The 48,798-nt window shown below is 60.4% G+C and carries 42 protein-coding genes, 3 pseudogenes and 5 riboswitches; of the genes and pseudogenes, 25 read left to right on the forward strand and 20 right to left on the reverse strand.

All coding sequences use genetic code 11. The features are described from left to right. Positions 1–359, forward strand: a 359-nt coding sequence (locus BGN91_RS10745; RefSeq protein WP_292612970.1) for a hypothetical protein, incomplete at its 5' end; no start/stop codon positions are given. Between the two features lie 107 nt (positions 360–466). Further along, positions 467–532: riboswitch (Fluoride riboswitch) on the reverse strand. A 1,055-nt stretch (positions 533–1,587) separates the two neighbouring features. On the opposite strand, the pseudogene eno reads toward BGN91_RS10745, so the two are convergent. The 11 genes and pseudogenes from eno to BGN91_RS10800 form a co-directional block, all read right to left on the reverse strand. Next, positions 1,588–2,838 (reverse strand): annotated as a pseudogene (gene eno, locus BGN91_RS10750) (phosphopyruvate hydratase); the annotation flags it as partial. 132 nt (positions 2,839–2,970) lie between these two features. Next, positions 2,971–3,030, reverse strand: a riboswitch (Fluoride riboswitch). Between the two features lie 69 nt (positions 3,031–3,099). After that, positions 3,100–3,777: a hypothetical protein gene (locus BGN91_RS10755; protein WP_292612973.1), complete on the reverse strand. Its 678-nt coding sequence runs from the start codon at positions 3,775–3,777 to the stop codon at positions 3,100–3,102. A gap of 4 nt (positions 3,778–3,781) precedes the next feature. Then, complete coding sequence (locus BGN91_RS10760; protein ID WP_292612975.1) at positions 3,782–4,126, reverse strand: DUF190 domain-containing protein; 345 nt, start codon at positions 4,124–4,126, stop codon at positions 3,782–3,784. Between the two features lie 10 nt (positions 4,127–4,136). Further along, positions 4,137–4,511: a CrcB family protein gene (locus BGN91_RS10765; RefSeq protein ID WP_292612977.1), complete on the reverse strand. Its 375-nt coding sequence runs from the start codon at positions 4,509–4,511 to the stop codon at positions 4,137–4,139. 84 nt (positions 4,512–4,595) lie between these two features. After that, positions 4,596–6,572: a proton-conducting transporter membrane subunit gene (locus BGN91_RS10770; RefSeq protein ID WP_292612979.1), complete on the reverse strand. Its 1,977-nt coding sequence runs from the start codon at positions 6,570–6,572 to the stop codon at positions 4,596–4,598. Then, complete coding sequence (nuoB, locus tag BGN91_RS10775) at positions 6,565–7,353, reverse strand: NADH-quinone oxidoreductase subunit NuoB (protein WP_292612981.1); 789 nt, start codon at positions 7,351–7,353, stop codon at positions 6,565–6,567. The genes BGN91_RS10770 and nuoB overlap by 8 nt, the downstream gene beginning before the upstream one ends. A 10-nt stretch (positions 7,354–7,363) precedes the next feature. Continuing rightward, entirely contained in the window at positions 7,364–8,830 is a 1,467-nt protein-coding gene (locus tag BGN91_RS10780) for a nickel-dependent hydrogenase large subunit (RefSeq protein ID WP_292612983.1), read from the reverse strand. Further along, complete coding sequence (locus tag BGN91_RS10785) at positions 8,827–10,317, reverse strand: proton-conducting transporter membrane subunit (RefSeq protein ID WP_292612985.1); 1,491 nt, start codon at positions 10,315–10,317, stop codon at positions 8,827–8,829. The genes BGN91_RS10780 and BGN91_RS10785 overlap by 4 nt, the downstream gene beginning before the upstream one ends. Beyond that, the gene (locus BGN91_RS10790) at positions 10,314–10,994 is read right to left on the reverse strand and encodes a hypothetical protein (protein WP_292612987.1); all 681 of its coding nucleotides are present in this window, start codon (positions 10,992–10,994) and stop codon (positions 10,314–10,316) included. The genes BGN91_RS10785 and BGN91_RS10790 overlap by 4 nt, the downstream gene beginning before the upstream one ends. Before the next feature lie 4 nt (positions 10,995–10,998). Then, positions 10,999–11,946, reverse strand: coding sequence for an NADH-quinone oxidoreductase subunit H (locus BGN91_RS10795; RefSeq protein ID WP_292612988.1), 948 nt, complete (start codon positions 11,944–11,946; stop codon positions 10,999–11,001). A 102-nt stretch (positions 11,947–12,048) separates the two neighbouring features. Beyond that, positions 12,049–12,111: riboswitch (Fluoride riboswitch) on the reverse strand. A gap of 53 nt (positions 12,112–12,164) precedes the next feature. After that, the gene (locus BGN91_RS10800; RefSeq protein WP_366408475.1) at positions 12,165–12,629 is read right to left on the reverse strand and encodes an HIT family protein; all 465 of its coding nucleotides are present in this window, start codon (positions 12,627–12,629) and stop codon (positions 12,165–12,167) included. A 31-nt stretch (positions 12,630–12,660) separates the two neighbouring features. On the opposite strand from BGN91_RS10800, the gene BGN91_RS10805 reads away from it, so the two are divergent. The 15 genes and pseudogenes from BGN91_RS10805 to BGN91_RS10875 all read left to right on the forward strand — a co-directional run bounded on the left by BGN91_RS10805 (position 12,661) and on the right by BGN91_RS10875 (position 27,447). After that, positions 12,661–12,945: a DUF211 domain-containing protein gene (locus BGN91_RS10805; RefSeq protein WP_292612992.1), complete on the forward strand. Its 285-nt coding sequence runs from the start codon at positions 12,661–12,663 to the stop codon at positions 12,943–12,945. Then, complete coding sequence (locus BGN91_RS10810; protein ID WP_292612994.1) at positions 12,942–13,493, forward strand: hypothetical protein; 552 nt, start codon at positions 12,942–12,944, stop codon at positions 13,491–13,493. Before BGN91_RS10805 ends, BGN91_RS10810 begins: the two co-directional genes overlap by 4 nt. 514 nt (positions 13,494–14,007) lie before the next feature. Continuing rightward, on the forward strand, positions 14,008–14,871 hold the full coding sequence (locus BGN91_RS10815; protein ID WP_292612996.1) for a hypothetical protein: 864 nt from the start codon (positions 14,008–14,010) through the stop codon (positions 14,869–14,871). Positions 14,872–14,947: 76 nt separating this feature from the next. Then, positions 14,948–15,322 carry a hypothetical protein gene (locus BGN91_RS10820; RefSeq protein WP_292612998.1) on the forward strand — a complete coding sequence of 125 codons (375 nt, stop codon included), beginning with the start codon at positions 14,948–14,950 and terminating at the stop codon, positions 15,320–15,322. Positions 15,323–16,071: 749 nt separating this feature from the next. Next, positions 16,072–16,254, forward strand: coding sequence for a hypothetical protein (locus BGN91_RS10825; RefSeq protein ID WP_292612999.1), 183 nt, complete (start codon positions 16,072–16,074; stop codon positions 16,252–16,254). A gap of 314 nt (positions 16,255–16,568) precedes the next feature. Then, positions 16,569–17,288: a 4'-phosphopantetheinyl transferase superfamily protein gene (locus BGN91_RS10830; protein ID WP_292613001.1), complete on the forward strand. Its 720-nt coding sequence runs from the start codon at positions 16,569–16,571 to the stop codon at positions 17,286–17,288. A gap of 110 nt (positions 17,289–17,398) precedes the next feature. Further along, positions 17,399–18,412, forward strand: coding sequence for an alpha/beta fold hydrolase (locus BGN91_RS10835; protein WP_292613003.1), 1,014 nt, complete (start codon positions 17,399–17,401; stop codon positions 18,410–18,412). A gap of 39 nt (positions 18,413–18,451) precedes the next feature. Then, positions 18,452–20,473: a non-ribosomal peptide synthetase gene (locus BGN91_RS10840; protein ID WP_292613005.1), complete on the forward strand. Its 2,022-nt coding sequence runs from the start codon at positions 18,452–18,454 to the stop codon at positions 20,471–20,473. An 84-nt stretch (positions 20,474–20,557) separates the two neighbouring features. Next, positions 20,558–21,727: an acyl-CoA dehydrogenase family protein gene (locus tag BGN91_RS10845; protein WP_292613008.1), complete on the forward strand. Its 1,170-nt coding sequence runs from the start codon at positions 20,558–20,560 to the stop codon at positions 21,725–21,727. Positions 21,728–21,991: 264 nt separating this feature from the next. Then, a complete protein-coding gene (locus BGN91_RS10850) occupies positions 21,992–22,429 on the forward strand; it encodes a hypothetical protein (RefSeq protein WP_292613010.1) in 438 nt (145 codons plus the stop codon). Positions 22,430–22,871: 442 nt separating this feature from the next. Then, positions 22,872–23,193: pseudogene (locus BGN91_RS10855) on the forward strand (SDR family oxidoreductase). A gap of 74 nt (positions 23,194–23,267) precedes the next feature. Further along, complete coding sequence (locus BGN91_RS10860) at positions 23,268–23,486, forward strand: hypothetical protein (RefSeq protein ID WP_292613013.1); 219 nt, start codon at positions 23,268–23,270, stop codon at positions 23,484–23,486. A gap of 222 nt (positions 23,487–23,708) precedes the next feature. Continuing rightward, positions 23,709–24,440 (forward strand): gluconate 2-dehydrogenase subunit 3 family protein, encoded by a 732-nt coding sequence (locus BGN91_RS10865; RefSeq protein ID WP_292613015.1) that lies wholly within the window; start codon positions 23,709–23,711, stop codon positions 24,438–24,440. Positions 24,441–24,443: 3 nt separating this feature from the next. Then, entirely contained in the window at positions 24,444–26,222 is a 1,779-nt protein-coding gene (locus tag BGN91_RS10870) for a GMC family oxidoreductase (protein WP_292613017.1), read from the forward strand. Next, positions 26,215–27,447: a c-type cytochrome gene (locus BGN91_RS10875; protein WP_292613019.1), complete on the forward strand. Its 1,233-nt coding sequence runs from the start codon at positions 26,215–26,217 to the stop codon at positions 27,445–27,447. The genes BGN91_RS10870 and BGN91_RS10875 overlap by 8 nt, the downstream gene beginning before the upstream one ends. Before the next feature lie 12 nt (positions 27,448–27,459). Here the strand turns inward: BGN91_RS10875 and BGN91_RS10880 are convergent, their stop codons facing one another. From BGN91_RS10880 to BGN91_RS10900, 5 genes are read right to left on the reverse strand one after another with little or no spacing between them, the layout of a single operon-like run. Beyond that, positions 27,460–27,732 (reverse strand): cytochrome C oxidase subunit IV family protein, encoded by a 273-nt coding sequence (locus BGN91_RS10880; RefSeq protein WP_292613021.1) that lies wholly within the window; start codon positions 27,730–27,732, stop codon positions 27,460–27,462. Then, positions 27,732–28,373 (reverse strand): cytochrome c oxidase subunit 3, encoded by a 642-nt coding sequence (locus BGN91_RS10885; protein ID WP_366408479.1) that lies wholly within the window; start codon positions 28,371–28,373, stop codon positions 27,732–27,734. The genes BGN91_RS10880 and BGN91_RS10885 overlap by 1 nt, the downstream gene beginning before the upstream one ends. Continuing rightward, a complete protein-coding gene (ctaD, locus tag BGN91_RS10890) occupies positions 28,366–29,973 on the reverse strand; it encodes a cytochrome c oxidase subunit I (protein WP_292613023.1) in 1,608 nt (535 codons plus the stop codon). The genes BGN91_RS10885 and ctaD overlap by 8 nt, the downstream gene beginning before the upstream one ends. Then, positions 29,970–30,941, reverse strand: coding sequence for a cytochrome c oxidase subunit II (gene coxB / locus BGN91_RS10895; protein ID WP_292613025.1), 972 nt, complete (start codon positions 30,939–30,941; stop codon positions 29,970–29,972). Before coxB ends, ctaD begins: the two co-directional genes overlap by 4 nt. A 9-nt stretch (positions 30,942–30,950) precedes the next feature. Continuing rightward, the gene (locus tag BGN91_RS10900) at positions 30,951–31,304 is read right to left on the reverse strand and encodes a hypothetical protein (protein WP_292613027.1); all 354 of its coding nucleotides are present in this window, start codon (positions 31,302–31,304) and stop codon (positions 30,951–30,953) included. A 113-nt stretch (positions 31,305–31,417) separates the two neighbouring features. On the opposite strand from BGN91_RS10900, the gene BGN91_RS10905 reads away from it, so the two are divergent. From BGN91_RS10905 to BGN91_RS10930, 6 genes are read left to right on the forward strand one after another with little or no spacing between them, the layout of a single operon-like run. Further along, on the forward strand, positions 31,418–32,074 hold the full coding sequence (locus BGN91_RS10905) for a cytochrome c3 family protein (protein WP_292613029.1): 657 nt from the start codon (positions 31,418–31,420) through the stop codon (positions 32,072–32,074). An 8-nt stretch (positions 32,075–32,082) separates the two neighbouring features. Beyond that, positions 32,083–34,980 (forward strand): TAT-variant-translocated molybdopterin oxidoreductase, encoded by a 2,898-nt coding sequence (locus BGN91_RS10910; RefSeq protein ID WP_292613031.1) that lies wholly within the window; start codon positions 32,083–32,085, stop codon positions 34,978–34,980. Next, a complete protein-coding gene (nrfD, locus tag BGN91_RS10915; RefSeq protein WP_292613033.1) occupies positions 34,977–36,332 on the forward strand; it encodes an NrfD/PsrC family molybdoenzyme membrane anchor subunit in 1,356 nt (451 codons plus the stop codon). The genes BGN91_RS10910 and nrfD overlap by 4 nt, the downstream gene beginning before the upstream one ends. Next, positions 36,325–36,855 (forward strand): DUF3341 domain-containing protein, encoded by a 531-nt coding sequence (locus BGN91_RS10920; protein WP_292613035.1) that lies wholly within the window; start codon positions 36,325–36,327, stop codon positions 36,853–36,855. Before nrfD ends, BGN91_RS10920 begins: the two co-directional genes overlap by 8 nt. Continuing rightward, positions 36,852–37,379 (forward strand): cytochrome c, encoded by a 528-nt coding sequence (locus BGN91_RS10925; RefSeq protein WP_292613037.1) that lies wholly within the window; start codon positions 36,852–36,854, stop codon positions 37,377–37,379. Before BGN91_RS10920 ends, BGN91_RS10925 begins: the two co-directional genes overlap by 4 nt. Further along, positions 37,376–38,461 (forward strand): hypothetical protein, encoded by a 1,086-nt coding sequence (locus BGN91_RS10930; RefSeq protein WP_292613039.1) that lies wholly within the window; start codon positions 37,376–37,378, stop codon positions 38,459–38,461. The genes BGN91_RS10925 and BGN91_RS10930 overlap by 4 nt, the downstream gene beginning before the upstream one ends. Here the strand turns inward: BGN91_RS10930 and BGN91_RS10935 are convergent. The 3 genes from BGN91_RS10935 to BGN91_RS10945 all read right to left on the reverse strand — a co-directional run bounded on the left by BGN91_RS10935 (position 38,409) and on the right by BGN91_RS10945 (position 43,485). Next, positions 38,409–39,059, reverse strand: a complete 651-nt coding sequence (locus tag BGN91_RS10935) for an SCO family protein (RefSeq protein WP_292613041.1) — start codon at positions 39,057–39,059, stop codon at positions 38,409–38,411. The genes BGN91_RS10930 and BGN91_RS10935 overlap by 53 nt on opposite strands. Before the next feature lie 253 nt (positions 39,060–39,312). After that, entirely contained in the window at positions 39,313–40,482 is a 1,170-nt protein-coding gene (locus tag BGN91_RS10940; protein WP_292613044.1) for a ribonucleotide-diphosphate reductase subunit beta, read from the reverse strand. A 99-nt stretch (positions 40,483–40,581) separates the two neighbouring features. Then, positions 40,582–43,485, reverse strand: a complete 2,904-nt coding sequence (locus BGN91_RS10945) for a ribonucleoside-diphosphate reductase subunit alpha (protein ID WP_292613046.1) — start codon at positions 43,483–43,485, stop codon at positions 40,582–40,584. A 110-nt stretch (positions 43,486–43,595) separates the two neighbouring features. Further along, a riboswitch (cobalamin riboswitch) is annotated at positions 43,596–43,816 on the reverse strand. A gap of 179 nt (positions 43,817–43,995) precedes the next feature. On the opposite strand from BGN91_RS10945, the gene BGN91_RS10950 reads away from it, so the two are divergent. Next, positions 43,996–44,664: an epoxyqueuosine reductase QueH gene (locus BGN91_RS10950; protein WP_292613048.1), complete on the forward strand. Its 669-nt coding sequence runs from the start codon at positions 43,996–43,998 to the stop codon at positions 44,662–44,664. Between the two features lie 37 nt (positions 44,665–44,701). Continuing rightward, a riboswitch (cobalamin riboswitch) is annotated at positions 44,702–44,934 on the forward strand. A gap of 105 nt (positions 44,935–45,039) precedes the next feature. Further along, complete coding sequence (gene metE / locus BGN91_RS10955; protein WP_292613050.1) at positions 45,040–47,376, forward strand: 5-methyltetrahydropteroyltriglutamate--homocysteine S-methyltransferase; 2,337 nt, start codon at positions 45,040–45,042, stop codon at positions 47,374–47,376. Positions 47,377–47,816: 440 nt separating this feature from the next. Here metE and BGN91_RS10960 read toward each other — a convergent pair whose 3' ends face one another. Beyond that, entirely contained in the window at positions 47,817–48,092 is a 276-nt protein-coding gene (locus BGN91_RS10960) for a metal-sensitive transcriptional regulator (RefSeq protein ID WP_292613052.1), read from the reverse strand. A gap of 255 nt (positions 48,093–48,347) precedes the next feature. Between BGN91_RS10960 and BGN91_RS10965 the strand changes: the two are divergent. Continuing rightward, positions 48,348–48,798: pseudogene (locus BGN91_RS10965) on the forward strand (YHS domain-containing protein); the annotation flags it as partial.

Consider the following 48,798-nt stretch of genomic DNA (forward strand, 5'->3'; position numbering starts at 1 on the left):
TCCTTGTCGAGAAAAAGCCGATACAGTTTATTGGAGAGATCATAGTGGTGCGCCACATTTCGTCGGGCAAGTCGGCGGGAATTGTGCTGAGTCAGGCTGCTAATAATTGGACGCGCGAGCCGAACCAGCCAACCATCGTGCTGCCCCGCATAATTCCTGCAGAGGAGGTCCATGAGATCCCGCAACGTGCCGCGCTCAAGACACAGCGAGCCGTCCATGTAGGACTCGCCAAGATAAAGGTAAGGATGAAGAGCAAGCTTCAGTGGTGTAAAGAGGCCATTCAGCCGTACCACCACCTGTGGGCGGTGCCCTTCACCATAGCGAGCCTGGCGGCCGTCTGGCCAAATAATACCGAGTGATCCGTTTTGAACTAACCGCCGAAGATATGCATCCAGCACGCGCCGCGCCTCCCCGAACTGCGGTCGCAGGCGTCATGCGTACAGGCAGACACGCCCCACCGCAAAATACTGCGGTAGGAGTCATCAGCACCGAGGCAGTTTGATTAAAGGGAGACTCCATTCCCCATCTCATGCTCGTCTGCCGACGACGCGACGTCAAGAGGTTTTAAGGAGCGACCGGCATTGGAATCTGTTCAGCGAAGCAGGGACGTAACCATCTCAATCGGAGGCCAGTGTTTCGAAAGAAGTAATCGACAGACTTGGTGGGTTAACATCCGTCTCGCGCGCGGCTTTCGCCGGTCGATCAGTGCATCATGAAAACCGGCAAGCGGGTGTTCCTGAGAACTTCATGCGTCACCCCGCCGAATACGCACTCGAAAATCTGGCCGAAACGAAACGCGCCCATAACGATGGCATCAGCCGCGAGCGCTTCGGCTTCCGACAATAAACGCGCACCGATATGTTGGCCCGGCTGGGTATGCACATGCCGGACCTCGGCCGAAATGCCTTGGTCCTTCAGAAATCCCAGCGCTTCCGCGCAGCCCTGGCCGGCTCCGGTTTCGTCGACAGCGACGATCGTGAGTTGCCTGGCCGCTCGGAGCCAGGGTATCGTACGCGCGATCGCCTTGCGCGCTTGCGTCCGCGGTTTCCACGCAATCACGATGTGCTCGCCCAATGTCGGGGGGAGGTCGCCTTCGGTTGGCACAAACAGAACCGGACGACCGGTATTAAAGATCGCGGCGTGCAGCGCGTCGGCGGCATCGAGATTATGCGGCTGTGCTACAGCAATGAGCCCGGCGCCCTTTACCTCGGCGACCAGGGAAGATGTGATATCGCCGACATGTTCGAGCCATTTGACGCGAGCACCGGAAAACGCCAGCCAGCCTTCAAATATATATCGAGCCTGATGTAATCGCTCTTGGGCGGTACCTTCGCGCAGCTCACGCATCGTTTGAAGGTCGATTTCCTCGGCGGCTGCGATGAGCTTGTCGGGATCAACACAGATGTGAAGCGCTGTTAACGGAATATTCCCCGCGAGTTGCGCCGCCCGTTGAGCGACGGTCAGACACCGGCGGGCTGAAGAGGCCTCCTCGATCACAGCCACGACGTCCTGTCCCGAGGACACGGAAACCTCGGCGGTGCGGAGGTTATCCTTAGAGCGAGCGTGATCTGCGGCGAAGGGAGACAGGTAGAAGCTTTGGCCGGCAACCTCACGCTCAATTTCGAGCAGGCGATTGTATTTCGCCAGACGCTCGCCGCGGCAGGGAGCGCCAGCCTTGATCTGACCGCCGTTCATCGCGACAGCAAAATCCGCGATGAACGGATCGTCGGTTTCGCCGGAACGGTGGGAGACGATGTAATTCCATCCCGCTGCGCGGCAAGCTGAGATGGCTGCGACCGTTTCGGAAACGGTGCCAATCTGATTAAGCTTGATCAAAGCGGCGTTGGTTGTTGTCTCGGCGACGCCGCGCTCGATCAGCTTGGGGTTCGTCACATACAGATCGTCACCGACGATCTGGACCGATTGTCCGAGTTCAGCGATCTGAGCCTGGAAGGCCGGCCAATCGTGCTCGCCGAACCCGTCCTCGATCGAGACAATAGGAAAGCGCTTGATCCAGTTCCTATAAAGCGCTTCGAGAGCGACGCTATCCATTGTTCCGGCGCCGGACTTTTTCAGATCGTACGAGCCATCGCGGCAGAACGACGAAGCAGCCGGATCGATTGCAAGGGCGATCTGCTCGCCTGGAATGAACCCGGCACGCTGGATGGCTTCAACGATCAGCGAACAGGCTGCGTCGTTGCTGTCCAGGTTCGGTGAAAAGCCACCTTCGTCGCCGACGCCGATGGTGAGACCTTTCTCGATGAGAAGGTTGCGAAGCGCGTAATAGGTTTCGGAACTCCACCGCATAGCCTCGCGGAACGATGGTGCGCCGTGCGGCACGATCATGAATTCCTGGAAGTCGAGAGAGTTCGCGGCGTGAACTCCTCCATTGATGACGTTCATCATTGGAACGGGAATGCGGTAGCCCGCTGCATTTGCGAGATAAGCGTATAGTGGCTTCTGGGAGACCTGCGCACCGGCGCGGGCAATCGCCATCGACGTACCAACAATCGCATTGGCGCCAAGACGCGATTTCGTCTCGGTCCCATCTGTTTCAATGAGAAGGTGATCAAGATCGGCCTGTTTAGTCGGATCACGGCCACGGATCACACGGCCGATTTCCTCCAGATTGGCGATCGCCTTGAGGACTCCGCGGCCGCCATAGCGCTTGGGATCTCCATCCCGCAGCTCATGCGCTTCGCTCTCACCGGTGGACGCTCCCGATGGTACTGATGCAAATGCGCGGATGCCACTTTGCAAGCGGACTTCGACGCGCAGTGTCGGACAGCCACGCGAATCGAGGATTTCGTCTCCGAGCACCGCAATAATTCTATCCATGACGTCCTCCGTCCCCTTTGTGCGACATCAAGGGCGCCAAATGAGGAATCCTCACGCAGGGGTCGCTGCGGGATAAATCCTGTCGCGGAGAACGAGGGACTATGGAGTCACAACTTTCCTACCACGATCATTCGCGCGGTAGGAGTCATCAGCCTTTCGGCGGTTTCGGGGGACTCCATCCCCATCTTGTTCATGATACCTGCGCGAGCCTAACGGGGCAAGCAAGCCACAGCAGCGGACGGAATCTTTCCGCTACCATTGCTATCCTGTGTGGGCGCGCGGCGCGCCGCGACCACGGCGGATTGACGGCGCCACACAGGAGCGTCCTACGATCAGTTCGGCGACGGCGGTGACGTTTAGAGGCAGATAAGACCGGCCAGGCACTTCGGCGTGGGTGAAAGTCTCTATCGCTTCGAACGGCGACATGGCCTTCGGTGGACCGCATTCAACCATTTGTCCTGCTACATATCGAATGTTCAAGTCCAGGAAGAGTCCCTCGACTGTTAAATGGCGTCCGGCGCGCTCAACAACTCGCGCCGCAGGAAACGTTCTGGTGATGGAATCATGGAACGCCTGACGATAAATCGGCCGAAGATCATTGCGGAAATTGCGAAGACCAACCAACACGGCGTCAGGTACTGTTCCATACACCCGCAACAGCAATGCAACCGTCAGCTCCATCAACTCCTCGAAATCGTAGGTGACATGCCGATGTCCCTTGGACTGCGCCTTGCCTGTTTCGAAAGGGATTCCGAGCCTGCGCAGGGATTTGATGTAGGAGTTGAAAGTCGATCCACTCACCCCACCGCGGAGGCCAAGCTCAGTCATTAGCCACATGGCTTGGCCATGTGTCAAAGCGAGTGCTGGCGCAGCGTTCGCTTCTGACTTCGCCGGAAGTCTGGAATTGCGCTTGCGCATCTCTGTCGGCGGCGATTGCATGCGATTAGCTTTTGTTCGATAGCGATGTGGCGGCGCCGTAACGTTTCGCCGGCCAGGAGACGATATGCCTGCCCGGAACCAGATCGCCAAGAATTCCAATTGCAGCTTCAGCGACCTTCGGCACGTCGAAAAACTGTATCATGAGGGGCAAGTCGACATTGAGACGGAGAATGTCGTCGGCGCGGACTTCTCCGCTTGCACCAAATCCGGCGATGCCGCGGAATACGGTGACGCCCTCAACGCCGTGCTGATCCTGAAGCAGCGTCAGGATCTCCTGCATCAAGGTTTTTCGACGCCCGTGATCGGCCTCGTGCAAATAAACACGGACCATCAGGATTTCTTCCGTCATGATTCTCTCCTCACAGGTTGCGCGCGACGTAGGCCCCTCCGAATGCAGCCAGAAAGCCGAGACCGACCGAGAGCAGGAGATACAGGCCGGCCTTCAGCGCCTCGCCGCCTTCGGCGAGCAGAAGCGTCTCCATTTCGAAGGTCGAAAACGTCGTATAGCCGCCGAGGAATCCGGTCAGGATTCCCGTACGGAGCGCTGGCCCAAGCGTGAGGCGCTCCAGGGTTTCCACGAACAGAAATCCCATAAAGAAGCTTCCCATGATGTTGATGCTCATGGTGGCATAGGGGAAATCGCGGCCATAAACAGCCTGCACGAGGTTGGTCTGTGCAAATCGCGCCCAGCAGCCAAGCACCCCAAAGATCGCGATTGCTCCGTACGTCCACATCGTATCGTTAGCCTCTGCAAGACCAGAGCGTTTTCCAGCGAAGTGGATACCGGTTCGCGTGAAGAAAACGCGTCAAAACAAGAATCAGACCAGCGTCAGCCCGAGGATCAGCACGAGGAGAATTCCGATCAGGCCAAGGTAAAAATTGAGATGTCCGGATTGCAACAGCCGCAGCGTGCGCGCCATGGCCTGGACGACCCGCACCGCGGGCTGAAACAGCAACGGTCCGAAGACCGGTGCGACGTCGTGCTCGAATACGAGCTTCTTGACAAAATATCCCTGGGCGTCCCCGTCCTGCGCGGTATCAGCCGTCGGTCGATAGACGAAGCTATAGAAGGTGCGCATCGCGTTGGAAAACGTCAGGGCGGTGGTGGAGGCGCGGACAGGATCGGGCGCAAGGCCGCCGTACCAAACCGGTACCCGGCGGATCGGCCGGCGCCGACTCAGGACAACGAAGGCGATCGGAATCAGCGCCAGCAACGGCATGACGACCATCAAGAGACTGGGCGAGATGAACGCGAACTTCGCTGTCAAGGGGACCAGTATTGGTCCGTCATGCATGAGGTTTGTGACGACGCTGCCGAACAGCCGCGATGTCGCGCCGTCCAATGCCGAAAGCCAGAGCGGCATGCCGACTCCAAGAGCGAGGACGGCCAGGCCAATAAGACCAACCGAGATTGAGTAGGCTCTCCGAATAGGGGCAGGTCGCTTTGCATTGCGCCCCAGCACGCCAAGGCCGATGACCTTGACGAAGGTCGCAAACGCGATCGCGGCGGTGAGGGCCAACCCCGCGCCGGTCAACGCTAGCGTCAGACGACCGCCGAGATAGGGAAGATTGAACCCCTGAAAGACGGTCTGGAAGACGTACCACTCGCTGACAAATCCGGCGACCGGCGGCATTGCCGCAAGACTCATTGCGGCCAGGACAGCGCCGATACCGAACAGCCAATGACTTCCGGCGCCGCTATAGGCGATTGCGTAATTGCCGTTGGCTCGACGCAGGCCATCGGCGGCGATAAACAGCGTGCCCTTGGCCAGCGCGTGCCCGGCGAGATGCAGCAACGCAACCGTCCAGGCGAGCCCGGCCAGATCCAGAAGCTGATAGCTGCGAAAGAGCATCGATGCGCCGAGCGCAACGACTGCGATCGAGGCATTCTCAGCCGAGGAAAAACTCAGGAGACAACGCCAGTCATCCTGTTGGAAAGCATAGAGGATGGTCAGGACTGCGCTGACGGTCGCCACGACGATCACGATCACGGCGAGCGTCGGAAACGCGCCATCGGGTGCGACCGGCAGCCATTCCATCAACGATCGCGACAAAGCAAAAAATGCAGCGTTCAACACGACGCCGGAGAGAATTGCTGCCGATGCACCGCTGCCGGATCCGTAAGCACCGGGAAACCACTCATAGAACGGTAACAGGCCGAGCTTGGCGCCGAACCCGATCAGGAAGAGAAGGCCAATGCCAATCACCATTCCATAGGAAAGCGCGTTTGCCTCATGGATGAATTGCGTGAAACCGAGTGAGGCGGCGTGCAGTCCCAAAACCGCAACAGCGAGGATCAATGCGACGGCTCCGACTTCGAGCAGCGCCAACATGAACAGAACGGTTCGTCCTCGCGACGGGTCGACGTTATCCGACAGGATCATCACGGCGCCGCCGAGACTCATCAGTTCCCACGCGACGATCAGTGCTGCTCCATTTTGGAGACCGAATACACCGAGCGCGCCAAGAAGGCTGATGGCGGCTCCGAGAATCCAGCCTTGAGAACCGCTTTGGGATGGCGACATCAACGCACAGGCAAAGCCGGCCGGAACAAGACCGAAGCCCATGAGCCAGAGCGCTTCCGGATCGAGACGAAACGCGACCGCTTCTCCCATGATCTGACCGGGCAGCACGAACGCGGACGTCGCCGCCGGCAAGCCGATGATCGTTGCCAGGACGCCGGTCGCGGCGCCAACGGCCAATAAGACGCGGCCAATAGCGATGAAACTGCTCAAACCGGCGACCGCTGCGGCGAGCCAGAGGATCACGCAAAGCAGCAAAGGTTGATTAGCCACTGATTTGTCCCCCTCGCACGCGTTGGGGGGCGCGATCAAGGAACATCAACAGGGCCTGCAGGATCGCGGACGGATTTGGCGGGCAACCGGGAAGATAGAGATCAACGGGAAGGACACCCTCGAGTCCGGTGCCGCACGCGTAATTGCCTCCGGGAATTCCTCCCGACACCGCGCAGGTTCCGACCGCCATGACCCAACGAGGCTCCGGCATCGCCTCGTATGCAGCCTTGAGGGGCTCGAACATCGCGCGGGTGACCGGCCCGGTCACCAACAAGAGGTCGGCGAAGCGAGGAGATGGCGTGAAAAAGATCCCCAGTCGATGCAGGTTGTAAAACGGATTATTGAGCGCCTGAAGTTCCGACTCGCAGCCGTTGCATGATCCTGCATCGACATGCCGGATGTGCAGGCTTCGACGAAATGCTCTCCGCTCGGTTCGGTCCGCGGCTGGATGGCTCGTGCGATCATTCGACCAAACAAGGTCGGTTCGGTCACGAACACCGAACGCCCAATCGTGGGACGGCTCCATCGCGCCACCGGGGCATGCCTCGGTGCAAAGCTGGCAGACAACGCAGCGTCCATAGTCAACGGAAAGACCGCCGTCTTTTGCTTGAATGGCGTGCGTCGGACACGCGGCCGCGCATTCCGCGCAACCCTCCTCACACAAAGCTGGATTGTAGCGCGGCATGCCCAAAACGCCGTCCTGCCCGTCGCTTGCTCCATCTTTCGGCCACGGCGTTGTTGCTTTTCCGCTCGCTAGTCCGAACAAGGTCCACAGCGCCATGGGATGCCTCCTATCGGTCGCAACCGGCAATGGTCAGGCCGAAGCTTGCCTCGTTGATCGCGTAGTCCATCATGTTCGTGTCGTGCACCGTGAAGGGGAACGCTCGCCAGTTCGAGAACGACGGCGACTTGATCTTCACGCGAGCGAGACGTCCGTCTCGGCCGATATGGACAGCATAGAACAGGGAGCCGCGCGGATCCTCGGCCCAGCCCAGTCCGTGCGACAGCGGGGGCGGAACGCATTCGGATCGAATAGGTCCGGATTCCAAAAGAAGCAGGACGCGCTGGCAGAGAATGAAGGAGGCTTCGACCTCCGCGATGCGGACGCGCTCACGCGCGTAAGCATCGCCTTCTTTCAATGAGCTGACGGTGAGCGGCAACTCTGCATATTGTGCATAAGGATGGTCGCGTCGAAGATCGCGATCGAGACCGGAGGCCCGTTCGATCGGTCCCGTTGCGCCCTGGTCGAAGGCAATCCGCTCCGGCAACGGTCCGGTCGTGATCAGCCGGTCAAGATGGCTCTCTGATGATTCCAGGCGTTCGACGTAGGCGACGAACTCCTGGCGCAGAGTCTCCAGCGATGCACCGAGCCACCTATCAGGCGTCAGATCCCGTCGGAGTCCGCCCGGTGTCAACAGGCTTCGCAAAAAGCGACTGCCGGTCAAACGGGCGATTATTTGCTTGGCCTTTTCCTCCAGCAGCTTGCCTTGCGCTTCGCCGACCTTCAGGGATGTGGTGTGGCAGAGATGACCGAGATAGTGGAGATGGTTGTAGATCCGTTCCAGTTCCGCAAGCAGAACGCGCAACGCCCGCGCGCGGACAGGAACCGTGCATCCGGCGGCGCGTTCGATCGCCTCGCAATAGGCCAGCGCATGCGCGAGGCTGCCGACACCGGAGATCCGTTCGGCTATGACGACAGCGTGATCCGGTCGTTGCCCCTCGAAACAGGATTCCATCCCGCGATGCTTGAAGAAGAGTCGCGGCTGATAGTAGATGATGCGTTCGCCGATATAGAAGAACGTGAACTCGGCGGACTCCACGACGTCGGCGCGGATGGGCCCGAACGGAAGCTGCTGAACCTCGCCGGTTTCGATCGCAGGCAGATGCGCATGGCCGTTCGTCGGCGGATACGAATTGAGGCCTCCACCATTGATCTGGGTCGAGTCGCTATCGCGAAGGATCAGCGGGTAGGGCTCGGGATGTCCGCTGAACCCCACTTTTTGCAGGTCCATCATTTCACGCTCGTACCACCCGAGAAGCGGAACGATGGGCGCAAGGCTCGGAAGCTTGCGTCCGGCGACCGTCCAGACGTCGAAATCTTGCTGATCCGGAACCGCGCAGATATAGCGAACTTCAGTTTTCGAGCCTTCAGGCGACCACGCATAAGCGAACTGGACCCGGCCGCCGGATTCATGTAACGCCTGTGCGGCTGCGCGGAGTCCCTCCGCTGTCAACGGTTTGATTCTCATCCCGTTCATCGCGCGACCTCCGCCGGCGACATCACGGTCAGCGCGTGCGCGATCGTTTGAAAATGATCCCATAGTGCTTGCGGCCACCATAATCCCATGACGAGCAGAGGGACGAGCGCGAGCCACACCGGCGCCAGACACCAGGTGCTGACGGGAGCCACCTTCCTTTCGGGCACTGTGCCGTTATCGAAGTACATTGCCTTGAAGTGATTGAGAAAGCCGACGAAGATGACGATGAGCAGCCCGGCCATGAGCACGACGAGGACATAGTTCGCCTTCGCAAGGCCAGCCCGAATGATGGACAATTCGCTGAGAAAGAGTGCGAATGGCGGTGCGCCGGTGATGGCGACTGCGCCTGCCAGCCATAGTCCGCCAAGCACCGGCAAGTTGCGGAGAACTCCACGAATTGCCGTAATCCGTTTTGTCCCGTATGCGCGCATGATGCTTCCGGCGCCGAAGAACATCGCGGACTTGTTCAGCGAGTGGTTCAGCATGTGGTAAAGCGCGCCGGCGATGCCGAGTGGCCCGCCGAAGCCGAACCCTAGCGCGATGACGCCCATGTGCTCGACGCTGGAATAGGCCATCAGCCGCTTGAGGCCCTTTTGCCGAACGATGAATAGCGCTGCGACGAGCAACGAGAAGCCGCCGAGCGCGAGAAGCGTTCCATGCGCCAGCGATCCGATCCCGGCCGCGTCAGCGACCATGAGATACCGCACGATGCCGATCATCGCGGTATTGAGGAGCGCGCCGGACAACAAAGCCGACACCGGCGCGGGGCCTTCGCTGTGCGCGTCCGGCAACCAGGTGTGCATCGGCGCGAGGCCCACCTTCGTGCCGTATCCGATCAGGACCAGCAGAAAAGCCAGGGAGACCAAAGGCGGGTTGAGGCGAGGCGCGATGTGCTCGATGGTCTCCCATGTCATGTCGTAGCTCGGTCCGAGAATGAACGTGCCGCTCCAGTAGAACAACACGGTTCCGAGCAGCGCCAGACTGATGCCTGCTGACACGATGATGATATATTTCCAGGCCGCTTCGATGCTTTCGGCCTCGCGTTCGAAGGCGACCAGGAATGTGCTGATTAGAGTCGTCAGTTCGATCGCGATCCAGTAGAGCCCGGCATTGTTCATCATCGGGCCGACAAGCGTGCTTAAGGCGAAGCCCGCGAACATGGCGTAGAAACGATAAAGGCGATCCTCCTCGCCGAGCAACCGCATGTAGCCGATCGCATAGATCGAAGCGAGAAAGTAGACGATGGCGGCGCATAGAATCGACCAGGTGCCCAGGCCGTCGATGATGATGTATTCACCCCAGAACAGCACCTTTGTATCGGGCACGAGGAGCAGAATCGCAAAAACGGAAACGAGCGAGATAATGCTGGCAACAAGGTTTAGGGCTTCGGCCGCGCGTGGTCGGTGTATGACCACGATCAGAATGATGGCGACGGCCGGCGCTGCGGCAAGTGCGAAAACAAATGCGCCGACCGCGTTCATCGTCATCCCACCAACCTTTTGAGCTGCAGCGAGCTGGTCGTGCCGACGTGAGTCAAAAGGTACTGCACCAGAACGCCGAAGCAGGCGACGACAATGAGCAGATCGAACAGGATGACGATTTCGAGCAGAAGCGGCATGCCGGGGACTAGAATTTGCGCTCCGAGAAAAACGCCATTTTCCAAAACCAGAAGACCGAGGATCTGGCTGATCGCTTCATGCCGGACCGAAAGCATGAGAAAGCCGATCAGTTTCATTGAGAGCATGACCGTCAACGCGAGCACGACGATCGTTCCGGCAAGACCTAAGGCAGCGCCAATACGATAGGAAACGGCCAGCGCAAAAACGACGGCGAATGCACCGATCACAAGGCTGGAGCTGGCCTGCAGGATAACGTGAACTTCGCGGTGTGCTTCCAGGCGCCTGATGATGCGCAGGATGAGATAGGGAAGCAGCAGTCCCCTGAAAGCCGCCGTCAGAATCGCAACGATATAGAGTTCGTCGTAGTTTCCGTAGTAGCCGACCGCGCCCGAGAGAATAGCGATAAGCCAAGACTGGGCCGCGAAGGCGAAAAGATAATGGCGAAGCCATCGCGAGCCGAGCATCACGAAGGACAATAACAGGCTGCCAATCGCCAAGAGGCTGAACAGCGAAGCGGGTAGGGGATCGAGATGTGCCGCAAGCATGGGACTAGCTCAGTTGCGTGCCGACGATGGCAAGGATCGCCAGCATGAAGGACGCTGCGAGCGGCTCCTGGTATCGGTAGAAGCGGAGTCGGGACTGTATGGTCTCGACGAGCACGACGACGCAGGCGACGAGGAGGAATTTGATCGCAAGGGAGCCGATAGACCCGGCGACTCCGATCGCCGTTCCCCGGACGGAGAGCGCCCAGGGAAACAGCAACACGTTGCAGAAGATCGTATAGAGGATGAATTGCTTCATCATCGACGCCCATCGAAGGATGGCAAGCATCGGCCCCGAATATTCGAGAATCCGCGCCTCCTCGATCATGTAGACTTCGATGTGCGTGCTGGAATGAATTGGCAGCCGATCAGTCTCGACCAGGATCAACACGAAGAACGCCGCGACCAGAAACAGATGGGTCGGCCCCCAATAAATCCACGGCTGCGCGACGAGGAGATGGTTGACCACGAAGGGCAGCATCGATTTCGCCAGCAGGGTAATGCCGACAAAGACCAGAATGAGCGTCGGCTCGGCGAGAATGGTGACCATGACCGAGCGGCTGGAGCCGATGCCGCCATAGGCGCTGCGCGTATCGAGGCCGGCGAGCGTAATCATGAATGACCCGAGCGTCAGGATCAGGCCGCCGCCGAGAATGTCTCCCATGTTCGATAGTGGTAGCGGAAAGTTGGTGAGAACCGGGATCAGGATCGGAACGGTTAGCGTCGTCGTGAACGCAATGATCGGCGCTGCCCAGTACAGCCAGGACGCTGTCTCGGGCACGACGATCTGCTTGTGAAACAGCTTCCGGAGATCGCGATAAGGTTGAAAGATTCCCGGGCCCTGGCTGCGCTGGACCCGTTCCTGAAACTGCAGGATTACGCCCTGCAATAAGGGTGCGAGCAGCAGCGTGGTGAGCACCTGAGCGATTTGGAGGAGGACATCGCGCGCGGTCACGGGCGGCCTCCCCGCACGGGGAAGGACAACCTTGCTATTGACCGACGATTTGTTTGGGGGGATCGTTTGAGCAAGGTGCATAACTCCCGTCTGCCAGAAATTGGCTCGACAGGAGTCATCAGCCCCGAGGGCGGTTAAAAGGCGAACTCCATCGCCGTGTACAAGACTGGCCTTCCCTCTCTCGATTGTCAAGAACCAGAGTAACTGCGTCGTAATTCTTAGTAACGCATTTTGTCGGGAATGACCGCGCGTACACCGCCAAGAGGATCAGGGACGTCGCCGTCGCGACGGGGAATCAGATGGACATGGCAGTGGAATATGGTCTGGCCGGAAACCAGGCCGGCATTGGCGCCGACGTTGAAACCCTTCACCAGGGGATCGGTCTCCATGATCTCCGATCGAAGATGTCGCAATAATTCATTGGCTGCGGCTAGCTCCGGATCCGTCAGGTCGAAATATGTCGCGGCATGGCGATAGGGAAGAACCAGGGTGTGGAGGAATGTAACCGGCGTTGTATCGCGAACCGCGAATGTCAGTTCGTTTCGCATAACGACGGCAGGCCCATCGCGCAAGGCGCAGAAAACGCAGTCAGGCGCGCGGGTCTTTACGCCTGGTTGCTGGTTCGTTGCTTTTGTCATTCCGCAAATACCGCGTTGGGTTCTATATGACACGCAGTCTGGCATTTTTTAGCAAACGTCCCAAGAGGTGTGACGAATGAACATTCGCCAGCTGCTCCTTGATGTCGACAAAGCCGTTGCCCGGCCATCATTGCTCGAAATTGCAGCCGCACTCGACCGATGCACGGGAGTCGAGGCCGTGAACATCACGGTCGAGGAAATCGACATTGAAACCGTTGGCATGAACGTGTCGATCGAGGGCAGCAATATGAGTTATGAGGAGATCGCAGGGGCGATCGAAAAAACGGGTGCTGTCGTCCATAGCTTGGACGAGATCGCGGTCGGTGAGCGCATCATTCCACGGATTCCCCGTGTCCGATGAAGGCGTTCGATTTTGTTCGACACCCAACTAACCGTCTCGACATCGTCGCCGGATTGATTGATGGGATCTTGAACGCACTGACGTTGGCGGCCGGGCACCTGATACACGCCGGAGGCGAGGGGGCAACGTTAAGCCTCGCTCTGCGAGTAAGCGTAGCGGCCGGCGCAACGACCATTTTCGTGTTCTTTGTCGCGCACTACGCGCAGCTGCGTGTCGAACTGGTGCGACATGAGCGCGAATTGAATTTGATGGCGCATGGCAAGCTCGCTGCCACGAGCCTCGGTCGAAGCGTATTTTTCGAATCGCTCTTCAAGGCCTTGTTAGCAGCAGGCTTTAGTTTGGCGGGCGCGCTCTTTCCTTTGATTCTCTGCGCTTGGTTGACGTCTCCGCCATGGCTGGGGCTGGCGATCACAATTATCGCGCTCGGCGGATTAGGGGCCCTGCTGGCCAAAACTTTCTATGGCTCTTCGCTTAGGTGGGGAGTGTGTCTGTTTGTCGGCGGGATCGTACTGACTTTTGTTGGCATGAACCTCGATCTTGTGGGGTAGCTTGTAATCGGAATCCGGGGCATCCGCAGCGAGAGCAGCCACCGTTTTCTGCTGACAGTACGATCTCGATGACAATGCCGGCATTTGCGCTATCAGCCATTTCGTTTCCCCTCGATCTTCTGATCGTCGTCCGCTCGAGGCTGTCGATGATGATGCAAATGCATGGCAGACCTATGGTTCTCGCACAACGCACGCAATGCGAGAATGCCTTCCTTGTGCTTTGCGTTGAAAGCATTCGACAATTGATGCTCCTGATATTTGCAAATATCCATTGATCACCTTCCCTCGTGAGAAGGTTCAGTGCGGTGTCCTTCCATTTCGCGTGAAAGAACCAACCTTATATTTAGTCCGGTGGGAATGGAGGCTCCCGACAAACGCCGTGGACGAGTCATCAGCCCCGCGAGATCATAGCAACCGCAAGGCGCTGTCCTTGAATATCTGGGATCTTGGGCTTTTGACGCGATCCGTATCCGGTCGGATACGTGCGAGGAGCTTTCCCCGAGGGGAGCTGAAGATGATGCCTTCCGACTCCGTAACCAATTATCCGGAACAGACTTTTGATGCGCGTCTGAGTCGCGCGCTGAATCACCTGACCTCATTCCACGATGGTGATGACAGTGTGGCCGAGATATTGGCGCTTGGAACCGATGCTATACCAGCGTTAAGTCAGATTTTGACACAGCGTGAGCCGAGTGGACTCTTCCAAGTTCGGTGCCGTGCGGTGGAGGCACTGGCGGCGCTCAAGGCATTTTCCGTTCTCGGCGATTTCCTTCGCAAGCGCCGCGACGCTGCTGATCCGGTTGAGCGGCTTGGAGATGACGCGGTTGTCGGCGCCGCAGCGCGCGCGGTCGCGCATCTTCGTGAGCCGTGGGTCTATAACTTGCTTGCGGACCTTGCCCGCCACCGTCCACTTCAGGGGGTCCTTGCCGGGCTCGGGTCGTTCTTCTGCGCTGATTCTCTGCCTATTTTTGTCGACGCGCTTCAAGAAGATCATCTTCGTTTGACGGCAGAGGCGATCCTGCGAGGCTTTGGGTTCAAGGCTCGTCCCGCCCTGGTGACGGCCGCGTTAGAACCCGGTGAAGGCACAGAATGGGAAAGTGTATCCTATTTGCGTAAGCGTCGGAGTGCGCTTGGAGTGCTTTCCGAAATCGGCGTGCCGCGTCGGGATTGGCCGCGGCTGTGCCCTCTTATTGATAATCCCGATCATCAGGTCGCGCTGCTCGTCTGTGAAATCGGAATCAAGCTCGGGAGCGCCACAGATCACGTGCGCATCGCTGCCCGATTGCGGGACTTGCGGCCGTCAGCCGGCTGGATTCACCGCGAGCAGATTGATGAATTGATGAGATCACTGTCCTCTCTGCGCATTGATGACGACTAGCTCTGGTCCACGGCAAGACAGTCCTTGACCTGCCCCCGTTTTGTCCGTCGTGCCGCGCAAGCACTAGCGACATGCATTGAATGCAGCCATTAATTTAAAGTCGTGCCACTTTTTGCAATTTAATTGGCTGACGCCTTCGAAAGAAACCGGCACGTCAAGCATTGCGGCATTCGATCAGAACGGTTTTTCTGGCGCGGCAATTTCCCGTCCGTGCACGATGGGCAAGGTACTCGGGATGTTGTGCATCGTCGACGAGCTCAGCCGTGTGAGACCGGCTGTCCGTATCACACGGAAGCTGAAGGCGGGCGATGTTATCGAAGCACTCTGCGAGCGCGCCTCGCCGGCATGGTCGGCTCATTCGGGCAGCGCCCTGTTGCAGGGCGGATTCGGACGGCGCATCCCCGAACGAGATTTGTCGTTCTGGAAGGTGCGGTGCGAGAGCCACATATAAGCCGCTGCCAAATTAGCGAAATTCCCTGTGAGCGGCGAATGTCAGAGGAGATTGGGTTACGTCGTCGCCAGCCGCTCCGTGCGATATTTTCTGGAATCTCCCAAAGGCTGACGAAAAAACCGCTGATGGCGGACTTTTGCGGCAGGCGAACATCCTTGAAGATGGCCCGGGCGGGTCTGTCTCGGAGGATTCAGAGAAAACGGAAAACACACCAGGTCCGGAACGGAGACCGGCGAGCGTCAATCCAGTCGACTTCAGGATCGGGAGCGGCAGGTATCCCCAAGTATCATCCAGGGGCAGGACGACCGACGGCCTTGGGCAAAAACCTGCTCGAGTCAACGATAGGAATGCTGATGGCTACCGCGACTCCTGACTTTTCTCTTCCTGCTGCTTTTCCTTCTCGCGCTTGCGATTCATGAAACCAACGATGTGGGGAGGAAATACTTTCTCTTCCATTCCAAACCTCCAAAGAAAGGCCCCGAACCTGAGAAGAACGGAGCCTTTCTAGGACCAGCAACACGATTCGCGCTGGCACTACTGTGACGCGTGGAAATAAATCTGGGGAGTGGAATTTCGTTCCCGTCCTAACTTTTGTTTGTGGAGGGATGCATTCATGACGGTGCCCGCCGCAATGCAAAAAGGATGGTAGTTCCACCTGGGCCGTTCGCGTTATAAAGCTGTTCGCGCTATAAACTTGTGATGCTGATCGCCAGTCTGGCGGCGGCAGTTGAAGTCCGGAGATAGGTTAGGTGACCGATTATCGAGTCTACATTCTCAACGACAAGGGCCACATCCAGGGCGACACGCTCATAGTGAGCGCGGACGACACGCAGGCGATCGAATCCGCAAGGAAGATTGTCGGCGCCCGTAACGTGGAATTGTGGGATGGAGAGCGCTTGGTTGGGCGCTTCAAGACGGAGCTAAGCAGCTAGCCGGATTCCTTACAACCCGCGCAGCGCCGCCATGCTTTGGAACCATCCGTGCGTATGCCGGGTGAGCAGGGCCAAGCGTTTGCTTGGTCCGGCAGGATAGTTCGATCCCGCAGGCGCGACCGGAGGGATCGATACCGGTTCTGTCAAGTCATCGGGCCCGTTCGCGGGCGGTACCTCTAAATATCTATAGTTGCTCTTTGTTTGCTCTCTTGCCTGATTGATTGATCGGGCAATTCCGCGTGGAATGGCGCTGCCCTTCATTTGAAAGAATGCGTTGGTGCGCATGCGCGCTCCAGCGACACCGGAATCCGCCCATGACTCCTGACTGTGAACCCGACTTTATCCGATCCTCCGGAGTGGGCGCACAGGATCGCCTCGGCGCATCGGGCTTTCCCGATAAGACAGCCGGGATCATAATGCCGGTGCTTCAGAACGACGATTTTGAGGTCCTGGCATTCATGCTTGATGTGGAGCAGGACGTTATTCGCGAGATAGGTGCCTGCCTCGACCAGGAGGAGCGCCGGCGCGCCGCAAGGTTGAGGCTGGAGCGGGATCGCGACCGCTTTGTTGCTGCCCGTGGGCAGTTGCGTCGAGTCCTCGGGTCCAGACTGGGCATCTCACCGTCGGACATCGAGCTGGAATATGGATGGCGAGGCAAACCCCGTCTCTCACGCCGCATGCCGGCCGGCGATTTGCACTTCAGCGTTTCACGATCCGGAGAGGTGGGGGTGATCGCCCTCGCGACCAGGCAAGAAGTCGGGGTAGACATCGAGGCAGTTCTCCCGGTGCCGGAAGCGGACGAGATCGCGGCGCTCTGCTTTTCAGCCTCCGAGTACGGCTCATACGCCGCTCTGGGTGCGGAACACCGGCTGGAAGGCTTCCTCTGGCGTTGGACCGGGCTTGAGGCCGTCGCCAAAGCTCTCGGATGCGGCTTGGGTCGTCCCATTTCCTGGGATGAAAAGGATTGGGCCGTCAGAAGGTTCATACCCAAGCCCGGGTATGTCGGGAGCGTGGTCGTTCGGGATGAATGGTAGTCGGAAGAGTTTTCGCGATGTCAACATTCACTGCCGATAGACAAGTAACTCAACCAATTCGGACCGAGCCTGTTTTGTCCACGTCGCAATCGAGAGCACAACTCAGCCCCATGTCATTGCGCGCGATACCGGTCGCGGAGTTGCTTGCAACTCTTGCGGCCAGGGACATCAAGGTTTGGGCAGACGACGACCGGCTGCGGTGCAATGCCCCGGCCGGCGCATTGACGGCCGAGTTTCGCGAGCAGTTGCGGGACCGGAAGGACGAGATCCTGGATTTTCTGAGCATGGCCGCGACGGTTGCGAGGCAACAACCTGCAATCGTTCCCCTGCAGTCTCAGGGAACGCGCACGCCAATTTTTGCCGTACCCGGGCATGTCGGCGCGCCTTTCACGTTCTCGGATCTGTCGAAACATCTGGGCGACGATCAACCGTTCTACGCGCTCCAGCCGTCTGGCTACGATGGACAAAGCGAGCCGATGGAACGCGTCGAAGACATCGCAGAGTACTTCGCTCGCCAGATCGTCGAATATCAGCCGGCTGGCCCGTACATCATCGCCGGCTATTGCTCCGGCGCTTCGACAGCGTTCGAGCTGGCGAAAATCCTGGGGCAACGCGGAGCGGAGGTGCGATGCGTCGTGCTCTTTGGTCCTCTTTATCCTCCGACCAATGAGAAGTTGCCGCGTCTCGCGTATTTTTCTGCCAGAAGTCATGTTGAGGCGATCGCGCGCGAGATCGCGAAGCGTCCGACGTTCGCCGCTCGTCTCCGATATGTCAGCGGCCGCCTCGGCAATCGCCTACGTGACCTCGTCATCCGCTTTCGCGAGCGCAAACAGCCAGTGGTGGCGGATCCCGTGCTGGAGAGCAGGGCTCGACTCAAATCCACGGCAATGGCCGCCTTTCGACGGTACATTCCCATGCCGTATTCGGGCCGAGTTTGCATAGTTCTTCCCAACACGGACTGGCTGCGGTCGGGTGCAGCAGCCCGCCGATGGCTTCGCGTGGCGCCTCATGCCGATTTTTATTTCGGGCCTGCGAACTGCCGCGCAGCCTCCATGCTGGAAGATCCTGAAGCATCCGCCATCGCAGAGCTTTATCGCAAGGCAACCAAAAAGCTGAACGATTGACGTGATCTGATTTTTGATTGGCGAATGGGAGCACATCTCATGAATGAAGTCCTACCTATCGCGGCGGGAAGCACAGCGGTCCCTCTGCTGAAGGATGCGGATCATCAAGCGCTGGTTGTCGAATACAACGCTACGGTAGCGTCCTATCCGTCCGACAGGACGATCATCGATCTGTTCCGCGAACAGGTGACGCGCAGCCCCGATGCTGAAGCGATCCGCTTCGGCACCGCGACGCTGACGTACCGGCAGCTCGACGAACGCTCCAATCAGATGGCCGCGCTTTTGAGCTCGACCGGCATGGGGCCGGGACGGATTGCCGTTGTGTTCATGACGCATTCCATTGAAGTCGTCGTTGCGATCCTGGGCGTTCTGAAGTCCGGCGCAGCCTATGTGCCGGTGGATGCGGCAACGCCGGAGGGCCGCATCGCAATAATCTTGAAGGACATTTCCAACGGGACCGACGGTCGGGCGCCGGTGGTGATCACTCAGACCGGCCTGCAATCCGTCATTTCTCCGAGCTTGGCCGACATCGTGGTGCTCGATGCTGATTTCAGTTCGATTTTGAATCAGCCGGTCTCCGCCGGCCCGCCCGCTGCCACGCCTGACGGCACCGCCTATATCATCTTCACCTCCGGTTCGACCGGTACCCCCAAGGGCGTCGAGATCGCGCACCGGAGCCTGGTGAATTACATTTGGTGGGCCGCTGGCGTGTACTGTTCCGGTGAAGGCCTCGCATGGCCTCTTTTCTCGTCCCTCGCTTTCGACCTGACCGTCACAACGCTCTTTACGCCGCTGATAATCGGCGGTCGCATCGTCGTGTATCTCGGCGATCCCGGAATGCAGAGCATGGTCGTGCTCAAGATCATCGACGACAATGCCGTCGACATCATAAAGCTGACGCCTGCGCATCTCGCGATGGTTCGCGATCGCGATCTTTCGAGCACAAGACTGCGCAAATTCATCGTGGGCGGCGAAGACTTCAAGACCGAGCTGGCTCGCGACATCACGAAAGCCATCCCGCATCCCGTCGAGATCTATAACGAATATGGACCAACCGAAGCCACGGTGGGCTGCATGATTCACCGTTTCGACATCGACCGGGACCTGGCCGCGTCGGTGCCGATCGGAATTCCGGCCGCCAATACGGGAATTTATGTTCTTGGAGAAGCCTATCAGCCCACCGGCCCCGGCGTCATCGGTGAGATGTTCATAGCCGGCGACGGTCTGGCGAAAGGCTATTTCAATCGTCCTGACTTGACTGACGAGCGGTTCCGCATGGCGACTGATCCGCAAGGTGGGTTTTCGAATCTGCGGCTGTACAAGACGGGCGATCTCGCCCGCTGGAATTCGAAAGGGAGCCTGGAATTTCTCGGCCGTGCCGACCATCAAGTGAAGGTCGGCGGCGCGCGGGTCGAACTGGGCGAGATCGAAGCGCGGCTTCTCAAGCATCCCCACGTTCCCGAATGCGCTGTCGTCGCCATTTCCACCTCGGTTGCGAAACCGGCGACACAAACAGCGGCCCAAATCGGTCATTCCGAGTCACCGGCGCCCCAAGATGGAATCGCGCGACTTGTCGCCTATTATGTGTCGTCGAAACCTCTGACGGTGGCCGATCTGCGTGCCCACCTTGCCGAAGAGCTTTTGGAATCCATGATTCCGACTTACTACGTCCCTCTCGAAAGGATGCCGCTCACGTCCAACGGCAAGATCGACCGCGCCGCGCTTCCCGAGCCGACGGCGGACAACATTCAGCCCACACAAGACTTCACCGCTCCCTCGACGGAGACCGAGAAAACGCTGGCCGCGCTGTGGTGCGATCTTTTGAAGATCGAATCCATCGGGCGTCACGACAACTTCTTTGACCTGGGCGGGGAGTCGCTTCTGGTGATGCGGGCAGTCTCGCGCATGCGAAAAACGTTCGACCTCGATGTGCAGCTTCGCAATCTCTTCGAGCGCCCGACACTCGCCGGACTGGCGGAAATGATCGACGGAATGCGCTGGGCGGCCAATTCCGGCGGCACTTCACTTTCGGAGGGACCGAGAGAGGAAATCGAACTTTAGCTTATCCGAAAGCCTCCGGATGGCCTGGTTTCGGACCTTGACGGTAGCTTTTGCGTTGGACTCGTAGCAGAGCGGATAAAGATGATGGACAAAGCTTATGCACCGGCGCGAGGACCGGAGTTGCCTTGGGCGGCGGCGGAGTATGAGCTCCTGAGGGATCAGGTCCGCCGGTTCGTCGAGGAGGAGATCAAGCCCTGTGCGGATCGTTGGGAAGAGCAGGGGTTCGTTCCCCGCCCGACCCTGCGCCGCATGGGTGAACTCGGCTTTTTCGGCATCCGCTATCCGGCTGAGTATGGCGGCGCCGAGATGGACGCCGTTGCATCAACGGTCTTCGCGGAGGAGCTTGGGCGCTCGACCTATGGCGGCGCTGCCGACGCGATGCTGGTTCATACCGACATGGCTTCTTCCTACGTCTTTCACGATGGGACCAAAGCTCAGCGGGCTCGCTGGATGCCGGGTATTATCAGCGGAGAAGTCATCACCGCGGTCGCCATCACGGAGCCGGATGCGGGCTCCGACGTGAAGGCCATCCGCACGCGCGCGATTAGGGATGGCGACTCTTATATACTCGACGGCACCAAGCTCTACATCACGAATGGCGTCCATGCGGACCTCTATTGCGTCGCCGCCAAGACTGACGCGTCTGCGGGAAGCAACGGGATCACGATGTTCCTTGTCGAGAAGGGCACGCCGGGATTCAGCGTCGCACGCGAGCTGGAAAAGCAGGGCTGGCGCTCCTCGGACACGGCGGAGCTTGTCTTCGACGGTTGCCGTATCCCGGCCGATAACGTGCTCGGCGCGGAAGGACTTGGTTTCTACTCCATCATGCGCAACTTCCAGAACGAGCGCCTTGTCCTCGCCGCCATGGCGATAGGGACGGCCAAGGCGGCGATCGATATGACCCTCACTTACGTGAAAACCCGGCGCGCCTTCGGAGGCAGCTTGTGGGACATGCAGACGATCCGTCAACGTCTCGCGATGCTTTCCGCGAAGGTCGAAGCCAGCCGCGAATTTCTCTATGCCACCGCCTGGCGCATGGCGGCGGATGAGGATTGCCTGCGCGAGATATCGATGCTGAAAGCCATCTGTGGCGAACTCGTCAACGAAGTTTCGTATGCGTGCGTGCAGTTCCACGGCGCCATGGGCGTCATGCGCGAGAGCGCGATCGAGCGCATTGCGCGTGATGCGCGTATCCTCTCCATCGCGGGCGGCGCGACGGAGGTGATGCTGGAGGTGGTCGCATCGACGTCGTGAGCCTGACGGCGCTGGTGAGGTCGTCTCGTGTTGAACCCGCGAGCCGCGCAACCGCCAGGCCGCCGAAAGTGATTGCAAGGCGGCGCAGGCCGTCAGATGGCACGAAGTATCCGAGATGCCGTGATATGTCGCTTCCTTGTCGCCGGCGCCCGGCAGGGCTCGAGGCCTCGCTCGCTGGACATAGTCACAAGGGAGAAATAGGCTCGGCGAGCCGGATGACAACTCGGGGGCGTTCGTCGAGAGCGCCCGGAGAGCGAGAGGGACGTGGCTTCTCAGTGGCAGTATCAGGTTAGATTCGATGTCAACGATCCCGCTGCGGCGGAGTCGATACGGAGACAGGTGCATGAACCGGCGCTCGCCGGTCTTTTCGATATTCTCGCAAGGCATCGCGCCGTGCCGAAGTGTCAGTTCGACGCCTTTTCGGAGTATGTCGCTGCGGCCGAGGAGCGCGGAATCGAGAGCTATCCGCTTTATCATTGGACCAAGGCGACGATCGATAACTCAGCAAAGAAAGAAAAATATTTGAAATCCTTTACGCTCTACGTGGATGACCGGGAGGTCTATGCCAAGGAGATTGCTGACAGCCTCGAGGCGGATCTGCAACCGCTCGTCACTGGCGGGCTTATTATGAGACTATCCAAGTACGATACGAATCCCTCAACTAATCCTCAGCCGCCACAGCGCGGCGGCGAGCAGGGTTAGTCTATTTCCGAACATGACGAGATCCTGAAAATCTTTGAGCGGGTTGGAACCGAGAATGCGGCGGCGCGGATTCCCGGGCCGTAATTCGAGCTGCAGATAATCCGCCTTGGTCTCCGCCTGCGCTGACGCCCAGACGCATGGCGTCTGGCGTCATGTAAGCCGCGATCTCATGGTGTTCCCTGAACAGCGAGAACTCGCGCCGATCGGTCAATCGGAAGAACGATGCGTGGGATTTAGACATTCCCGAGTTCAGCGTTTGGAACAGGTCGTTCGCTGGCGTGTTGGGCAAATGCCGCCGACGTTAGAGGTCGATGCCGCAGGGAGCGGATCGGCTAGAGTCTTTCACCGTTTCATGGAAACGATGAAAGACTCTAGCTTCTTGATTTGACGCGTTTTCTTCACGCGAACCGGATTCCACTTCGCTCGAAACGCTCTAAGCGGTCTGAGAGCTATCATCTCGGGCGGCGACAGCGGAACCGGCCGGGCTATCGCCATAGTCTTTGCTCGTGAGGGGGCCGACCTTCTTGTCGCTTATCTGAACGAAAGCGAGGGCGCCCAGTCGCTCAAATCATTGATCGAGAAAGAGGGCCGTAAAGCCGTCCTCGTGGCCGGCGACATCCGTGATCCCGGCCAAACAGCTTCCGATGAAGCGATCCGGCCAGCCCGCAGAATTGGCGACGGCCCATGTCATGCTGGCCGACCCACTTTCCAGTTATACGTCAGGAACCACCGTTGCGGTCACCGGAGGCAAGCCTTTCATGTGAAAGTGAATGAGTTGGCGAGGATGCAGAAGAGACGATTCCGCTTCCGGCACGTTGGTGGTGAGAGGGAGAGAGAAATGGCCTATGCTCTATTCTATCACGATCAACGTATCGGGGCAGCGGCGTCTACCGAGCTGGATGCTTGGAGACGAGCCCTGCGGTCCGGCCTGATCACGGATATTCCAGTCGCGGATGAACAGGGGGGGCAAATCTTGCCGCGCGGCCTTCATGTGGAGCAAGTCGCCGAAGATTTTACACCCCGGCCGGAATGGAAGCTTCCGACCGAAATCTCTTAAGCGGACGACATCGTATCCGAAAGGCTGGAATGGGTACGCCGCCTCGCCGACCATCTCGACCATAAGGGCTGGTCTTGTCGCGAGCGAGGATGAATGTGGCTTGCCGAAAGAAGACGATCCGATCTCGCTAGCTCAGCTCTACGCGACGGGCAGTCCCTCCGGGCGTGCATAGGAACGAACCCGGTGGTCGCACGTTTTTTAGCCATCATCGGACAACCCCCCATGCTCGATCGTCGTACCTTTCTTGCTGCTTCCGCGCTCTGGCTCGCCAGTTCGACGTCCCTGACGCATGCGTCCGAGATCCGCGAGCATATGCCGTGGTCGCCGTTTCCGTCCTCGGAGCCTCACATCGAACGTCCCGGTCCCTGGAAATTCTTCACGGCGGATGAAGCCCGCGCCATGGAAGCCATCGTCGATCGCATCATTCCGCCTGATCGGGAGACGCCGGGCGGCAAGGACGCGGGCTGCGCGGTTTTTATCGATCGTCAGCTCAAGGGTCCTTATGGCGCTTCGTCGGGTCTCTACAAGCTTGGCCCCTATGTCAAAGGCATCAAGCAGCAGGGCTCGCAATCGCCGGTCACTCCGGCCGAACTATATCGCAAGGGGCTCGCGAATCTTGACCGGATCTGCAAGGTCAACAATGGCGGCAAGGGCTTTGCGGATCTTTCGGCCGACGAGCAGGATAGCGTGCTCAAGACAATCGAATCCGGCACTGTCGAATTCGAGGACGTCGATGCACAGGGCTTCTTCGATGCATTGCTGAAAGACGTGCCTGAGGGATTTTTCTCCGATCCTATCCATGGCGGCAACCGCGATATGGTGGGGTGGAAGATGATCGGCTTTCCCGGCATCCGATACGACTATCGCGACTGGATCGGCCGTCACAACGAACGTTATCCGTATCCTCCCGTCAGCATCATGGGGCGTGCTGACTGGACACCTCATAAGGCGTGAGCCATGTCCCGCAAATTGCCAGCCAAGGATGTCGTCATTGTCGGCCTCGGGTGGACCGGCTCGATCATGGCCTACGAACTGGCCGATGCCGGACTCGACGTGATCGCGATCGAGCGCGGGCCATGGCGCAATACGGCGACTGACTATCCGCCGGGCTATGCGGCCGATGAGTTGCGCTATCGCATTCGCCATGACCTGTTTCTTCGTCCCGAGCAAACCACCTTCACCTTCCGCAACAAAATGAATCAGACGGCGCTGCCGATCAGGTCGTGGGGAGCCTTCATGCCGCCCAATGGCGTCGGCGGCGGCGGCGTGCACTGGAACGCGGAGACGTGGCGCTTCCTGCCGTCGGATTTCGTCGCGCGCACTCACCTTGTTAATCGCTATGGCGCGGACTTCCTGCCGAAGGACATGACGATCCAGGACTGGGGGATCACCTACGACGACCTCGAACCGCACTATGACAGGTTCGAATATCTTTGCGGGACATCGGGTCAGGCCGGCAATGTCAATGGACAGATCATCGAGGGCGGCAATCCCTTCGAGGGTCCGCGTTCGCGGCCCTATCCCAATCCGCCGCAACAGCAGCCTTTTGGCGCGACGCTTTTCGCGAAGGCTGCCCGTGAACTCGGCTACAAGCCGTTCCCGCAGCCGTCCGGCAACATGTCGCAACCCTACCGCAATCCGCTCGGCGTTCGGCTGGGGCCCTGCACTTATTGCGGCTTCTGCGAATGGTTCGGTTGCGGCAACTACTCCAAGGCAACGCCGCAGACCACGATCCTGCCGGCGCTGCTGCGCAAGCAGAACTTCTCGCTGCGCGACAACAGCGAAGTGACGCGCATCAACCTGGATGCATCGGGAAAGCGCGCGACCGGCGTGACTTTCGTGGATACCGATGGCAACGAATGGGAGCAGCCCGCCGATCTGGTGATCCTGTCCGCCTATACGATCTTCAACGTGCAACTGCTGTTGTTGTCGGGAATTGGCGAGCCTTACGATCCGATCGCCGATACCGGCACGGTCGGCCGTAATTTCACGCACCAGACCATTTCCGACGTCACGAGTTTCTTCGATCCCGCCAAATTTGTCTTCAATCCATTTATCGCGTCCGGCGCTATCGGCATGTGCATCGACGAGTTCAATGGCGACAATTTCGATCACGGACCGCACGGCTTTGTCGGCGGCGGTTACATGGGGCAGGTTCAGACCAACGGCCGGCCGATCGAGACCACGCCGGTCCCGCCGGGCACGCCGGCGTGGGGCGCGGAATGGAAGAAGGCGGTAAAGGAAAATTATCAAAGCGCGCTGAAGCCGGGGACCGGCGTGCACGGCAGCATGTACAGCTATCGCGATGTCTACGTCGATCTGGATCCGACCTACAAGGATCGCTTCGGCCGTCCGCTGGCGCGCATGACCATTGATTTCCACGACAACGAACTCAAGCAAAACAAATTCCTGACCGACAAATTCGCGGAAATCTTCAAGGCGATGGGCGCGAAGCAGATCAAGAAGGAATATCGCAAGGGACCCTATGACATCACGAAGTATCAGACCACGCATCTTTGCGGCGGCGCGATCATGGGCACCGTTCCTGGAAACAGTACGCTCAATCGCTATCTGCAAAGCTGGGACGTGCCGAACCTGTTCGTCACCGGCGCCAGCGCGTTTCCGCAGAACCCCGGATACAACCCGACGGGAACGGTGGCTGCGCTCGCTTATTGGACGGCGGATGCGATCCGCAGCAAGTATCTGAAAAACCCGGGGCGGTTGATCGATGCGTAGAGTGGTGGCCATAGCCATTGCCGCAGCGACGCTGTGCGTGTGCGCCGGTCCTTCCCGCGGCGCCAGCTCGCAGGATTTCGCCGCAGTCGAGCGTGGGCGTTATCTGACAACGGCCGCCGATTGCGGAAGCTGCCATACAACACCCGGCAGCGCTCATCCCTTTGCCGGCGGCCGGCCGATCGAAACTCCGTTCGGGGTTCTCGCGGCGCCCAACATCACTCCCGACCGAGAAACCGGCATCGGCGCCTGGACCGACGACGAGTTCGACGCCGCCGTTCGGCGCGGACGCAGCCGCGACGGCGCGCGGCTCTATCCGGCGATGCCGTTTCCGTACTACACGCGCATGTCGCGGCAGGACGTGGCTGATATCCGCGCCTATCTCGACACCGTTGAGCCCGTGCATAATGCGGTGACGGTCAATCGCCTTCCGTTTCCCTTCGATCTTCGCTCCTCCATGATCGCGTGGGACGCGATGTACTTTACGCCGGGCGAATTCCGGCCCGACGCCTCGAAGTCGAAGGAGTGGAATCGAGGCGCCTATCTGGTTCAGGGGCCGGGGCATTGCGGCGCGTGCCATACTCCGAAGACTTTACTGGGCAGTGATGAATCGTCCAAGGCGTTGCATGGTTCCGTCCTGCAAGGCTGGACCGCGCCGGAGATTACCGGCAAGCAGGGATCGTTGCGCGACTGGTCGGTCGAGGATATCGCTGCCTATCTTAAAACCGGGCACAACAAGAATGCCGCAGCGGCCGGATTGATGGGCGAGGTTGTCGGACGTTCGACCTCTCATCTGACTGATGGCGACGTGGAAGACATCGCCATCTATCTGAAGGACCTTTCCGGATCGGCACCGGGAAAGACCGCATCGCCAGACAAGGACGTCATGAACGCAGGGGGCGCCATCTATCAGGACCTTTGCTCGGCCTGCCATCGGGGGGACGGCAAGGGCGTGCCGCAAATGTTTCCGAACCTGACGGAAGTCGCGACCGTCTCTGCGGCGAAGCCGGACACCGTGTTGCGGGTGATCATCCAGGGAGCGGCGAGCGTTTCGACGGAGAAGGAGCCGACCGGTCCCGCCATGCCGGCCTTCGGTTGGCAGCTTGACGATGCCCAGATTGCGGCGGTCGCGACCTATGTCCGGAGTCATTTCGGCAAGCAAGACTCGGCCGTCAGCGCGGCGGATGTAGGCAGGGCGCGTTCCGCGCTGGCTGCGCGGGTCAATTGAAGTTGACCTGGATCAGGTGCGGGTCAGGAAATCCATCATTCCGAGCCACAGCAGAATGCCGAGCCAGAACAGTCCGGCGCCAGCAAAGATATAGGTGCGCGTGCCGCGGTGCCGCAGTTCCATGAACACTGCGGCGACGATGGCGGCTTTGGTCGCGGCGATGGTCAGCGCGATGCCGCTGTTGAGGTTGCCGAGCGGCACAAAAGACAGCGTCACCGTCAGCGCCAGCAGCGCCAACAGCGCCAGCCAGGCACCGAGCAATGCGAAGGGCGGACGCCAGCGCATCAGGCCGTCCTCCCGGGCAGGTAGATCAGGGCAAAGAGAAATATCCAGACCACGTCGACGAAGTGCCAGTAAAGCGCGGCGCTGTGCAGGGCGGCGCGGTGTCGCGCGGTCGGCGCGCGCAAAATCAGTCGGGCGAGAACCATCAGCAGGCCGATGCCGACCATCATGTGCAGGGCGTGGATCGCGGTGGCGACGAAATAGAAGATGAAAAACAGCGTTGCGCCGTTGGCGAGTTCGCCGGAAAATTTGAAATCAAGTCCCGGTACCAGGTGTTCACGGTACTCGCCCGCATATTCGATGCCCTTGAGGACGATAAACAACGACCCGAGCAGAATCGCGCCGGACAGCAGCGCCACGCAGGTTTTTCGCGTTTCCTCGGCAAATGCATCCACTGCGCAGGCCACCAGGAAGCTGGATGTGAGGAGGATGGCGGTGTTCGCCGTCCCGATCGCGATTTCGGTATGACGGCTCGCAGCAGCAAAGGCCGCGGGATAGGCGTGACGGTAGACGCAATAGCCCAGGATGAGACCGCCGAACAGCAGCACTTCGGTCGCGATGAAAACCCACATGCCGAGTTCGGCCGTCTCGTCGCGATGACGCGCGGACACAAATTGCGGAGCGAAGGCGCCGTCGTCAGGCATTTTGCGGTTCCGCGTGGAAGTCAGGCGTATATTGATAGGGCGGCCGCGTCACCACGGGCTGCGAGACGAAATTGAATTCGGGCGGCGGCGAGGGAGTTTGCCATTCGAGGCCGGGTGCATCCCAGGGGTTGGCCGGCGCGCGGGCTCCAAAGAAAAGCGAGTAAGCGAGATAGAACAGCGGCAGCAGATAGGCGATTGCCAGGATGCTGGCGCCGCCGGAGGAAAGCACGTTCCATAGCTGAAACTCAGGCGGATAGACGTGGTAGCGCCGTGGCATTCCCTCGGCGCCGAGGATGAACTGCGGAAAGAACGTTAGGTTAAAGCCGACAAAAATGAGCACGGCTGCGATTCGCGCCCAGTATTCGGAATAAAGCCGGCCGGTGATTTTCGGCCACCAGTAATGGAGCCCGCCGAAATAGGCCGTCACCATGCCGCCGACCATGATGTAATGGAAATGTGCGACGACGAAATAAGTGTCCGTCGCATGCACGTCATAGGCGAGGCAGGCGAGAAACAGGCCGGTCAGGCCGCCGATGGTGAAGAGGCCGATGAAGGCCAGCGCATAAAGCATCGGCGCGTCGAAACGGATCGAGCCTTTGTGCAGCGTCGCCGTCCAGTTGAAGACCTTGATGGCCGATGGCACCGCGACGATGAAGCTCATGAAGGAGAACACAAGGCTGGCCAGCAGCGATTGTCCGCTGACGAACATGTGATGGCCCCAGACGAGGAAGCCGACGGCAGCGATCGCGAGGCTCGCCCAGGCAACGAACTTGTAGCCGAACACGGCCTTGCGGGAGAAGCATGAGACCAGCTCGTTGATGACTCCCATGCCCGGCAGGATCATGATGTAGACGGCGGGGTGCGAATAGAACCAGAACAGGTGCTGGAACAGCAGCGGATCGCCGCCGATTTTCGGATCGAAGATGCCGACGCCGAGCAGGCGCTCGACCACGATCAGGACAAGCGTCATCGCCAGCACAGGCGTCGCCAGAACGAGGATGACGGAAGTCGCATAGAGCGACCATATGAACAGCGGCAGGCGATACCAGGTCAGGCCGGGCGCGCGCAGGCGATGAATGGTGACGATAAAATTAAGTCCGGTGAGGATGGAGGAGAACCCTGAAATAAAGACACCGGTCACGGCCACAGCGACGTAGCTGTTGGAATAAAGCGTGGAGAACGGCGTGTAAAAAGTCCAGCCGGTATCGATGCCGCCGGCGGCGACGGCAAGCAGCGTGACGCTGCCGCCCAGTATGAACAGGTACCAGCTCAGCAGGTTGAGACGCGGGAAGGCAAGGTCGCGGGCGCCGATCATCAGCGGAACGATGAAGTTTCCGAGTGTGTTCGGTATCGATGGGATCAGGAAGAACCACACCATGATGACGCCGTGCATGGTGAACAGGCGATTGTACATGTCGGAGCTGACGAGGTCTGCCTGGGGAGTCGCGAGTTCGATACGGATCGCGGTCGCCGCAAGCCCGCCGATAGAGAAAAAGAAGAGCAGGCTCGCGAAATAAAGAATGGCGATGCGCTTGTGGTCGGTGGTCAGGAACCACGATCGCAGGGTGTAGCCGGCATTAAGATAGCTCTCTTCGTTCATGGGTGTGGTCCGCCAAGCGATTTGATGTAGAGGATCAGCCGAAGCAACTGCTCCTCGCTCACCTTGCCTTCGAACGATGGCATCAGCGGTTGGTAGCCGGCCGCGATCTGGCTGCGTGGCAGCAGGATGGAGTCGCGGATGTATTTGTCATCCGCCGTCACGAAGCTGCCGTCGCTCAGCGGGACCGGGCGTCCGTAGAGACCATCGAGGGACGGTGCGTGGATTTTGCTGCCGGCCCCATGACAGCCGCTGCATCCCAGCTCGCGAAACAGCGCGCCGCCTTCCTGGGTCAACGAATCGGCCGGCGTTTGCGTCGCGAGCCACGTCGCATAGTCCGGCGCCCCCATCGCGACGATCTCGCCCGTCATGCCGGAATGCTCGGTGCCGCAGTATTCCGCGCAAAACAGATGGTAGTGCCCCGGCTTGTCCACCTCGATCTCGAGGTCTTGATAGCGCCCCGGCACCACATCGTGCTTGAGCCGGATGGCCGGGATGAAGAAGCTATGGATGACATCCTGCGACGCCATCACCAACCGGATTGGCCGCCCAACCGGAATATGCAGCGCGTTGATCTCGGACTGCCCGCCGCTGTGCTGGACTTTCCACATCCACTGCTTGGCCACCACAAAAACCGACAATTCGTCCGGCGGCGTCCGATAGATCTGAAAGTAGATTTCGGCTCCCCAGACGAACAGCACGAGAAATCCAGCGAGAGAAGCTGCTGTCCAGCCCACTTCCCAGCGCCAGCTCTTGGTAATCCGATGGTCGCGATCGACGTCGTTCGACGCTCGATAGCGCACGCAAAAAAGAGTGAGAAGAAAAAACAGCAGCCCGAGTACGAGCAAACTTGCGATCAGCAGGCCGATGAACAGCATATCGACGTCGCCGCCATGGAGCGAAACGCCTGAATGCCAGAACGGGATCCATTTGCGCCACATCGCGAGCGTCCGGTCAGCGCCGGCACGCATGGACGGCGATCATGGCGATGGCCATCCAGCCAATCCTCTGTGAAGCAGCATTTGCATAGCCTGCGCGATCGGAATCCGGACTCGTCCATGTTCCCGGTCCGACCATCCGTAAGTGTCGGTGAGCTGCATTTCGCTGCGGCGGAATTGTTCGAGATTGTCGCGCGGCGCGATCTCGAGACGCGGTGTATCAGCGCTCGATGCGGGCGGCGCTGCAGGACTTTTGTGTTTCATCGTTTGCGGAAAGATGAGCGGCATGAGAAGCGGCGTGACGACGATAAATGTCGCAAGGCCGCCGGCGATCCAGGCGATTCCGATACTGGCGATGTCGGTTCGCTCGTAATCGAAGCCTGTCTGCTCTGTCATCGGCGGGTCCTCGACGTGCGATAATTCGCCGGAGGCGCGTCAGTTCCTGCCGAGGAACGATTTCAGTGCTCGTGGATTAGCCGAGCACATATTTCCCGGCAGGGTCGGCGCGGATGACCCAGATCTTTTCTCCTGCTGCCGACACATGGCTGCGACTATTCCTGGTGACGAGCCTTGCGCTGACCGCGGGCGGCGCGGTGATGATTGTCGGGGTGGCGCGTTCAGACTACGTCACTTCTGTTGATTTCCGTCCGTCCCAGCCTGTTCCCTTCAGTCACCGCCATCACGCGGGCGAGCTCGGAATCGATTGCCGGTACTGTCACTCGAGCGTCGAGAACGGTCCCCATGCCGGCTTGCCGCCGACCAAGACCTGCATGACGTGCCATTCCCAGATCTGGACCAATGCCAGCATGCTGGCGCCGGTTCGGGAAAGCCTTGCAGAGAACAAGCCGATCGTGTGGACACGGGTGGCAAGGCTGCCCGACTACGTGTTTTTCCGCCACGACGTGCACATCGCCAAGGGCGTGGGATGCGAGACCTGCCACGGTCGTATCGACGAGATGGCGCTGACTTATCGCGCCAAGGCGTTCACCATGCAGTTCTGCCTCGATTGTCACCGCGATCCGGCGCCGAATCTCCGTCCGGCCGACGTCGTCACGGCGATGGGCTGGAAACCGCAGGGCGACGCGCGGGCGACCGGTGATTCCATCATCGCCCATCAGAACATTCGCGTCGGCGAGTTGACCCATTGCTACGTTTGCCATCGATGAGCCGCCGTATGCCGCAACGATCGCCAAGCCAGAACACCACCGAACGGCCGCAGCTTTGGTCAAGTATAGAGGAACTGTCCGGCGATCCTTCATTCGAGGCCTGGGTCAACGCCGAGTTTCCCGCCGCGATAGAACTGCCGCCGACCGCGCGGCGACAGTTCCTCAAGCTGATGGGGGCGTCTTTTGCGCTTGCCGGCTTGACGGCTTGCGAGAAGAGTCCGTTCGTTGCCGCGCTGCCCTACGTCGATCAGCCGGTGGACGACAATCCCGGTGTGCCTCGCTATTACGCCACTGCTGTGACGCTGGAGGGCTATGCCCAGCCGGTGATCGCCACGACTTATGCGGGACGCCCGACAAAACTGGACGGCAATCCGGATCATCCGGTTACGCAGGGCCGTAGTGACATCTTCATGCAGGCGGCGGTTCTCGGCCTTTACGATCCCGATCGCGCGCAATCGCCGACACGCCGGGGCGATCCGGTCACGTGGAAAGACGTTGCCGGACATTTCCGCGAGCAGCGAGCGAACTGGTCGAAAACCCAGGGCGAGGGGCTGCGTCTTCTGATGGAACCGACGACGTCGACAACCCTGCTTCGACAGATCGATGCGTTGCTCGCGGAATTTCCGCGAACTCGTGTCCATACATTTGAAGTTGTCGGCCGCACTATCCGCCACCGCCTGACGCGAGCCGCCTACGGCCGGTCGCTCGACCTCCACTACGCTCTCGATAAGTGCGAGGTCGTCGTCAGCTTCGACGACGATTTTCTCGGGCCTGGGCCCGATCAGGTTCGGAATGCGCGGACCTGGGCCGCCGCACGCCGACGCCATGCCTATGAACCTGGCGTCCGGCTTTTCGTCGCCGAGCCTGTGCCGTCCGCGACCGGTGCGGTGGCCGCCGAGCGGCTTGCCACCGACGCCTCACGAATGTCCATCGTTGCTGAATCCTTGGCTGCGCGGCTCGGCGTTGCCGGCGCATCGACGATGGAGGTCAGGGATCCCGAGCGTTACTGGATAGAGGCTGCAGCTCCTGCGTTGAAGGCCTCCTCAGGACGCAACGTCGTCGCCTGCGGCGGGTGCTGTGACGCCAACACAGCCTTGTGGGTCGCACGGATCAATGAGGTTTTGAAAAGTCCGGGTCAGACGTTGAATTTCACCGCCCCCCTCGAGGGACCGGCTTCCGCGGGTACGTTGGCCGATTTGATTGCGGACATGCGTGCGGGGCAGGTCGATACGCTGATCGGTATCGGCGCCAATCCGGCGTATGCGACGCCGGTATCGCTCGGATTTGCCGATGCGCTCGGGAAAGTTCGGGAGGCGATATATGTCGGTCTCGAGCAGGATGAAACCGGTGATCGATGCGAATGGCAGCTACCGCTAACACATTCGCTGGAAAGCTGGAGCGACGCTCGCGCCGTGGACGGCACTGCGACGATCATTCAGCCGGCCGTCGCGCCGTTCTACGACGTTCGGAGCGTGCATCAGATTTTTGCGATGTTGCTCGGCGAAATCGATCCCTCGCCGGATGGCGCGGTGCGCGAGACCTGGCGAACCGCATTTGGCGATCAGTTCGACGCGCACTGGTCGCAAGCGCTGCGCGACGGTTTCATTGCGGGCGCAGCACCGTTTGTAACCGGCATGTCGGTCCGTCAGGAGCTCTTGCCACAGATGGGTGCTCATGCCGGGTCAACTGATTTCGATATTGTCTTTCATCCCGACCCGACTGTCTGGGACGGGCGCTTCGCCAACGTTGGCTGGTTGCAGGAGTTGCCCAAGCCGCTGACTACATTGACATGGGGCAATGTCGTCAGCGTCAGCCCGTCCTTGGCCCGGCATCTGAAGTTGTCGAATGGCGATCTCGTCGAAGTCGCCATCGGTGATAGACACATAGAAGGGCCGATCTGGGTGATGCCGGGGCAGGCCGCGAATACGGTCGCTCTGTCGCTTGGCTACGGCAGGACCCGCGCCGGCCGGGTCGGCGACAATCTCGGCTACAACGCATTCGAGGTGATTCCGGCCGACGGCGCCGGGGTCATCAAAGGCACACTGCGCAAGACCGGAGCGCGCGAGAATCTCGCGATCACGCAGTTGCATCATCGCATGGAAGGATTTGATTTCGTCCGTGAAGTCAGTCCGTCTCATCCGACGCTGCCAGAGCCGAGCAGCGAGCCGAGCCTCTATCCGCCGTGGCCATCGGCCAAGAATGCGTGGGGTATGGTGATCGATCTCGACTCCTGCATCGGCTGCAACGCCTGCGTTGTCGCCTGCACGGCTGAAAATAATGTGCCTGTGGTCGGCAAGGAGCAGGTCGAGGCCGGCCGTGAAATGCACTGGCTCCGGATCGCCCGCTACTACACGGGTGATGTCGAGGCGCCGCGCAGCTTCTTTCAGCCGGTACCGTGCATGCAGTGCGAGCAGGCCCCTTGCGAAATGGGTTGTCCGGTCCATGCCACGACCCATAGTCCCGAAGGCGTCAACCAGATGGTCTACAACCGCTGCATCGGGACGCGCACCTGCTCCAGCTTCTGCCCCTACAAGGTGCGGCGCTTCAATTTCTACGACTACCGCGCGCCCGAGGATTCGCCGCTGCATGCTGCCGACAATCCTGATGTCACCGTGCGGTCGCGCGGCGTGATGGAGAAATGCACCTATTGCACGCAGCGGATCGAGGCCGCTCATGCCGCAGCCGACAAGAATAACCGCGCGATCCGCGACGGCGAGGTGGTGACCGCCTGTCAGGGCGCTTGTCCGACCAAGGCCATTACGTTCGGCGACATCAACGATCCGCAGTCGGAGGTGTCCCGTCTCAGGCGCGACGGACGTCACTACGTGTTGCTGGAAGAGCAGGGGACGCGGCCGCGCACCACCTATCTCGCGCGCTGGCGCGACAGCGAGGAGGAGCAGGGATGACCGATCGCTCCTCCGGCATCCTGTCGTTGCGGCAAAGCATGGGCGGCATCGCCGATCAGTTGACCGGCATTCCCCTGCGCTTTCCTGCGCGTCGCCGCTGGTGGATCGCGATGCTGGTCGCGTTGGCGCTGTTGCTGTTGTTGATTATTTCGACAATCGAGCTGTTCACTCGCGGCGTCGGAATCTGGGGCATCAACATCCCCGTCAACTGGGCGTTCGCAATCCACAATTACGTCTGGTGGCTCGGCATCGGCCACGCAGGCACGCTGATCTCGGCGCTGCTGCTTCTGACCGGAAGCGAGTGGCGCAATTCGCTCAACCGGTTCGCGGAAACCATGACGCTGTTCGCGGTATTGTGCGCCGGCATCTATCCTGTGCTGCATCTCGGCCGGCCCTGGTATCTCTACTGGATGTTTCCCTATCCCGCGACCATGGGCGTTTGGCCGCAGTTTCGCAGCCCGCTGGAGTGGGACATCTGGGCGGTTCTGACTTATCTCACAGTCTCCCTGGCGTTCTGGTACACCGGACTCATTCCCGATCTGGCGTCGGCCCGCGATCGCGCTACCCGGCGCGGATGGCAGATCTTCTTCGGCATCACTGCACTGGGATGGCGCGGGTCGGCGGCGCATTGGCAGCGCTGGTCACAAGCCTATCGGCTCACGGCGGGGCTCGCCGTGCCGCTAGTCGTGTCGGTTCACAGCGAAGTCTCGCTGCTGTTTGCGGCGGGCCAGATTCCCGGTTGGCATTCGACGATTTTTCCGCCGTATTTCGTGCTCGGCGCCGCCTTCTCGGGCTTCGCGGTGGTTTCGATTATCGCGATTTCGCTAAGGTCGTGGTTCGGGCTCAAGAACCTCGTTACCGATCAGCACCTCGATCTGCTCGGCATGGTGCTGCTGGCGACGGGTCTGATGACCGCCTACGGCTACGTGTTCGAGGTTTTCGATGCGTTTTATTCCGGCGAGCCGCATGAGATGCAGACGCTGCTCGATCGCGCCGCCGGTGCCTATGCCTGGACCTATTGGGGCGCTGTGATTCTCAATTTCGTTCCGCTGCAGGCACTGTGGTGGCGACGCGTGCGCCAGACCGGCTGGACTCTGATGCTGATTTCGATCGCGGTCGTGATCGGCATGTGGCTCGAACGCTACATGATCCTGGTCACCAGCCTGTATCGTGATTTCCTGGTCTCGTCCTGGAGCCATTTCACGCCGACCTTCTGGGACTGGTCGACCTATTTCGGCACCATCGGCCTGTTCCTGGTGCCGTTCCTGCTGGCCATCCGCTTCATTCCGATGATTTCCATTTTCGAAACCAAGGAGCTGTTGCACGAGGAAAAGGAGCAGGCGCATGGCTGATCGCCCGTATGGCCTGCTGGCGGAGTTTGACAGCCCGGAAGCCTTGCTGGCAGCGGCGCGCAAGACACGCGAGGCCGGCTATCGCGCCCTCGATGCGTTTACGCCCTTTCCGGTCGAGGGGCTGGCACGAACCTTGCGCCTGCCGCGTCCGAAGATTTCCTGGGTGGGGCTTTTCGGTGGCCTCGCCGGCGGCACGTTCGCCCTGCTGATGCAGAGCTATATCAGTTTCGACTTTCCGCTCAACGTCGGAGGACGCCCCGTTTATGCGCTGTCAGCGTTTGCGGTGGTCACGTTCGAGCTAACGATTCTATTTTCAGCGTTGTCGATGATCGTCGTGATGCTGTGGCAGAACGGATTGCCGAGGTTGAACTTTCCGCTGTTTGCAGCGAGACGCTTTCATCTCGCCAGCAAGGATCGATTTTTTCTTTGCGTGGAGAGCCGGGACGCTGCCTTCGACGAACAGGTGACGGCGTCGTTTCTGAAAGGACTTGGCGCGATTTCGGTGGAGCTCGTGCCGTCATGAGAACCATCGTGCTGTTGCTGGCGGCGCTCGCCCTTGCCGGCTGCGACCAGAACATGGAGGTTCAGCCGAGATACGGCGAATATGCGAGAGCGCCGCTTTTTCGCTCGAGCAGCGCGCGTAATCCGCCGGCAGGAGCGGTGGCGCGCGACGCACTGGCAAAGGAGAAGGAGGCGACGCAAAGGCCGGCGCTGACCGCAGACCTCCTCGAACGCGGCCGTCAAAGGTTCACGATCTTCTGTTCGCCCTGTCACGGCGCGGGCGGCGACGGCAACGGCAGGATCGTGCAGCGAGGCATGCCGCATCCGACGAGCTATCACGATCCGAGGCTCGTTGCGGCCGACGACCAGCATTTCTTCGATGTGATCACCGATGGCTATGGTGCGATGTATTCCTATGCGTCGCGGATCCCGTCCCGTGACCGCTGGGCTATCGTCGCCTATATCCGCGCGCTGCAATTGAGTCGCCGCGCTTCGCTCGACGATGTGCCGCCGGATCAGCGCGCCAGACTGGAGTCGATGCCGTGAGCGCCCGCATCAATTTGAGCATGGCCGCGCTTGCTGCAATCCTGCTTTCTGCCGGTGCGGCCGTCGATGGCCGGTCCACGCTTGCGGCCTATCTGGTCGCCTGGGTCGCGCTCAGTGCTATTCCGATCGGTTCGCTCGGCGTGCTGATGGTGAGCTATCTGGTGCGGCGCGACTGGACGGAAACCTTGCATCCCGTGCTGATGGCTGCCACCGCGACCATGCCTTTGGCCGGCGTCCTGTTCATTCCGGTTTTGGTTTTCCTCGGCTCGCTCTATCCGGCGGCATCGGATACTGTTTCTCTGCCGACGTTCAAGGCCATTTATCTCGCACCGTGGTTTTTCGCCGCGCGCACGGTTTTCTATTTTGTCGCATGGACGATTCTGGGGTGGCGGCTGCGCGTCGCGTGGCCCGATCGCGCGCGAATGGTCCGCGTGGCCTCCGTGGGATTGATCGTTTACGCATTGCTGGTGTCGCTGGCCGGCGTGGATTGGCTGGAGTCGCTGCAGCCGGATTTTCATTCGTCCATCTATGGATTGCTCTATCTGAGCTTTGTGCTGACTGCCGGCGTTGCCTTTGCGATCGGCGCCGGCTTGCAGCTGGGGCGCCGCCTGGTCGGCATCAGCGGCTATAGCGGGCTGTTGCTGTCGACCATTTTGCTGTGGGGATATCTGCATGCCATGCAGTACATCGTTATCTGGTCCGCCAACATTCCGGGCGAGGTCGTATGGTATCTCAAACGATCTGTTGACGGCTGGCAATACGTGCTCGTTGTTCTCGCGGTGGGCCAGTTTATCTTTCCGTTCTTCGCGCTCCTGAATATACGGGTTCGCCGCAGCCGCCGATGGCTTTCGGGGCTTTGCGCGCTCACGCTCGCCATGCGCCTCGTCGAAGCTGCCGTGCTGATGATGCCGGCGATGTCTCGGCTCGCGGCCGTCCCTGCCGTGCTGGCATTGATACCGGCGCTGACTTTAGTGGGCGCGCTCCTGCTTCTCGCCTTTGAAATCACGAACGCCTGGCATGATCGCCTGCTCAACCCCGCGAGGAGGGGTCTGCGCGCAGCAGCCCCGCGATCAGCAGGATGAGGGAAATCACGGTGACCGCGCCGGCTCCCGCCAGCACGCGGCCGATCGCAACATTGTAAACACCGCGCGCCGGGTCGAAACCGTAGCACAACAGCCGGATATGATCGGCAAGCGACCCGACACGGCCCTGCGAAGCGCTGACCAGCGCCAGCCGCAGGTCGGAAGGTCGAAACGCAAGATCCGAAAGCATGAAGGCAATCCGTCCCTGCGGGGTCACGACAAAGGCGGCTTCGGGGTGCGCGAACTGGTCGTTGTCGCGGTCATAGACCGGCTGAAATCCGAACGCATGAAGGAGAGTTGCGGTATCCCGTGGCGAAGCACGCAGGAAGAAAGTGTAATCGGCGAGCGAGCCGTCGATCCGTGCATGCTTCATGGTTGCCGCGTCGGCGGCTGTATCCTTGGCGTCGAGCCCGGCAACCATGTAGTTGAAGTCCTGACCCGGTCGAAGTCCGCTCCGATCGAGCGCGTCTGCGACCGCGCCAATCGCAGGTCCGCACAATGTCTTGCAGGTATAGTCGGCCAGGACCCATATTGTTGGCTTCCCATTCAGCCATTGCCGCAAGGTTTTCGTCGTGTCCTTTTCATCGGTGAGTGCCAAGTCTGTGGGCAGAGGGGCGTTGGGCTCAGGCGCGGCCTGGACGCGGGCTATATCCGCGCGCGAGAGCGCCGCTCGTGCCGAACCAATTCCGCCGATCGCCAGGCCGAGACAAGCGATGATAATGGCTATCCTGGAGCACCGTAGCCTCTGTCTGCCTGCATAAGCCATTCCGTCCGAACCTCGATGCGAGGCGCCTCGTTCAAAACGCGATCGCAGCCGCAGGAGTTCCAGCGACCCAAGCCGCTTCTCGTCTTCAATCCCAGACGAGCGCGCCGCCATTCTGGTATTCGATGACGCGCGTCTCAAAAAAGTTCTTTTCCTTCTTGAGGTCCATCGCCTCGCTCATCCATGGAAACGGGTTGTCGGCCTCGGCGTACACCGGCGCCAGTCCGAGCTGGGCGCAGCGGCGGTTGGCGATGACGTGCATGTAGGTTTCGCACAGCGTCGCGTTGAGGCCGAGAAAGCCGCGCGGCATGGTGTCCCGTCCATAGGCGGCTTCGAGCTCGGCGGCATTCTTGAGCATGGCGCGCACCTCTTCCTGGAACGTTTTGGTCCAGAGATGCGGGTTCTCGATCTTGATCTGGTTGATGACGTCGATTCCGAAGTTCAGGTGGATCGACTCGTCGCGCAGGATGTACTGGTACTGTTCGGCAATACCGACCATCTTGTTGCGGCGGCCGAGCGAGAGAATCTGCACAAAGCCGGTATAGAACCACATGCCTTCGAACACGACATAGAAGGCGACCAGGTCACGCAAAAACGCCTGATCGGCTTCCGGCGTGCCGGTCTTGAAGCCGGGATCGTCGAGATGCTGGGTGTGCTTGAGCGCCCAGGCCGCCTTGTCGGTGATGGACGGCACCTCGCGATACATATTGAACAGCTCGCCTTCGTCGAGGCCGAGGCTCTCGACGATGTACTGGAACGTATGGGTATGCACCGCTTCCTCGAAGGCCTGCCGCAGCAGATATTGCCGGCATTCCGGGTTGGTGAGGTGGCGGTAGATCGCCAACACGATGTTGTTGGCGACGAGCGACTCCGATGCCGCGAAGAAGCCGAGGTTGCGTTTGATCATGCGCCGCTCGTCGTCGGTGAGGCCGTCCTTCGACTTCCACAGCGCTATGTCGGCCTGCATCGACACCTCCGTCGGCATCCAGTGGTTGTTGCAGCCGGAGAGATACTTTTCCCAGGCCCAGCGGTATTTCAGCGGCAGGAGCTGGTTGACGTCGGCGCGGGCGTTGATCATCCGCTTGTCGTCGACGCGCACCCGCGCGGCGCCGCGGTCGATTTCGCCGAGGCCGGTCGCGTCGGTCTGGATCTCGGTCGTTGTCGCGCTCGACGATGAATCAGACGCCTCGGCATGATGCGCACGCGTCCGCGGCGGAACAGGTTGCGCGGAAGGAGAGGTGTCGGACCAATCGAGCATGGTGATGTTCCTGTTGTTTCGATGTCGTTCCCGCAAAGGCGGGATTCGTGTGCGCCCGGTGCGCTACTGATCCGGGGCCATTGGCGGGGAGACTCCGTGTTATTGACACGCCTCGCAGGTCGGATCGTCGATGCGGCAGGCTTTCCAGCCGTCGGTCTCGGCGGTGTCGGTAGCGCGGCCGTTCGATGCCGCCGCCGACGCCGAGACTGCGTTGAGCTTGCCGTCGGTGCCTTTCAAGGTCGACTTTTCGACATGCGTCGCGGATCGTGAACGCAGGTAATAGGTAGTCTTGAGACCGCGCTTCCAGGCGTGGCGATAGAGTGCGTCGAGCTTCTTGCCGTTCGGGTTGGCGATGTAAAGATTGAGCGACTGCGCCTGGTCGATCCACTTCTGTCGGCGCGCGGCGGCATCGATCAGCCAGGTTGTGTCGATCTCGAAGGCCGTGGCGTAGAGCGCCTTGAGATCGTCAGGCACGCGATCGATTTGGCCCACGCTGCCGTCGAAATATTTGAGGTCCGAGATCATCACCTCGTCCCACAACCCGCGCGCCTTGAGATCGCGCACGAGATGAGCGTTCACCACGGTGAAGTCGCCGGACATGTTGGATTTGACGTAGAGGTTCTGATAGGCGGGCTCGATCGACTGCGACACGCCGCAGATATTGGAGATCGTCGCGGTCGGTGCGATCGCCATGCAATTTGAATTGCGCATGCCGATTGTCATGACGCGCCGGCGCAGTGAGTCCCAGTCAAGGCGGCTGGAGCGATCGAGGTCGACCGGCGCGCCGCGCGCCTCGTCGACGAGCGAAAGCGAATCGAGCGGCAGGATGCCTTTCGACCACAGCGATCCCTCATAGGAGGGATAGCGGCCGCGCTCGGCCGCGAGGTCGACCGAGCCGGAGATCGACCAGTACGAAATCGCCTCCATGCTTTCGTCCGCGAACGAGACGGCCTCATCCGAGGCATAGGGCAGGCGCAGGATGTTGAGCGCGTCCTGAAAGCCCATGATGCCGAGTCCGACCGGACGATGGCGCAGGTTCGAGGTCCGTGCCTCCGGAATGGTGTAGAAATTCACGTCCAGCACGTTGTCGAGCATGCGCATCGCGGTCTTCACCGTGCGTGCGAGGTGCTCGTGGTCGAGTTCGCCGTCGTGCAGATGGTTGACGAGGTTGACCGAGCCGAGATTGCAGACCGCGACCTCGGTGTTCGACGTGTTGAGCGTGATCTCGGTGCAGAGGTTCGAGGAATGCACGACGCCGCAATGCTGCTGCGGCGAGCGCAGGTTGCACGGATCCTTGAACGTGATCCAGGGATGGCCGGTCTCGAACAGCATGGTCAGCATGCGCCGCCACAGGTCGACGGCGCGGACCTGTTTGGTCACGCGCAGTTCGCCGCGCACGGCCTTCTCTTCATAATGGACATAGCGTTCGGCGAAAGCCTTGCCGGTGAGGTCGTGCAGGTCCGGCGTTTCGTCGGGTGAGAACAGCGTCCAGACGCCGTCCTCCTCGACACGCTGCATGAAGAGGTCCGGCACCCAGTTCGCCGTGTTCATGTCATGGGTGCGGCGGCGGTCGTCTCCGGTGTTCTTGCGCAGATCGAGGAACTCCTCGATGTCGACGTGCCATGTTTCGAGATAGGCGCACACCGCGCCCTTGCGCTTGCCCCCCTGGTTGACCGCAATCGCGGTGTCGTTCGCAACCTTCAGGAACGGCACCACGCCCTGGCTTTCGCCGTTGGTGCCCTTGATGTGGGCGCCGAGCCCGCGCACGCGCGTCCAGTCGTTGCCGAGACCGCCGGCGTATTTCGAGAGCAGCGCATTGTCCCTGATCGCCTTGAAGATGCCGTCGAGATCGTCGGCGACGGCCGTGAGAAAACAGGACGAAAGCTGCGGCCGCAATGTGCCGGCGTTGAACAGCGTCGGTGTCGATGCCATGAAATCGAACGACGAAAGCAGGTCGTAAAAGGCGATCGCCTTCTCTTCGCGGTCGATCTCGCGCAGCGCCAGCCCGCAGGCGACGCGCATGAAGAATGCCTGCGGCAGTTCGAAACGCGTGCTTCGGACATGCAGGAAGTATCGATCGTAAAGGGTCTGGAGGCCGAGATAGTCGAATTGGAGGTCGCGTTCCGCCTTCAGCGCGGCCGCAAGCCGGTCGAGATCGAAGCGCGCGATCTCCGGATCGAGCAGATCGTTGGCGATGCCGGTTTGCACATAGGCGCGGAAATAGTCCGCATATCGCTCCGCCATCTCCGCCTGCGTCGCCTGCTCGGGACGTCCGGCAATGAAGCTCAATGCCTCGCGGCGCAGCTTGTCGAGCAGAAGCCGTGCGCTCGCCTTGGCGTAGTCTGGATCGGTCTCGACCAGCGTGCGCGCCGCGAGAATCGGCGCCAGCGCCAGCTCGTCCGCGCTGATGCCGTCGTAGAGATTGCGATGCGCTTCGCTCAGGATGGCCTCGGCAGTGACGCCGTCAAGACCGGCGCAGGATTCCTCCACCACAGTGGCGAGGCGTCGGGTGTCGAGAGGCGTCAATGATCCGTCCGCCGACTTCATCCGCAACGCAGGCGTCGCGGCCGCCGCGCCGCCCTTCTTCGTCTTCGACTCCTGCGCTTTGGTCCGCTGGCGCGCCCGTTCCTCGCGGTAGAGCACGTAAGCGCGCGCGACCTTGTGATGCTCGCTTCGCATCAGCGCGAGTTCGGCCTGATCCTGAATGTCCTCGATGTGGAAGGTGCGGCCGGCGTCGGTGCGCCGGGTCAGGCTGGCGACGATCTGGCCGGTCAGCTCAGCGACGATGTCGTGGACCCGGCGCGAGACGGCGGCGCTGCTGCCTTCGACCGCGAGGAACGCCTTGGTCAGTGCGATCGCAATCTTCGAGGAGTCGAACGGCGAAACCGATCCGTTGCGCCGGATGACCTGATACGCGGGTTCGCTGGACGCCGCCGCGGCCGAAGTGGACAAAGACGGACGCACGGAACGCGCAGCGGATGCAGTTTCGGTTGCGACGGACATCGCTCAAACCCCAGTTTTGTTGCGAGCGGGATCGTGCGGAGACGCGCACAGGAATGCCGCGGCAGATGCCGCGATTGCTGCCATGCGGCCCGCCGGGACACCCCGCCCAGGGACGTTCTTTGCGACACGGCAGGTCTACTGGCTCGCGGGTCCAGGCGTCAGTCCGGTCTTCCCAAGGCCTTGCGACCCCAGTGACATTCAGTGGACTTCGGCTCGCCGCTTACAGTTGCGGGGGCAGCGTCGGCATTGCCGGGTCATTTGCCCCAGCGCACCGGCTTCCCTCTTAGCTCTCGGCATTGCGACTCGAGAGACCGTGACCACTATATTTAGTATCTTCACCTCATTCAGTGTCAACAAATCGTTTTGAATCCGGACGCGGAACGCTCGCAATCCACAGCGGTCCGAAACGGACTCGCCGTTCAACCACTCTTGACGCTTCGATCATACAGCCCATTATCCCGAGAGAGACGCCGCGCCCTATGTTTCGCGGCTCAACCGCCGAGCCTGACCGTGAACGATTTCGTCCGACCGAACCTGACGCCCCCGAACGGGCAGAAGAAAGTGCTTTTGCATTCCTGCTGCGCGCCTTGCTCGGGCGAGGTGATGGAGGCGATGCTGGCCTCGGGGATCGATTACACGATCTTTTTCTACAATCCAAACATCCACCCGCTGAAAGAATATCTGCTGCGCAAGGACGAGAACGTCCGCTTCGCGGAAAAGCATGGCGTGCCGTTCGTGGATGCCGATTACGACAAGGACAACTGGTTCGCGCGCGCCAAGGGGATGGAGTGGGAGCCGGAACGCGGGGCGCGCTGCACCATGTGCTTCGACATGCGCTTCGAGCGCACCGCGCTCTATGCGCATGAGCACGGTTTTCCGGTGATGACATCGTCGCTCGGCATCTCCCGCTGGAAGAACATGGCGCAGATCAATGACTGCGGCCATCGCGCCGCCGGACTTTATGACGGCCTGTCGTATTGGGATTTCAACTGGCGCAAGGGCGGCGGCGCACAGCGCATGATCGAGATCAGCAAGCGCGAGGAATTCTACCAGCAGGAATATTGCGGCTGCGTCTATTCGCTGCGCGACACCAATCAGCACCGCAGGGAGCAGGGCCGTTCGCCGATCGCGATCGGCACGCAATTCTACCGGAACGAGAACGATTCGGATTCGACCTGATTCCGCTTTGGCGGTTGACGGTCCGGACCCGCTGGCCCATAGGATTAGTGGTCGAGGTTCTCCGGGACATTCAAGCCTGGAGCTAAGAGGGAAGCCGGTGCGCTCTGGTCGATGGGCCTTCGTCCATGGATCCGGGCAATGCCGGCGCTGCCCCCGCAACTGTAAGCGGCGAGCTGTGGTCCATCAGTGTCACTGGGAGCAATCCCGGGAAGGCCGGACCGAAGCCGAGACCCGCGAGCCAGGAGACCTGCCCCGGCAACATAGTCGTCCTCGGGCGGGGTGTCCCGGTGGTGCGCTTGCGGTTTCATGGCAAGCCTCGCCAGGATTCCCATGCCGCGTCGCTAAGGCCCAGCCCCCAACACATGGGGTAAAGCCGTGTCAGTTTCCTCTCTCCCTGTCGCCACGCTCGGCACGCCGCGCATCGGCCCGCGTCGCGAACTGAAAATCGCGCTCGAAAGCTACTGGTCGGGCAAGTCCGACGAATCCGCGCTGCTTGAAGCGGCGGCCAGCTTGCGCGCCGCGAACTGGGCGCGCCAGAAGTCGCTCGGCGTCACCGTCATCCCGTCCAACGATTTCACGCTCTACGATCACGTGCTCGACACCAGCGTCATGGTGGGAGCGATCCCGGACATCTACGGATGGGAAAGCGGGCCGGTGCCGCTCGCCACCTATTTCGCGATGGCGCGTGGCGCGCAGGGCGGAAATGGCGATGCAGCCTGTGCGCATGGTCATCGGGGTGAGGGCCACGCTCACGGCGCGCCGGCGCAGGAAATGACCAAGTGGTTCGATACCAATTATCATTACATGGTCCCCGAATTCAGCAAGGGCCAACGATTCGAACTCTCGTCGCTGAAGGCCGTCGATGAATATCGCGAGGCCAGGGCTCTCGGGTATCAGACGCGGCCCGTGCTGCTTGGTCCCGTCACCTATCTGAAACTCGGCAAGAGCAAGGACGCGAATCTCGATCCGCTGTCGCTGCTTTCCGGTCTGCTGCCGGTCTATATCGAGGTGCTGAAGCGCCTTGCCGCGGAGGGCGCGGAATGGGTGCAGTTCGACGAGCCCTGTCTCGTGCTCGATCTCGACGATGCGACCCGCAAGGCGTTGCGCGCGACCTATGAACAGCTTGCGCGAGCACTGCCAAATCTGAAGATCATGCTGGCCACCTATTTCGGCGGCATCGGGGACAATCTCGACACCGCATTGTCGCTGCCGGTCACGGGACTTCACATTGATCTCGCTCGCGCTCCGGACCAGCTCGAGGCGGTGGCGGCAAAGGCGAGACGGGATCTGGTCCTGTCTCTCGGCGTGATCGACGGTCGCAACATCTGGCGCGCCAACTTGCCGGCGCTGCTCGACCGCCTGGAGCCCGTTGTCGCCAAACGCGGAGTCGACCATTTGCAGGTCGCGCCGTCCTGCTCGCTTCTGCATGTGCCGATCGACGTGTCGCTTGAAACCGATCTCGATGCCGAGCTGAAAAGCTGGCTCGCCTTTTCGGTGCAGAAGATGGGTGAGCTGGCGACGCTCGGCGAGGCGCTCGCCAAGGGCCGCGCCTCGGTCGCCGACGCCCTGAAAGCATCGGCAGACGCCGCGGCGGCGCGCAAGGCGTCTCCGAAGGTTCATGATGCTGCCGTTGCGGCACGCATCGGAGCGGTTGCGCCCGGCATGGCCCGGCGCAAGAGCGCTTTTGCCGATCGCGCCAAGTTGCAGCGCGACCGCTTCGGCCTTCCGTCGTTCCCCACGACAACCATCGGCTCGTTCCCGCAGACCGCCGAGGTGCGCAAGGCGCGCTCGGCGCATGCCAAGGGCGCAATGAGCGATGCCGACTACGAGAAGTTTTTGCGGGAGGAGACGGCGCGAACCATCCGCTGGCAGGAAGACATCGGCCTCGACGTGCTCGTGCACGGCGAGTTCGAGCGCAACGACATGGTGCAGTATTTCGGGGAGCAGCTTTCCGGATTCGCTTTCACAAGGCACGGCTGGGTGCAGAGCTACGGCTCGCGCTGCGTCCGTCCGCCGGTCCTGTTCGGCGACGTGTCGCGGCCGAACCCGATGACCGTCGGCTGGTGGACATACGCACAGACGCTGACATTCAAGCCGATGAAGGGCATGCTCACCGGCCCTGTGACCATCCTCAACTGGTCCTTCGTGCGCGACGACGTGCCGCGCAGCCTTGCCTGCCGGCAGATCGCGCTCGCCATCCGCGACGAGGTCGTCGACCTGGAGGCGGCCGGAGCGTCGATGATCCAGATCGACGAGGCCGCGCTGCGCGAGGGATTGCCGCTGCGCCGGTCCGAATGGAAGGCGTATCTCGACTGGGCCGTCGAATGTTTCCGTCTGTGTGCGAGCGGCGTCACTGATGCGACCCAGATCCACACCCACATGTGCTATTCGGAATTCAACGACATCATCGACGCGATCGCGGCGATGGACGCCGACGTCATCTCGATCGAGACGTCGCGCTCCAAGATGGAGTTGCTCGACGCCTTCAGGAACTACAAATATCCGAACGAGATCGGTCCCGGCGTCTACGATATTCACTCCCCGCGCGTGCCGGCGGTCGACGAGATGACGAGCCTGCTCAAGCTCGCGCGGCAGCGCCTTTCCGATACCCAGCTCTGGATCAATCCGGATTGCGGGCTGAAGACCCGCAAGTGGGAGGAGGTCAGGCCGGCGCTCGTCAACATGGTCGAGGCGGCGAGACGGATGCGATAGAGCGCTTTTGAGCGAAGTAGAATCCGGTTTGCATGAAGAAAACGCATCAAACAGGCAGCCAGGGTTTTTCACGGTTTCCGTGAAACGGTGAAAGTCCTGGCGCGAAATGCGGAAAAGCGGAGTGGGTTTTGCTCGTCCGCTCTCGATATTTCGAAGTCAGGATGACCTCGGATCGGTCGATCCGAAATCATCGTGATCTATCGCGCGAAATATCCGGTTCACGCCCTCCCGCCGTAATTTTCGCAAGCGCGAAGTCTGAATCGATTTAAATTTCTGGCAGACTCAAAGTTTCATTCATGGAATAAAACGTGCGGAGCGCCTGTGCTTTTACCGCTTTCGGGAAAAGGCATGCGTCGAGAGATGAAAATGCTGCCTGTGCGATCTCTCGAGTGAAGGCCGCATGCGACGTACTGAACTCGTTTAGCGGTTATGCGTTCGACTTACCGGTCCGCCCGCTCGATGACGGCCATCAGTTCGGCAATCTTGCGGCGCTGATCGGCCTTGTTGCCGCTTGTAATCGCATGCTCGACGCAATGCGCCACGTGATCCTTGAGCACTTCTTCCTCGACACGCCGCAGCGCGGCGCGCACGGCCGAAATCTGCGTCACGATGTCGATGCAATATCGGTCTTCATCGACCATTCGCGACAGGCCGCGTACCTGGCCTTCGATCCGGCTCAATCGTTTGCGGCAGGATGCCTTGAGATTGTCGCGCATGCACAGTATATACCCCTATAGGGTATGTACTGCAAGCGCCGAACGCGGAGATTCCGGATGAGCACAGCCGAGCAGGCAACGTCGAAAAATGGCTGCTGCAGCGCGGACGGGGCGCAGGCTTCATCTTCCGCCGGCGCATCTGATGGATCGAGTTGCGGCGGCGGAAACGCCGTGACCGCGCATGACCATGGCGCGCCGGCGCCCCACGACAAACAGGCACATCATCACGATCGGCATCCTGTCGGTGCGCACGATGGAAAGGTGCTTGATCCCGTCTGCGGCATGAGCGTCGACCCGCAGACCAGCAAGCATCGCTTCGATCACCAGGGCGCGACCTATCATTTCTGTTCCGCGGGCTGCCGAACCAAATTCGCCGCGTCCCCGCAGTCGTATCTCGACAAGTCCAAGGCGCCCCCCGCGGACGCGCCTGAAGGCACTGTCTACACCTGTCCGATGCATCCCGAAGTCCGCCAGGTCGGCCCCGGCGCCTGTCCCATCTGCGGAATGGCGCTGGAGCCCGAACTGGTGTCGCTGGACGACGCGCGGAATCCCGAACTGGCGGACATGTCGCGCCGTTTCTGGATCGGATTGATCCTCGCTTTGCCTGTGATCGTGCTGGACATGGGCGGGCATATCGCCGGCGCGCATGGCTGGGTCGAGCCGACGCTGTCGAACTGGATTCAGTTCGCCTTTGCGACGCCGGTGG

The sequence above is a fragment of the Nitrobacter sp. 62-13 genome (assembly GCF_001896955.1).
In the GTDB taxonomy this organism is placed as follows: domain Bacteria; phylum Pseudomonadota; class Alphaproteobacteria; order Rhizobiales; family Xanthobacteraceae; genus Nitrobacter.

Excerpts from the sequence above, each read along its gene's own strand:
- BGN91_RS10925 (WP_292613037.1), top strand. The coding sequence starts at position 36,852 with ATGAGAACCATCGTGCTGTTGCTGGCGGCGCTCGCCCTTGCCGGCTGC.
- BGN91_RS10960 (WP_292613052.1), bottom strand. The coding sequence starts at position 48,092 with ATGCGCGACAATCTCAAGGCATCCTGCCGCAAACGATTGAGCCGGATC.
- nrfD (WP_292613033.1), top strand. The coding sequence starts at position 34,977 with ATGACCGATCGCTCCTCCGGCATCCTGTCGTTGCGGCAAAGCATGGGC.
- BGN91_RS10780 (WP_292612983.1), bottom strand. The coding sequence starts at position 8,830 with ATGAACGGGATGAGAATCAAACCGTTGACAGCGGAGGGACTCCGCGCA.
- BGN91_RS10815 (WP_292612996.1), top strand. The coding sequence starts at position 14,008 with ATGATGCCTTCCGACTCCGTAACCAATTATCCGGAACAGACTTTTGAT.
- BGN91_RS10835 (WP_292613003.1), top strand. The coding sequence starts at position 17,399 with ATGTCATTGCGCGCGATACCGGTCGCGGAGTTGCTTGCAACTCTTGCG.
- BGN91_RS10760 (WP_292612975.1), bottom strand. The coding sequence starts at position 4,126 with ATGACGGAAGAAATCCTGATGGTCCGTGTTTATTTGCACGAGGCCGAT.
- BGN91_RS10800 (WP_366408475.1), bottom strand. The coding sequence starts at position 12,629 with ATGCCAGACTGCGTGTCATATAGAACCCAACGCGGTATTTGCGGAATG.
- coxB (WP_292613025.1), bottom strand. The coding sequence starts at position 30,941 with ATGCGTGCCGGCGCTGACCGGACGCTCGCGATGTGGCGCAAATGGATC.
- BGN91_RS10860 (WP_292613013.1), top strand. The coding sequence starts at position 23,268 with ATGGCCTATGCTCTATTCTATCACGATCAACGTATCGGGGCAGCGGCG.
- nuoB (WP_292612981.1), bottom strand. The coding sequence starts at position 7,353 with ATGGCGCTGTGGACCTTGTTCGGACTAGCGAGCGGAAAAGCAACAACG.
- BGN91_RS10790 (WP_292612987.1), bottom strand. The coding sequence starts at position 10,994 with ATGCTTGCGGCACATCTCGATCCCCTACCCGCTTCGCTGTTCAGCCTC.
- BGN91_RS10885 (WP_366408479.1), bottom strand. The coding sequence starts at position 28,373 with ATGCCTGACGACGGCGCCTTCGCTCCGCAATTTGTGTCCGCGCGTCAT.
- BGN91_RS10865 (WP_292613015.1), top strand. The coding sequence starts at position 23,709 with ATGCTCGATCGTCGTACCTTTCTTGCTGCTTCCGCGCTCTGGCTCGCC.
- BGN91_RS10830 (WP_292613001.1), top strand. The coding sequence starts at position 16,569 with ATGACTCCTGACTGTGAACCCGACTTTATCCGATCCTCCGGAGTGGGC.
- BGN91_RS10755 (WP_292612973.1), bottom strand. The coding sequence starts at position 3,777 with ATGCAATCGCCGCCGACAGAGATGCGCAAGCGCAATTCCAGACTTCCG.
- BGN91_RS10905 (WP_292613029.1), top strand. The coding sequence starts at position 31,418 with ATGACCCAGATCTTTTCTCCTGCTGCCGACACATGGCTGCGACTATTC.
- BGN91_RS10840 (WP_292613005.1), top strand. The coding sequence starts at position 18,452 with ATGAATGAAGTCCTACCTATCGCGGCGGGAAGCACAGCGGTCCCTCTG.
- BGN91_RS10900 (WP_292613027.1), bottom strand. The coding sequence starts at position 31,304 with ATGACAGAGCAGACAGGCTTCGATTACGAGCGAACCGACATCGCCAGT.
- BGN91_RS10765 (WP_292612977.1), bottom strand. The coding sequence starts at position 4,511 with ATGTGGACGTACGGAGCAATCGCGATCTTTGGGGTGCTTGGCTGCTGG.
- ctaD (WP_292613023.1), bottom strand. The coding sequence starts at position 29,973 with ATGAACGAAGAGAGCTATCTTAATGCCGGCTACACCCTGCGATCGTGG.
- BGN91_RS10945 (WP_292613046.1), bottom strand. The coding sequence starts at position 43,485 with ATGTCCGTCGCAACCGAAACTGCATCCGCTGCGCGTTCCGTGCGTCCG.
- BGN91_RS10845 (WP_292613008.1), top strand. The coding sequence starts at position 20,558 with ATGGACAAAGCTTATGCACCGGCGCGAGGACCGGAGTTGCCTTGGGCG.
- BGN91_RS10875 (WP_292613019.1), top strand. The coding sequence starts at position 26,215 with ATGCGTAGAGTGGTGGCCATAGCCATTGCCGCAGCGACGCTGTGCGTG.
- BGN91_RS10805 (WP_292612992.1), top strand. The coding sequence starts at position 12,661 with ATGAACATTCGCCAGCTGCTCCTTGATGTCGACAAAGCCGTTGCCCGG.
- BGN91_RS10785 (WP_292612985.1), bottom strand. The coding sequence starts at position 10,317 with ATGACGATGAACGCGGTCGGCGCATTTGTTTTCGCACTTGCCGCAGCG.
- BGN91_RS10810 (WP_292612994.1), top strand. The coding sequence starts at position 12,942 with ATGAAGGCGTTCGATTTTGTTCGACACCCAACTAACCGTCTCGACATC.
- BGN91_RS10940 (WP_292613044.1), bottom strand. The coding sequence starts at position 40,482 with ATGCTCGATTGGTCCGACACCTCTCCTTCCGCGCAACCTGTTCCGCCG.
- BGN91_RS10920 (WP_292613035.1), top strand. The coding sequence starts at position 36,325 with ATGGCTGATCGCCCGTATGGCCTGCTGGCGGAGTTTGACAGCCCGGAA.
- BGN91_RS10880 (WP_292613021.1), bottom strand. The coding sequence starts at position 27,732 with ATGCGCTGGCGTCCGCCCTTCGCATTGCTCGGTGCCTGGCTGGCGCTG.
- BGN91_RS10910 (WP_292613031.1), top strand. The coding sequence starts at position 32,083 with ATGCCGCAACGATCGCCAAGCCAGAACACCACCGAACGGCCGCAGCTT.
- BGN91_RS10870 (WP_292613017.1), top strand. The coding sequence starts at position 24,444 with ATGTCCCGCAAATTGCCAGCCAAGGATGTCGTCATTGTCGGCCTCGGG.